This is a genomic window from Dongia sp., from assembly GCF_041918875.1.
Lineage (GTDB): Bacteria > Pseudomonadota > Alphaproteobacteria > Dongiales > Dongiaceae > Dongia.
In genome coordinates this window covers 1-57671 of sequence record NZ_JAYRUV010000016.1, presented here as the reverse complement: position 1 = coordinate 57671, position 57671 = coordinate 1, and the positions used below count along the sequence as shown (strand labels likewise).

Genomic DNA, 57671 nt, shown 5'->3' with positions numbered 1-57671 from the left:
AGGCGATCGCCGAGCATCCCGAGTGGCTGGAGAGGGCCGGCGAGAATGTGCGCCAGCTCTATCGCTATTGGCTGGCCAAGTGCCGCGGCGGATGCCTGCCGAGCCGGGCCGATATCGATCCGACCGACATACCCCGCCTCCTTCCCTATCTGACCCTTGTCGAAGTGGTGGCGGACCATCGCCGCTATGTCTACCGCCTGGTCGGCACCAAGGAAGTCGAGGTCCGCGGCCAGGACCCCACCGGCAAGTCGGTGGCCGAAGCGTTTTACGGCCCCTCGGCGGAGGAGGCGCATATGTTCTACGACCTGGCCGTCGCGACGGGACGGCCGGTCTATGACGATTCCCCCTTCATCGGCGCGGACGGGCGCTACAATGACGATGAGATGCTGTTCCTGCCTCTTTCCGACGATGGCGAGCGGGTGACGCGCATCCTCCTTATCTCGCAATGCTCGCCGACGCCGGATTACGCCTGAGCGGAACCGGCTTGGCCCGACGCGCCCATGTCAGCGCAGCCAGCTTTCGGTAAGCGAGAGCGACAGCGCCGTGCAGTCGAGCCGCGCGCCGTCGGATATTCCACGACATGCAGGCCCCAGCGCTACAGCAGGCCCAGGCCCAGCTCATAGATATGCAAGCGTTCGGGTTTGATCGGCGTCATTCAACAAGCCTCTTGAACGAACGCGTCACAGGCTACCAAGATCCGGCTTGGCGATCATCAACAGAAAGATCGTAAGCAAAGCGAGAAAAGCCGGCCAACCCAGCCGATACCAGACCCGCATGGCCGCGTGATAGGAATCGGGCAATTCGGCGCCGGACAAGGCCGCCGCTCTTGCAAGCCGCGTGGCGCGAATCTGCAGCACCACCACGGGCACCCAACAGCAGAAGGCAAGAGCATAGAGGGCGTACGAGACCAAAAGCCACCCTTCCCACGGCGACCAGCCGCCCATGATTACGAGAGCCATGCCGCTAAGCGGCTGAACGACGCCGGAGGTCGTCGTGAAGATCCAATCCGCCTTGACCACCATGCGCCCGATTTCGGATGCCAGGTGCGCGTTCCCGGACCGCCACGATTGCAGCATGTAGTAGGCAGTCCCCAGCCCCAAGCCGAACAGGATCGTGGAACTGACGATGTGCAGCCATTTGACGATCTCGTAGGCGCCGATCATCTATCGTCCTCCAGGGCCGCGACGACCGCCGCAAGTGCCAGGAATACGGCATTCTTGACGAGCGCACCGAACGGATCGAGCCATAGGCCAGGCGCCGAAACGGAAATAATCGCCGTGTAGCCGGCGACAATCGCCACCTGAATACCCAGCATGAGCGACGGAAGCTGCCCGGAGAGCAGCGCCATTCCAACCCCTATATCGAGCAGGCAGGTCAGCCATTTCAGTTCGCCGGCGGCACCCACCCAACCGAATGGCCGAAGGATCGCATCGACCGCTTCTTGCGGGGCGAGGGCACCGATCGCACCCGCGGCGATCCACGACAGACCCAACGTCCAGCGCAGAAGCGGCCGCAGGAAATAGAGACGTGCATGCCATTTGTCCTGCACGCAAGACGGTCGCCGCGCCAGCCAGGCACGCATCGGCAACGGCATAAAGCCAATGGCCATCGCAAACCCGTCGCCGTTCCCGGCATTGCCGAATTCAAGCTGGCGGATGGCGGTTGTCGACAAGGGGCCGCCACCCAGCAGATCGACAATGCGCGCGAACGGGCGAACGATCTGCATCGGCACATTGACGATGCGAGGTTCGCCGAAGCCGAGCCAGCCGCGCCATGCCAGGACAAATTCCTTCAGCGAGATATTCTCAGGGCCGCACGGTTCGAGTGTCGTCCGCACGGGCGCATTCGGCGCCAGCAGCAACACGATGCAGCGGGCAAGGTCTTCGACGTGAATCGGGCTGAAGAGCTGGCTTCCATCGCCCGGCAACGGAACGACCCCCGGCAAACCCGCCAGCCCGCGCAGGACCGATGTGCCGCCATGGGTGCCCTGGGCATAGACGAGCGATGGCCGCAATATGACCCAGTCCAGGTTCCGGGCGCGCAGGTCATCCTCGGCTTGCAGCTTTTCGCGGGCGTAATCCGTACCCGCTTGCCGGTCGGCGCTGATCGCCGAAACATGAATCAGACGGCGAATGCCAGACCGTTCACAGGCAGCGGCCAGCGCGGCCGGCGCATCGACATGAATAGCACGGGAGGAGCGATCCGAAAGGATTCCGGCGCAATTGACGACGGCATCCATCCCCTGCAGCCGCACCTGCCACATTTCAGGCGTCACATCCTTCGCCATGTCGCAGACGACGGAATGATGATCCGGGAACATGCGGCTGAATGCGGCCCTGCGCCGAACGGCGCCGACCGGTTCGTAGCCGGCATCGATGAGGGCCGCGAAGACATGGCGCCCGATGAAGCCGCCGGCACCGAGCACCAGCACGCGCCCTTTCGACGGCTCCGTCATCGTCGATCCTTCAAAAACAAGCGGCTGCGAGACCTGCCGGTCCGCAGCCGCCGATGGCAATCTCGAGCTTGCGCAAGCCCGGCTCTTTGATGGATGGGTTAGTGGCCGAAGGCCTTCACGACATCCTCGCACATCTTCTTCGCATCGCCGAACAGCATCATGGTGTTGGAGCGGAAGAAGAGTTCGTTATCGACGCCGGCATAGCCAGACGCCATCGAGCGCTTGATGAAGAGCACGGTCTTGGCCTGCTCGACGTCGAGGATCGGCATGCCATAGATCGGGCTCTTGGGGTCGGTCTTGGCCGCCGGGTTGGTGACGTCGTTGGCGCCGATGACGAAGGCCACATCCGCTTGCGCGAAGTCGCGGTTGATGTCCTCGAGCTCGAACACCTCGTCATAGGGGACGTTGGCCTCGGCCAGCAGCACGTTCATATGGCCCGGCATGCGGCCCGCCACCGGATGAATGGCATAGCTGACCTTGACACCTTCGTTCTTCAGGAGATCCGCCATTTCGCGCAAGGCATGCTGCGCCTGCGCCACCGCCATGCCGTAACCAGGCACGATGATGACCGAGGCCGCGTTCTTCATGATGAAGGCAGCATCGTCGGCACTGCCGGCCTTGACCGGCCGGTCCGCCGCCTTCGCTCCGCCAGCCGCAGCGGCGCCGCCGGAATCGGTGCCGAAGCCGCCGAGGATGACGTTGAAGATCGAGCGGTTCATGCCCTTGCACATGATGTAGCTGAGGATCGCACCCGACGAACCGACCAGCGCACCCGTCACGATGAGCAGCGGGTTGGAGAGCGTGAAGCCGATGCCGCAGGCGGCCCAGCCGGAATAGGAGTTGAGCATCGAGACCACGACCGGCATATCGGCGCCGCCGATGGGCAGGATGACCAGGAAGCCCAGCACCAGCGACACCGCCACCAGCGCCCAGAACAAGGGCTCCGACTGGCCGACAATCAGCGCCACGATCAAGGCGGCGATGGCGATCCCCAATGCCGCATTGAGAAGATGCTGCCCCTTGAACACCAGGGGCGCCCCGGAGACGAGCCCCTGCAGTTTGGCAAAGGCGACGATGGAGCCGGTGAAGGTGATGGCGCCGATGGCGACACCGAGGCCCATTTCAACAAGACTGCCGGGATGGATGTCGCCCGGCATGCCGATATGGAATTCGGCCGGCGCATAGAAAGCAGCGCCGGCCACGGCCACGGCAGCGAGACCCACGAGGCTGTGGAATGCCGCCACTAGCTGCGGCAGGGCCGTCATCTGGATGCGCTGGGCGATGACGGCGCCGACGGCACCGCCGATCACCAGCGCCACGACGATGCCGACATAGGAAGAGCCGGCGACGCTCGGCAGGGAGAGTGTCGTGCCGATGGCGATTACCATGCCGACCACACCGTAGCGCAAGCCGCCCTGCGACGTGGCCGGACTGGAAAGTCCGCGCAGGGACATGATGAAGCAGACGGATGCAATCAGATAGAGGAAGGCGGCGAGATTCTGGCTCATGTTACTTGCCTTCCCTTTTCGCCGGTTCTTTTTTCTTGAACATCGACAGCATCCGATAGGTCACCAGGAACCCGCCGAAGATGTTGACCGAGGCCAGGGCGACGGCAACGAGGCCCATGCCCTGGCTCAGCCCGAAGGCGGCCGCGCCCGAGGCGATGAGGGCGCCGACGATGATCACCGACGAGATCGCGTTGGTGACGGCCATCAGCGGCGAATGCAAAGCGGGTGTGACGCGCCACACCACGTAATAGCCGACGAAGCAGGCCAGCACGAAAACGGTGAAGAGCTGCACGAAAGGCACATGATCGGCCGGCGCTATGGTCGCGGCGACATCGGCCATTGTTGTCTCATCCATGGCTTATCCCCTTAGCCTTGAAAGTTGGGATGGATCACCTGGCCGCCCTTGGTGAGGGCGACGCCTTTGACGATCTCATCCTCCCAATTCACTTTGAGCTGCTTCGTTTCCTTGTCGATCAGCAGGGTGACGAAGTTGAGCAGGTTCTTGGCGTAGAGCGCCGTCGCGTCGGCGGCCAGGCGGCTCGGCACATTGGCATGGCCCACCAGCTTCACGCCGTGCTTCTCGACCACCTGCCCCAGTTCCGAGAGCGGGCAGTTGCCACCCTGCTCGACCGCCAAATCGACGATGACCGAGCCCGGCTTCATCGACTTCACCATCTCCTCGGTCACCAGCACCGGCGCCTTGCGCCCCGGGATGAGTGCCGTGGTGATGACGATATCCTGCTTCTTGATCGTTTCGGCGATGAGCGCCGCCTGCTTTGCCTGATAGGCCTCCGACATGGGCTTGGCGTAGCCCGCGGCGGTTTCGGCCTGTTTGAACTCCTCATCCTCGACGGCGACGAAGGTGGCGCCCAGCGATGCGACCTGTTCCTTCGAGGCCGGACGTACATCGGTCGCCGACACGATGGCACCCAGCCGCCGCGCGGTGGCGATCGCCTGCAGGCCCGCGACACCGGCACCCATGACGAGGACACGGGCCGGCGCCACGGTGCCGGCGGCGGTCATCATCATCGGGAAGGCGCGGTTATATTCGGCGGCTGCATCGATCACCGCCTTGTAGCCGGCGAGATTGGCTTGGCTTGAGAGCACATCCATCGACTGCGCGCGCGTGATGCGCGGGACCAGTTCCATCGCCATCGCATCGACGCCAGCGCCGGCATAGGCGCCAAGCGATTCCTTGGCGCCGTAGGGATTGAGAATGGCGATGAGCGTGGTGCCCTTGGGCAGCTTGCCGAGCTCGTCCGTTCCTTCGGCGGCGGTCATGGGCCGCTGCACCTTGAGGACGATGTCGGCACCCGCCACGGTCGCCGCGGCATCGGGCGCCACCTTGGCACCGGCCGCCTCGAAGGCGGCATCGAGGATCGAAGCGGCGATACCCGACCCGCTCTCCACCACCACTTCGGCGCCGAGGCCGATATATTTCTTCACCGTCTCCGGCGTCGCGGCACAGCGCTTCTCTGCCACGCGGCGCTCTTTCAGGATGCCGATCTTCATGCGCTCCCCAATCTGGCCTTACGGCTCTAAACCGTTGAACCGGTTGTAATTATCGACGGGAATCGAGCGCAGACAGGATTGCGCCGCACCCGACCCCCAAGCGGAGGGAAGATTGCCGGGGGAAAACGAGAGTGGCAAGCGGGATTAGACTGTCCGCGAGCCGACGGAGCGCTTCTAATTGTCATCCTCCGCGAAGGCGGAGGACAGTGGCGCAGTCGAGCCATGTTGCCATCGTCATCCCCGGGCTTGACGGATGAGAAGGGCGTCGTCATTCGCCGGTATAGGTGGGCGTACGCCACCTACAGCCCGACCTCCTTCAGCGCCGCCTTCTGTCGCCTGGCCAGGGCCTTCACGTCGAAGTCGCGGATGAGGTCATGGAAGAGCTGATACCAGTTGATCTCGGCCTTGAGATGCAGGAAGACCGAGCCCAGGCCGATGGCGGCGCGGTCCATGAAGACGAACTCCTTAGGCGGCGTCACGGGCCCTAGGCGACGAAGATCGGCGTGGACATTCTCGGCCACCTCGCGGCCATAGATACCGCTCGATTCTTCCTGGATCTTGCGCGTGCGGTCTTCGAGCAGGGGGCCGTAGACGAATTTGGCCCAGCGGTTGAGGACGTCGATGACGTCCTTGTTGAGGCCCTTGAAGCCCCAGCTTTCATAGGCCGCCACCGCCATGTCCCGGTCGCCGCGTTCGAGCGCCCAATAAAGGTCGATGACGCCCTTCACGAACTTAGCCTCGAAGATGCGGATGCAGCCGAAATCCATCAGGTTCACGGCGCCCTGATCTTTCGACCCCTTGGGCCGGACGGTGTAATTGCCCAGATGCGGATCGCCATGGATGATGCCGTAATCGTAGAAAGGCACATACCAGGCGCGGAACATGTTGTAGGCGACCTGGTTGCGAAGTTCGGTCGAGGGTTTCTTTTCCAGGAAATTCATCAGCGGCTCACCCTCGATCCAGGTCATGGTGAGGAGGCGCTTGGTGGTGAGGTCGGCCCGCGGCTCCGGAAGATGGACTTGCCTCTCCTTCGCCAGCATCAGCCGATAGAGCGCCATGGCCTTGGCTTCGCGGTCATAGTCCAGTTCCTCGCGCAGGCGGTCGGCGATCTCGCTATGGATATGCTCGGTGGCGATGGCGCGGTCGTAGCGTTCGTAGAGGCGGAAGATCAGCTTCAGCTGCGAGAGATCCGCCTCGACCGCGGATTGCATGTCGGGATATTGCAGCTTGCAGGCAAGCTTGGTGCCGTCCAGCGAGACGGCGCGGTGTACCTGGCCGAGTGAGGCGGCGGCGGCGGCCTCGTGGCCGAACTCCCTGAAGCGCTGCTGCCAGTCGGGGCCGAGTTCGGCGGCCATGCGGCGCTTGACGAAAGGCCAGCCCATGGCGGGCGCGTTGGCCTGCAGCTGCCGGAGTTCCTCGACATATTCCTTCGGCAGCGCGTCGGGGATGGTGGACATGATCTGCGCCACCTTCATCAGCGGCCCCTTCAATCCCCCCAGGGCCGCCTTGAGGTCGGAGGCATGCTCCGCCTTGTCGACCTTGATCCCGAGATATCGCTGGCCCGCCACGCGCGCCGCGAGGCCCCCCATGGCGCGGCCGACCTTGGCATAGCGCTTGACGCGGCCGGAAAGGGAGTTTGCTTCGCTGTCGTCTGCCATGATCCGCTTTCCGCGCCTCGTTGCGTTGAATCGGATCATATATAGTGCGCAGCTGTCATGCGACAAATGAGCGTATTTTTTGCGCGTCATCCCCGGGCCCTGTCGGCGCATGCCGACATGCGTCGGCGGGGACCCGGAGATGACGGCATTCATGAACGTGCGTGAATCTCTTCCTTGCGCCGGGTGACGAAGGCTTCCAGCTCTTCCAGAATGGCGGGATCGAGCGGCGGCTCCTCATAGGTCCGCAGCAGATCCTTCCAGATCGCGTTGGCGCGTTCGGTGCCGGTCTTGGCGCCGGTTTCCGACCAGGTCTCGAAATTGCGCCAGTCGGAGAGCATCGGTTCATAGAAGGCGCGATCGAACCGCGCCAAGGTGTGCTGGGCGCCGAAGAAATGTCCACCCGGCCCCACCTCCTGCATCGCGCTGAAGGCCAGATTGTCCTCGTCGATTTTCAGGGGATCGAGGAAGCTGCGCATGAGCTGCAGCATTTCGGCATCGAGGATGAGTTTCTCGAAGGAGGCGGTGAGGCCGCCTTCCAGCCAGCCGGCCGCATGCACGATGAGATTGACCCCGCCCATGATCGTGCTCCACAGCGACATGCCGCTTTCATAAGCCGCCTGCACGTCGACGCAGTTCGAAGCGGTGACGTTCGAGGAGCGGAACGGCACATTGTAACGCCGCGCCAGCTGGCCCGACGCCAGCTGCGCCTTGGCATATTCCGGCGTGCCGAAGGCGGGTGCGCCGGTGCGCATGTCGACATTGGAGGTGAAGCCGCCATAGAGGATAGGCGCCCCCGGCGCCACGATCTGCGACAAGGCGATGAGCGCCAGCGCCTCGGCATTCTGCTGCGCGAGAGCCCCGGCGATGGTGACCGGGCTCATGGCGCCCGACAGCGTGAAGGGCGTCATCGCCACCGGCTGGCCGGCGCGCGCCATGGCGCAGAGCCCCTCGCCCATCGGAATATCGAGGCGCAAGGGCGAGTTGGAGTTGACGATGGTGAGGGTCGCCGGATTGGCGCGCAATTGCTCCCGCGTCTGCCCGAGCGCGATGGCGAGCATGTCGATCGCATCCTCGACCCGGTAACCGCCCAGCGCCCAGCATTGCCAGTTCTTGTCGGAATAGCGGATGGCGGCAAGATAGAAATCGAGATGGCGGGAATCCGCCGGCAGGTCGGTCGGCTCGCAGGGGCAGCCGCCTTCCTGGTGGATAACGTTGAGGCTCTGCACCACTTTGATGTAGTCGCACATGTCCTGGTAATTGCCGGCGCGCCGCCCGCGATCGATATCGTGCGCGAAGGCCGGGCCGCCGGTTGCGGCGAAAATCATGCCGCCATTGCCGACATTGAGATTCTTGGCCGGGTCGCGCGCCTGCAGGGTGAAGCTTGCCGGCGCGGTCCTGATCTTCTCCTCGATCATCGCCGGATCGAAGCGGACACGCTGGTTGCTTTCATCCACGATCGCACCGGCGGCCTTGAGGAGCGCGCGGCTTTCGTCATGCATCACTTCCATGCCGATCTCCGAAAGGAGCCGCAGCGAGGCGTGATGAATCGATTCCAGCTCGTCGCAACTCAGGAGGGCTATCGGCGGATAGCGGTTGGCGACATTGGCGAACGGCATCTGCCGCGGGCCGCTGCTTGCCGGTCGACGCTCGCGCCGCCTGGTCGTCTCCCGCGTCATGGCATTCCCCCTATTTCACGAAAACGAGTTCGCGCTTGAATGGAAACTGATCGGGATCGATCGCCTCGCCGAATTCGCGCGCCGCCTTGTGGCCGGCATAGACGGCGTGCACGATGGCGCCCGGCACGTCGGCATCGCCGATATTCTTCAAGGTTTGGATGCCGGCCGCAGCGCGTGCCGCTTCGTCGGCCTTCAAATCGAGGAAGAGCGCGTCATTGGATTGGCGCGAGGTGACGCTGACCAGGGTCGCCGCCTCGATCCGCTTCTCGGCACCGCTATAGTTGCAGGCAAAGATCGCATGATCGCCCTGCCAGGCCGTGAGGCGATGGGTGAGGACGAGATTGACGCCGAGCTTCAGCAGCTTGACCTGCACCTTGAACTGCTCGTCGGTGTAGAGCGACCAGCTCGCCACATCGAGTCCGGGCGTCACATAGGTGACGTTGCAGCCGGCAAGGCGCAGCTTCTCGGCGATGACGGCCGCCATGTAATATTGATCGTCGTCATAGACGATGACATCGCCCGTCACCTGCTTGCCGGCCATGATGTCGTCGGGCGTCAGCACATTGGACCCACCCATGCCGGGAACGGCGACCCATTTGTTGTGCCCCACCCCATCGCGCCGCCAAATGGCACCGGTCGCCAGGATGATGTGCTTGTAGCCGGCTTCCAGCAGCGCCGCCTTGTCCATGCGGCTTTCGCGGAAGATCTCGATATTGGGGAGCTTGGCGATCTGGCCCAGCCGATAATCGCGCACGCGCACCCAGTTGGAAAGCGTGGGCAGCTTGGGCTCGACATTGAGGCGGCCGCCCAGTTCGCGCGATGCGTCGGCCAGGGCCACGTCATAGCCGCGCCGGGCCAGGGACATGGCGCATTCGAGGCCGGCGGGGCCGGCGCCGACGATCAGCACCGGATCCTCGGCATGGCCATTCTTCGGGTTCATGATCTCGGGATGCCAGCCGCGGCGATATTCCTCGCCCATGGTCGGGTTCTGCGTGCAGCGGATGGGAACGCCGGTATTGTTCTGGGCACGGCAGATATTGCAGCCGATGCATTCGCGAATGTCTTCCTCGCGCCCCTCGTCGATCTTCAGCGGGATGAAGGGGTCGGCGATGGAGGGACGCGCGGCACCGATGAAATCGAGAATGCCGCGCTTCACCTGATCGACCATCGTGTCGGGCGAAGTGAAGCGGCCAACGCCCACCACCGGCTTGGTGGTCAGCTTCTTCACAAAACCGGTGAACTTTTCCTGATGCGCCTCGGGCCCGAAGCGCGAGGAAAGGGAATCGTTGTCGACATAGGAAACATTGACGTCCCAGAGGTCGGGCAGTTCGGCCAGCAGCCGGATGACGGCTTCGCCCTCCTCCGCCGCCTGCACGCCGTCCGGCCCCATCAACTCATCGACGGCCAGGCGCACAGCGACGGCGCAGGTGTCGCCGATGGCGTCCTTGGTGTCCTCGATCATCTCGCGCAGCAGCCGCGCGCGGTTTTCGATCGGTCCGCCATATTCGTCGGTGCGCTGGTTCCACCGCTTTGTGATGAACTGGAACGGCAGATAGCCGTGGCCGGCATAGACATAGACGATGTCGAAGCCGGCGCGCTTTGCGCGCTTGGCGGCCTGGACCTGCCATTTCCGCAGGTTGCGGATATCTTCTTTGTCCATCGCGCGCGTCTGCATGGGGAAGACGGCATGCTGCGTCGAGCCCGAGGGCGACAATGGCGTCTCGCGGCTCCAGCGGTTGGGGCTGTGATTGCCGCCATGCCACAGTTCGACGCCAGCGAGCGCCCCATGGCGCTTGATCTTCTCGACTGTCAGCGACTGGGTCTTGACGTCATTCTCGTCCCAGAGGGCGCAGAGGCGATAAGGCGCATCCTCCGACGACCAGTGCATCGAGCAATATTCGGTGTTGACGACGCCCCAGCCACCCTCCGATTTCAATTCCCGCAGGCGCGAGACGGAATGCGGCAGGTCGTAGCCCATGCCGGTGCAATGCGGCACCTGATAGAAGCGGTTGCGCGCCGTGACCGGACCGATCCTGACCGGCTCGAACAAAATGTCATAGCGAGGATTGCGCGGCACTTTCCTTCCCCTTGGGCATCTGGCTGGCATTAAGGGAAGCTGTATACAGGTCGCAGAACCCTGTCAATCGGGCGGCTAACCCATGGCGCGGTTTAAGGAAAATAGATCCGAGCGGCGGGCAGAGGCAGTTCCAGGAAACTTACCAGTCCGGCACCCAGATGCGGTGCGACGCGGGCCGCATTGACAGCGTAGGAGAGGCCGGTCTTCGCACGCAGGCCGAAACCGGCAAAGACCCCCACCAGCCGCGGCTTACCCGCCTGGTCCAGCAGGATCATCGGCCCGCCGCTGTCGCCGATGCGGATGATGCAGGTGGTGACCAGCATGCCGGTGGCATAGACCGGCTCGGCGGTGACCGGATTGACGATGCGGCACTTGGCGTGCTGCTTCAGCGCCTTCATCGCGCCATAGCCGTAACCGGCGGTGAACAGGCGGTCGCCGGCATCGATCCGCACCATGATTTCGGCGGCACTCAACTGCGCGATCGGAATAGGCGGAACGGCGGTCACGGTGGGCGCGATGCCGACCAGCGCCCAATCGGCAGCAACCTGCTCGGGCCGTTCGAGATGGCCTTCTTCGATGGCGCCGCCCTGGGCGCGCAGGCTGGTGCCCTGGGCCGGCGGCAGATTCGGCTCCGCGCCGAAGTTCGGGTGGAATTGCAGATCCCCGGGCCGCGCCGGCGCGGATTTCTGATGCAGGCAATGCGACGCGGTAAGGATGGTTGCCGGCGAGACGAGAATGGCGGTGCAGGGTTCCGCGCCCGCGATGTCGAGCCGGCCGATGGCAGCCGTCCATGGCACCTGCACCGGCTTGACGATCACGGGCGGCGGCACGCTGACGCGCTCGGCGCAGCCGGCAAGCGCCACGGCCAGCAGCAGCGCGCCCATCAGGCGCCAAGATGAAAGAACCCGGCGGCGCATCGCCTAGGGCTGCGAGGTGGCGGTGACGTCGCCACCGATCTTGTCGGCGAAATAGACCGAAGCCGGACCGAAGCTGGAGAAATCCTTGCCGCCATGGGCGCCCCAGAAATTGGTCACCACGCCGATCACGTGATTCTCACCGGAAGGATCGGTGAGCAGGATCGGTCCGCCGCTGTCACCTGGAATGACGTCGCAGCTGTTGACGATCACGTCATGGCCGGTTTCGAGGATTTCCTCGACATCGCGGATGAGGTGGCAGTCCTTGCGCATCTGCAGCCGCTTGCCGGAAAAGGCGCCGTAAACGCCATAGCCGGCATGGGACAGGGTCGCTCCCTTGTTCATGCGCCGATAGATGCCGTCGACATCGATCTTCTCGACCGCCAGCGGCGTCACGAAATCCAGTGCCGGCGAGACGCGCAGGGCCGCCCAATCGTCCTTGGGCGCGCCGCGCAGCTTGCCGCTGGCATCGGGCGTGATCGGCCAGCCCATGGCAATGACCGCCGTAACCTTTACCGGCTTCAGGCGCTCGCGCCCGACATCGAGCGCCGGGGTGAAGGTAAAATCTGTGATCTTCGCCTCGTTGCCGCGGCCATAGAGGCAATGCGACGCCGTCAGAATGACATCCGGCTTGATCAACGTCGCCGAACAGGAGCCGTCCTCGGCATCCAGCCGCCCGATCGCCGCCGTCCAGGGCAGCGGACCGCTGGGCCGGTCGACGGTGCGGATCGGCGTCGTGCAGGCGGCCAGCGAAAGTGCCGCCGCCAGAAGGCAGCAGGATTTCACCATAAGGCGCACGGAGAGGTACGCTGGCAAGTGACTCGGCATGGACATCCTCGGTCGTGGCTGTGAATGAGAGCAGGAATTCATCGGGAGCGTATCGCCGCGCGTGGCCGGACGCCATCCTGGATGGGGATGCCGAGAAGGCCAGCCAGATCGCGCCGGTTCCCCAGCATGTCGGCCAGGGTATAACGGTCGAGGACCTTCATGAAAGCTTCCAACGCTTCGGCGAGGACGCCGGTGAGGCCGCAGATCGGGGCGATCGGGCAGGTGTTGTGCTCGACATCGAAGCATTCGACGATGTTGAGATTACCCTCCATCTGCCGGACCGTGGCACCGATATTGATCTCGGCCGGCAACCGTCCCAGGCGCATGCCGCCGCCACGGCCGCGCACCGTCTCGACAATGCCCAGGCGTCCCAGTTTGTGCACGACCTTGGTCAGGTGGCTCTCCGAGATGCCGTAGGCGCCAGCAATCTCCTCGATGGTCGCCAGGCTGCCAGGACGCAGGCCGAGGAAGATGAGCGTCCGCAAGGCGTAATCGGAGAACTGGGTCAATTGCATCTGGGTGCTCGCATCGGGCTCTCGGTGGGTTCGGGAAAAGCTTATCGTCTTGCCGCACCGGTTGAAAGCCCGGTCTCGACGCCGATCTCCCACCCAAGATACTGAAAATCAGAGATTATTGGCCGCAATGGGTGACGTTGGGGCCAAGATGGGCTAAAAGCCAGCCAGGAACGAACTGGGTGAGGGAGAAATCGCGTGGGCAGCAAGGGACAGGTTCTGGCGGCACTCGACACGGTCTCTGTCAACGAGGCGGTAGGCTGGGCCCATAAGCTGGACGGTGCCGTCGCCGGATTGAAGCTGGGGCTGGAGTTCTTTCTTGCCAACGGGCAGCTCGGCTATCGGCGGATATCCGCCACGGGCATTCCGATCTTTCTCGACCTAAAGCTGCACGATATTCCCAATACGGTGGCCGGAGCGGTCAAGGCGATCGCACCGCTGCAGCCGTCGATCCTGACCGTCCACGCCGGCGGCGGCCTCGCCATGATGCAGGCCGCGCGCGAGAGTGCCGCCGAACAGGCCGACAAGCTGAAGTTGAAGCGGCCGCGCATCGTCGGCGTCACCGTGCTGACCTCGCTCGACGACAAGGACCTCTCGGCGGTCGGACAGACGGGCCCAGCCAGCGACCAGGTCAAGCGCCTGGCGGAGCTGACCCGCAGCGCCGGACTCGACGGAATCGTCTGCTCGCCCCACGAGATCGAGGCCCTGCGGCGCGATATGGGCGAAGAGTTCCTGCTGGTGGTGCCCGGCGTGCGGCCGAGCGGCAGCGATGCCGGCGACCAGAAGCGCGTGCGGACACCCGCCGACGCCGCCAAGGCCGGGGCCGACTATCTGGTGATCGGCCGGCCGATCACACAGGCCGCCGATCCGCGGGACGCCGCCAGCCGCATCGTGCTCGAAGTCGGTTCCGCCCTGGGCCAGGCCGCACAATAGCCAGACGACAACCTAAGACAATTCGACCAAGGCCATGATCACCCCCGGACAGCAAGATCTGCAGCCGCTTTCGCTGGCACTCGCCGCCTTTCGCCGCACCTGGGCTGAGCGGGACGAACTGCTGCGCCTCGGCGCCATCCCTTTCCTGCCGCTCTATCTGCTATTCCGGGGCCTGGAGAAAACGCAGGCCGCCATGTATGCCGAAATGCAGAAGGGTGCCGACGTGGACCCCAATGTGCTGGTCGACGCCATCCTGCAGATGACCCTGATCGGGCTGGGCCTGATCGTCGTCGTCGGCTTCTTCAGCGTGAACTGGATTCGGCAGATGACGATGGGCCGCGAAGCGGTGCCGGGGCTGGGCCTCAATATCGGCACGCGGCATTTTCATTTTTCGCTGGCGATGCTGGCCCTGGTGGCGCTGGCCTTCGGCGCGTCGCTCATTCTCAGCATCGTCTTCACGCTGGCCGGGATGGCGCAGCTTGCCCTGATCGTGTCGATGCTGGTGATGGTGGTTGGCTATCTGATCCTGCTCACGCGCCTGTCGCCGGCCTGGATCGGCATCGCCATCGATGCGCGGATGCCGTTCAGCCTGGCCTGGCAGCGCACCAAGGGGCAAGGCGGCCGGCTCATCGGCGCCTTGATGCTGACGGCCCTGCCGGCCTTCGCGGCGCAATCGGTGCTGGCGAGCATCTTTGTGAGCTTCGGATTGCTGGAAGCGGCACCGCTTGCCTTCAGCGTGCTATCCTCCTTCATCTCGCTTGCCTACATGGCGGTGCAGCTCAACCTGTTCGTGCTCGCCTATCCGCGTTTCGTGTCGGAGGTCGTGTGATGGCCATCGATGTCAAGATCTGCGGTCTAAAAACACCGGCGGCGGTGCAGGCCGCCGTCGATGGCGGTGCGGCGATGCTTGGGTTCAATTTCTATGCCAAGAGTTCGCGCTGCGTGACGCCGTCGCTTGCCGCGGCTCTGGGTCAATTGGTTCCCGCGCATATCGTCAAAGTCGGCTTGGTCGTCGATGCGGATGATGCCGCGATCGCCGAGATCCTCGCCGAAGCCAAGCTCGACATGCTGCAACTCCACGGCAGCGAAACCGTGGCCCGGACCGCCGAGGTCAGAAGCCGCTTCGGCTTGCCTGTGATGAAGGTGATCAGCGTATCCGATGCGGCCGATATTGCCGCAGCCCGGGCGTACGAATCCGTGGCCGACATGCTGCTATTCGACGCCAAGCCACCGAAATCCATGAAAAACGCCCTGCCGGGCGGAAATGCCCTTTCCTTCGACTGGTCGCTGCTCAAGGGACAGAACTTCTCGAAGCCCTGGTTGCTGGCCGGGGGGCTCAATGCCGCGAACGTCGCCGAGGCGGTGCGGGAGACCGGGGCCAAGGCGGTTGACCTTTCCTCCGGGGTGGAGGACCGTCCAGGTGAGAAAAGTATAAGCAAAATCAAAGAGTTCCTGGATCTCGCCCGGACCCTTTGATGGGATGTCCGGCGGCGTTAGGGCTTTGACCTTTGGCGTCCGCTATGGTTGATTGCGCGCTTCTGACGAATCCCTTGGTTTTGATCTGATTTTCCCGCCTTCCGGAGCCTCGAACCCGTGACCACAGCACCCGCCGCCTCGCCAAATTCCTACCGCACCGGGCCAGATGAACATGGCCGGTTCGGCATTTTCGGTGGCCGCTTCGTCGCGGAAACGCTGATGCCGCTCATCCTCGAGGTGGAAGCGGCCTACAACGCCGCCAGGCGCGACCCGAAATTCGCCGAGGAGATGGAGTATTACCGGACCCATTACATCGGCAGGCCGAGCCCGCTCTATTTCGCCGAGCGTCTGACCAGGGAACTGGGCGGCGCGAAGATCTATATGAAGCGCGACGAGCTCAACCATACCGGCTCGCACAAGGTCAACAACTGCCTGGGCCAGGCGCTGCTTGCGCGGCGCATGAAGAAGACCCGCATCATCGCCGAAACCGGCGCCGGCCAGCATGGTGTCGCCACCGCAACGCTTTGCGCGCTCTTCAACCTGCCCTGCACGGTCTATATGGGCGCCACCGACATTGCCCGCCAGCAGCCCAACGTGTTCCGCATGAAGCTGCTGGGCGCCGAAGTGGTGCCGGTCCATAGCGGCACCGCGACGCTGAAGGATGCGATGAACGAGGCGCTGCGCGACTGGGTCGCCAATGTGGAGAACACATTCTATATCATCGGCACCGCAGCGGGTCCGCACCCCTATCCCACCATGGTGCGCGATTTCCAGTCGGTGATCGGGGTCGAGACCAAGGAACAGATACTGGCGGCCGAAGGGCGCCTGCCAGATACGCTGGTAGCCTGCATCGGCGGCGGATCGAATGCCATCGGCCTGTTCCATCCCTTCCTCGACGACCGCGAGGTCGAGATCATCGGCGTCGAAGCGGGCGGCGACGGTATCGAGACGGGCCGCCATGCGGCCTCCCTCACCGGCGGTCGCCCCGGCGTTCTCCATGGCAACCGCACCTACCTTCTGCAGGACGGCGACGGACAGATCATCGATGCGCATTCCATCTCGGCCGGCCTCGACTATCCGGGCATCGGGCCGGAACATTCCTGGCTGCATGAGATGAAGCGCGCCAAATACGTCTCGGCCACCGACCAGGAAGCGCTCGACGCGTTCCAAATGCTCGCCAAGATCGAAGGCATCATCCCGGCGCTGGAACCGGCCCACGCGCTGGCCCATGTGTGCAAGCTGGCGCCGCAAAGAGCAAAAGACCAAATCATCGTCATGAATCTGTGCGGCCGCGGCGACAAGGACATCTTCGCCGTTGCCGAACGCCTGGGAACCAAATTATGAGCACGCGTATCGAGCGGCGCTTTGCTGAGCTGAAAGCGGCCAAGCGCGGCGGGCTGGTGGTGTTCGTCACTGCCGGCGATCCCACCTACGAAGTATCGCGCGAGATCGTCCTCGCCCTGCCGGATGCCGGCGCCGACGTGATCGAACTCGGCATGCCCTTCACCGATCCGATGGCGGACGGCCCTGCCATCCAGGCCTCGTCGCTGAGGGCGCTGAAGAACGGCCAAAACATGAAGAAGACGCTGAGCCTGGTGCGCGAGTTCCGCACCAAGGATCAGAACACGCCGATCGTGCTGATGGGCTACTACAACCCGATCTATTCCTACGGCGTGGATGCGTTCCTGAAGGATGCCGTCGCTGCCGGAGTCGACGGACTGATCGTGGTCGACCTGCCGCCGGAAGAAGATGAGGAATTGTGCCTGCCCGCCATGAAGGCCGGCGTCAACTTCATCCGTCTCGCCACACCGACGACCGACGACAAGCGCCTGCCGACGGTACTGAACAACACGTCGGGCTTCGTCTACTATGTTTCGATCATGGGCATTACCGGCACACGCTCCGCGTCGGACGTCGATATCAGCGCCGCCGTCGGCCGCCTGAAGCGCCACACCGACCTGCCGATCGCGGTCGGCTTCGGCATTTCGACGCCCGAACGCGCCGCTTCCGTCGCCAAGGTCGCCGACGCCGCCGTGGTTGGCTCGGCGATCGTCAACAAAATCGCGGCGGAACTGGGGCCTGACGGCAAACCCGGCCCGCGCGCGGCGCAGGCGGCGATCGATCTCGTGAAAAGCCTCGCCGACGGCGTGCGCGCGGCGCGCGCCTGAACGGAGAAGAGAAGATGAGCTGGCTCACTAATTTCGTTCGGCCGAAGATCCGCAAGCTGGTGCAGAAGACGGACGTTCCGGAGAATCTCTGGGACAAATGCCCGGCCTGCGGCCAGATGATCTTCCACCGCGAACTCGACGCCAATCTGCGCGTCTGCACCCATTGCGGCCATCACATGCGCATCAATGTGAAGACGCGCCTGGAACTGATGTTCGATGAAGGAAAATACGATCGCATCGAGCTGCCCAAGGTCGCGGTCGATCCGCTGAAGTTCAAGGACCGCAAGCGCTATGCCGACCGCCTGAAGGAAGCGCAGGCCAAGTCCGAGGAACAGGACGCCATCGTCGTCGCCTATGGCACGATGCAAGGGGTCGATGCCGTCGTGGCTGCCTTCAATTTCGACTTCATGGGCGGCTCCATGGGCATGGCCGTGGGCGAAGGCCTGGTGGCCGCCGCCGAGCTTGCCGTGAAGCGCAAGGCCGGCCTCATTGCCGTGCCGGCTTCAGGTGGCGCCCGCATGCAGGAAGGCATCCTGTCGCTGATGCAGATGCCGCGCTCGGTGATCGCGGTCGACCAGGTGAAGGAAGCGGGCCTCCCCTTCATCGTGCTGCTGACCGATCCGACCACGGGCGGCGTTTCCGCCTCCTTCGCCATGCTAGGCGACATCCAGATCGCGGAGCCGGGCGCGCAGATCGGCTTTGCCGGCGCCCGCGTCATCGAGGAAACGATCCGCGAGAAGCTGCCCGAAGGATTCCAGCGTGCCGAATACCTGCTGGAGCATGGTATCATCGACCTCGTGGTCGCACGCAAGGATCTCAGGGAGCAGATCGGCCGTGTGATCGCCCTTCTCACCAAGCAACCGGCGGCGGCGTGAACGTCAACAGCGACATAGTCCTCGACCGCCTCAACAAGCTCCACCCCAAGATCATCGACCTGGAGCTTGGCCGCGTCGAGCGGCTGCTGGCGGCGGTCGGCCATCCGGAGCGCAGGCTGCCGCCGGTCGTGCATGTGGCCGGCACCAACGGCAAGGGCTCGGTCATCGCGTATCTGCGCGCCATTCTGGAAGCAGCCGGCTACCGGGTCCACGTCTATACCTCGCCGCATCTGGTACGCTTTCACGAGCGCATCCGCCTGGCCGGCAGGCTCATCGACGAGCATGCGCTCATCGCACTGCTGGAGGAGTGCGAACAGGCCAATGGCGGCACGCCGATCACCTTCTTCGAGATTACGACCGTTGCCGCCTTCCTGGCCTTCACGCGCGAGCCGGCCGACATCCTGCTGCTGGAGACGGGCCTGGGCGGGGAATTCGACGCCACCAATGTGATCGACCGGCCGCTGGCCAGCGTGCTGATGCCGATTTCCTTCGATCATATGCAATTCCTGGGCGACAGCCTGACCAAGATCGCGCTCGCCAAGGCCGGCATCATCAAGCGCGGCCGGCCCGCGATCGTCTCGCCGCAGCCCGACGAGGCGATGGCCGTGTTCGAAGCGAAGGCCGCCGAGCTGGGAGCGCCGCTCCACCGTTTCGGGCGCGAATGGTCGTGCGACGGCGAGTTGAAGACGGCGCTGCGCTTCACTGACAGCAGAGGTCCCCGTACCTATCCGGTGCCGGGTCTCGCCGGCCGGCACCAGTTCCGCAATGCCGGCTGCGCCATCGCGACGACGGCGCTGCTGGCAGGCTTCACCATCACCGACGCGCATATCGCCGAAGGCTTGCGCAGCGTCACCTGGCCAGCGCGCATGCAGCGCCTGACCGGCGGTCCGCTGGTCGAGCGGCTACCCAATCCCACCTGGGAATTATGGCTGGACGGCGGCCACAATGCCGAAGCCGGTGAAGTGATCGCCGCGATGCTGGAGGATTGGCGCCGGCAGGATGGAAAGCCCGCGCATCTCATCTTCGGCATGCTCAACACCAAGGATCCGGCAGCCTTCCTGAAGCAGCTGGCACCCCATGTCGAGGATATGGCGGCGGTGGCGATTCCCGGCGACCATGCCAGCCTCTCGGTCGAGGAATGCGTGGCCGCCGGCGCCGGAGTTGGCCTCTTAAGCCAGGGCTATCATTCGGTCGAGGCGGCACTCCGCGCCATCGTCGATGCGCACGATGGCGGCCCCAAGGAATCGCGCCGCATTCTCATTTGCGGCTCGCTCTATCTCGCCGGCACGGTCCTGGCGGAAAACAACTGAGCGCAAATAAAAACCCCGCCGTGCCCTGGGCCGCGGCGGGGTTTCGTTCCTGGCGATGAAGGCCGGTCAGATGACCGAGTTCACCCATTCCAGCAGCTTGCGCTTGGGCTCGGCACCGACCTTGGTGGCGGCGACCTGACCGTCCTTGAACAGCATCAGGGTGGGCACGCCACGGATGCCATACTTCTTCGGCGTCTGTGCGTTGCGGTCGATATCGACCTTGACGACTTTCAGCTTGCCATTCAGTTCCTGCGCGATTTCCTCGAGCGCCGGTGCAATCGATTTGCACGGCCCGCACCATTCCGCCCAGAAGTCGACCAGCACCGGCTGCGTGGACTTCAGGACATCGGCGTCGAAGCTCGCGTCGCTAACGTGGGTCGTGCTCATCCCGTCTTCCCTTTCAATGGAGACGCCGTTCTCGCGGCGGCTCCAGTTTTACACATGAACGCCGCCTATATGACGATGGCGTCGTATGTGGATGAATCTATGGAGGGGGATGAGCAGCGTCAAGGTGAGCGGGCGCCGCGACAGGCGGGCTTGCTTCCTATGCATAACTCGCCAGGAGCGATTCGGGAATCTCCATCAAGCGCGGTTCCACGCTCCAAAGAAGGTAGCAAGAGATTGTATGATTTGGATAAATCTTCGCCACCGCAGCGCGGTAGAGAGCCAGCTGCCGAAGGTACTGCACCGAGACATGTTCCGGCTGCATGGCTGGCGGCCGATTGCTCTTGAAATCGACGATGTGGCACGTCGTCGCCGTCACCGCCAGCCGGTCGATCTGGCCACTGACGATCTGGCTGCGGCCGTCCGTCCCGACGATTTCGGCCACGATCGGCACCTCGGCCCGCGAACCAGGCGCGAAGATATGGGCGAATCGCCCATCCTCGAGTACGGCCATTACCTCGGCCGCCAGTTCGTCGAGCATCGCGCCGGTGGCATTCATACCGCTGGGCCGGTTGATATTGCCCAGCCATTGCCGCGCCGCGTGGCGGCGTTCCTCCGGCGGGAGATCTGGCAGCAGCTGGAAGAGCTTGTGAATGACCAGGCCGCGCTGAAAGCGAAAGCCCTGATCGCGCCCGACTGGCGAGAGCAGATTGACCTGGCCAGCCCCCGATGTCGCTTCCGAGCTGGGGCGGGATGGAATGAGCGGGCGCGGTGGATCGGGTTCCGCCGAAGCCGGCATCAGCGCCCAATCGCGGAAAGGGATGTCGAGGTCGATACCGGGACCTGCCTTCACCGCTTTCTTCTCGGCAGCGTCCGTCTGCTCGGTCGTCAGCTGCAGCCAATCGCCGTCCCAGCCATCCTCCTTGCGCCAATCGCCGGCCCCGTGCCTCTGCCCCGCGGCACCTTCCGAAAAAAGTCCGGTCAGCGCGTCGGCGACATGATCGTGCCAGCTCTGCTGCGCATGATTGCGCTCGCCGCGCCAGCCGCAGACATAGAGCCGGTCCTCGGCCCGCGTCAGCGCCACGTAGAGCAGACGGTTCTCCTCCTCCTGCGCGCGCGCGGCGACAGCGGCACGCGCAGCGGCGGTCGCCGGCACGTCGAGCGCATTGCGCGCCACCCAGACGGGCAGATCGATCTCCGACTCCAGCCAGAACAGGCCAGGCCGGTTGGGACGCTGGCGCCGCTGTTCCGCCAGGAACACGATCGGCGCCTGCAATCCCTTGGAGCCGTGCACGGTCATGATGCGGACCTGGCCGCCGCCCTCGTCGCTCAACTCCCGCTTCACCTCCGCCTCCGACACGTCCAGCCAATGGCGGAAGCCTTGCAGCGAGGGTGCGTTGTTGGCTTCGAAAGCGAGAGCAAGGTTCAGCAGTTCGTCAAGCGCCTCGCTTACCTGCAGGCCAAGGCGGGCATGGAGGCGCTTGCGGCCGCCACCGGCGGCGAGCAGGTCGGCGACCAACTCGTAGGGTGTCAAATGCTGCGCGCGGTCGAGATAGAAGGTCAGGGTCTCGACCGCCTCGGCGAACACATCGCGCCCGGCGGCGGCACGGCACAGTTCTTCCCAAAGGCTCCGCGCCCCACGCGCAATGCAGAGATCGAAGAGGTCGGTCTCGCCGAGGCCGATGAGCGGGCTCTTCAACAGGGCCGCGAGATTGAGATCGTCCTCCGGCAGCAAAAGGAAGTCGAGGAAGGAGAGGACATCCTGCACCGCCAGTTCCGAGAGCAGCTTCAACCGGTCGATGCCGGAAACCTCGATCGCGCGCGCCTTCAGCGCCTTTACCAGCGCCGGCACGAACGCATTGCGCGCGCGCACCAGCACCAGGAAATCGCCGGCGCGCACAGGGCGTCCTCGTGCCGGCAGCATCTCGCCGGCGGCGATCATCTCGGCAATGCGCGCCGCAATGGCATCGGCCAGGCGCGTTATCGGGTCGGTCGGCGCGGTATCGATCGCCGGCGGCGACCAGGGCAGGGGCAGTGCCGCCGTCAGCGGTATGGACAGCGGCCAGGCTTCGACCAGGCCGGCAGCACCGCCGCGCGCCGCCAAATGGCGGATGGCGCTGGCACCCGGCTCGATGACACCTCTGCTTGCCGGGCCGGCGAAGACGCGGTCGACCAGCGACAGGACAGCCGGGCTGGACCGGAAGGAAACGTTGAGGTCGATATTCTCGAACGGGGTGCGCGTATCGCCACGGCTCAGCGACCGGTCGAGCTGGGCCGCGAAATGATCGCGTGCGTCCAGGAACGCGCGCGGCTCGGCGCCCTGAAAACTGAAGATCGATTGCTTGAAATCACCGACCGCGAAGATCGAACGCGGCTTCTCGCTGCCCTTCTTATCCTCGGCGCGCGGTTCCCTGCCCTTCCCGGAGATCAGTTCGGCAGCAATGGATTTCAAGATATCCCATTGCGCCGGGCTGGTATCCTGGCCTTCGTCGATCAGGATATGATCGATTCCGCCATCGAGCTTGTAAAGCACCCAGGGCGCGATGCCGGGCCGCGCCAGCAGATCGCGCGTGGCCAGGATGAGATCATCGAAATCGAGCGCCGCGGTGAGCGACTTCAAGCGGCCGAACCGCTGCATCAGATCGAGGCCCAGCGTCAGCAGCGCGGTGGAATCGGCAAGGATTTCGGCGGCGTTCAGGCGTTCCACCACGGCAAGAAGGCGTCGCCCCTCGACGCGCAGCACGTCGTCGACAGCCGGCATGGCGGCAAGAGCGTTCTTGGTCGCCATGGATTTGCGCAGCTCACCTTCTTTCGTGAGATAGGCGCCCATATATGCATCGAATATCGCTATACGGTCTGGAACGGATGCCGATAGCCAGGCCGCCAATCTTTCCGCTCGGTCGATGTCGGTCTTTCCGCCAGCCTCCAGCGCCGCGATCGAGGCACGCAGCTGCGTCCCGTCGAAAGCAATCTCCTGCGCCGCCTCATCGAGAATGCTGTGGCGTGTGGCAGCCGGATCGATGCGCAACAGGCGCGCCAGCGCCAGGCGATAGCCGGCGATACTGCCCATCCTTTGCTGCAAAGCCAGCAGGGGGCCGCGGGCGGCGAGAAGCTCGCCCAGCACGCGGTCGCTGGTGAATTCGCCAGCGCGATCGGCCAGATGCGCCAGCGCCGCACCGAGATCGGCTTCGCCGCCTTTGCGCGCTGCGGTCAGCATGTCTTCGCGGGCTTCCGCCAGCATGGCAGCCGCATCGCGTTCCTCGATCAGCCGGAAATGCGGCGCGATCCCCGCCTCGAGCGGAAAGCGCCGCAGCAGGGATTGGCAGAAGGCATGGATGGTTTCGATCCGCATCCCGCCCGGCGCATCGAGCACTTTGGCAAAGAGGCCCCGCGCCTTGGACTTGTAGGATGTCAGCGCCACGCCACCCAGCAGTTCCTTCAACTGCTTCTGCAGATCGGCTTCCGGGATCGAGGCCCATTCGGCAAGCGTGGTGGCGACGCGGTTCGACATTTCCGCAGCGCCCGCCTTGGTGAAGGTGAGGCACATGATGCGTTCCGGCCGCGCACCTTCCAGCAACAGGCGCAGCACGCGGTCGCGCAAGACCTTGGTCTTGCCGGATCCGGCCGAGGCGGAGACCCAGACCGACAGTTCGGGATCCGCCGCGCGGCGCTGATCGTTCGTGGCAAGCTCGGTCGGCGTGGGAGGCGAAGCGCGCTTCATGCCTCCCCCTCGCTTGACCATTCAGCGTAGCGTGCGAGATGGGCATAGTCGTTGTAGGAGAGGCCGAAATCGCCGCGCGGTTCGGCAAGATAGGGTGTTTCGTCCTTGCTGAAATGCGCCACCAGATCCCTGAGGCCGTCGAACGCCTCGGCCGCCAGCGCCATCGGATCGACCGGCGCCTTGCCATCCGGACCCTTAACCGGAATGACGGCAGCGCCGCCGCGCCCGCCCTTGAGATGCCAGAACTCCAGCGCCGCCACAGGCGCCAAGGGTGCGCGGTCGAAGCCGCCATGGGCTGCGATGGCAGCTTCCAGCGGCAATTGCGGTGAGAAGCCGAGGGCAACATCCTGCGCGCTCGGCGGCTTGCCGGTCTTGTAGTCGATGATGGTGAGGCGCCCATCACGCAGGATATCCAGGCGGTCCGCCTTGGCCGTCAGGGTGAAGGGTGGCGTCACATTTCCGATCGTCAGGCGGCCCGTGCTTTCCGTGACGATCCTTGCCAGATGCTGTTCGCGCGCCCGCATTTCGGCAACGAACCAGGCGGCCATCTGCCGGAAGCGCGGCCACCAGAAGGCCCAGACCGCGGGCCGTGCCATATGCTGGGTGAATTCCCGCTCGCCCACCGCCAGCAGCCGCGCTTCGGCATCCGGCGGCAGCGGCAGCGGCATGTCCTTCAGAAAGCGATCGAGAATGCCGTGGAAGAGATTGCCGAGATCGGCGGCACCCGCATCCTGATCCAGCGGATCGAGCCGCTTCAGCTTCAGGATGCGCCGCGCGTAGAGCACGTAAGGATCGCGCATCCATTTTTCGATATCGGTGACAGGCAATTCATCGGGCCGGTATCTGGCACCGGGGCGCGGCGCCGGACGGCCGAGTGCGGCAATCAGCTGAGGCCGGTCGATGCGCGCCTGCCAACCGCGATACTGGCTGGGTCCTTCGATGGGCTCGACGATGCCGAGCGCGCGCAGGAAGGCATCGAGGCGCAGCAGCCAGCGCGACGGCACACTGGGCTTGCCACCGACGCGCTGCGCCCGCGTCATCACTACCCGCGGTGCGCCCAGGGCCTGCTGGAAATCGTGCGCGGCGAGGCCGACCTTGCGCTCCAGCGCGGGCAGGCCGAATCTGTGGCGCATCGGTCGGCTGAGCCACGGGTCGATGGCAACGTCGCCCGGCCAGATACCCTCGTTGAGGCCGCCGAGGATCATGAGGTCGACCTGCTGCAAGCGGGCTTCAAGCGGCCCCCAGATGAAGAGGCGCGGATGCAGGCCGAAGCGCGGGCGCACGTCGATGCCGCTCATCAATTCGGCCACCAGGGCGGCATAGGTGCGGGGATCAAGCTCCACCGTGCCGGCGGAAGCCTGCAACAGATCGGCGGCGAAGCCGGCCAGCGCTTCGCCATCTTCGCCCTGCCATAGGAACGGGCCGCCATCGGCCTCCGGCCGTGCCGCCAGGGCTTCCGCCAAGCGCACATGGGCAGCGACGCGGTCGGCCAACGCCTGTGCCTTAGCCCAGTCGCCGGCAAGGGCCAGCCATGCCCGCAACCGGTCGAGGAGCTGCCGCAAGGCGCCGCGGTTCGGGCCTTCGAACAGATCGGCGGCGGCAAATGCCGCCTCGAGCCCAGCGAGACCCGGGCCGGGCCGGGGCCCACGCAGTACCTTGCGTTCCAGCAGGCGTACCATGTGCTGGAAATCCACCTGCGCCATGCCGGCGGCGGCGAGCGGATGCTTGAGCAGGGCCAGCAGCGGCACCGGCGCCAGATCTTCGGCCAGCGCCTCGGCGAGAAGGCGGAAAAAGAGACCTGCACCCGTCATCGGCAAGGGCGTGCCGGCAGAATCGTCGATGACGATCCCCCAGCGTCGCAGCTCCGCCGCCACGCGGCGCGCGAGACCACGGTCGGGCGTCACCAGTGCCGCGCGGTAAGGTGCCGGCTGCGCCACCGCTTCGCGCAGCATCAGCGCGACGATGCCGGCCTCTTCCTGTTCCGTGCGGCAATCGATGCGTTGCACGTTCTCCCACGCCAGATCGGCGATACCTGCCGGTTCGCGCAGTCTTTGGGCAAGTGCCGGCCACTCCGTCGTCGCATCGGCCGGCAGCAAGGCAGCACTGACGATGCGCGCGCGCGACGGCGGTGCCGGCCGTTGGGGTCCGTTGGGCAGCGCATGCGGCCAGGTCCAGACGGCGGCCGGCGGCGTCTCCAGCCGCGAGAGCAGATGCGCCAGCCCGAATTGCGGGTGCGCGGGATCGCCGGATATCTCCGCCCACTGTTTCTCATCTAAATTCGCGTCGAGGCCCGGCAGGACAACGAGGCCCTGCGGCAGCCCGGCGATGGTCGCGATGAGATCGGCGCTGGCCGGAATCGAACCGGTGGAGCCCGCGGCGATAACGGGATGCCGCGGCGGCCGCTCGCGCCACAACCGGCTCTGCCGCGCCAACAGCAGGTTGCGGCGCTTCGCTGCGTCGACGGCACCTTCGCCTTTCAGGATTTCGGGCCAGTTCTGCTGCAGGATGTCGAGGAAATGCAAGGTAAGCTGCCAATGTTCGGCCAGTTCCTCCGGTGCCAGATTGCGGATACCGGCAAAGTCGAGCTGCTCCGTCTCGACCTGGTCGAGGAGGCGGGCGAGTTCGGCCGCAAGGCGTGCCGCCTGGTCGAAGTTCATATCGCCACCGCCGGGCAGAGTCATCGCTGCCGCCTTCTGCACCAACAAAGCCAGCAGCAGATGGCGGCGCATGTTCGGCACGGCTGCCGGCAGCGGATCAGCGAGGTCTTCACCCAGCGACAGATCGAGTGCGATACCCTGCAGCCCCAGTTCGCTGTCGTCGAGATCGCCAAGCGGCATCAGGCGGGGCAGCATCAAGGCGCGGCCGCCGCTGGCGCCCATGCGCAGGAACGCCTCCTGCACGGCGCGACAGGCGCGGCGGTTGGGCAACAGGACGGTGATGGCGCTGAGGCGCAGCGGATCTTCTTGCGTTTCGCGCATCAGGCCGAATGCCAGGGCATCGACGAAGCTGACGCCCGTCGGGATGCAGCAGACATGCGAATCGCGCGCGAACAGACTCATGGCCTCACCTCTGGCGGAGAGGCAGCTTGGCTTAGAATTTGATGCCGTGGAAGCTCAAATGCCGTTCGACATCCTTGAGGTGCTGAGGGGTCGAGACATGATACCATTCGCCGTCATGGCGCAGGCCGAATAGGCGATCTTCCTCGATCGCCCGGTCCCAGACGACATTGGTCGAAAAGGCACCCTCAGGCGGGTCGCGGAACAGGCGCGGATGGCAGATCTGCACGCCGGCATAAAGGAAGGGCGCCACCTGCCAACCGAGGCGCCGGCGTACCCGCCCCTCCTGGTCCATCGTGAAATCGCCCTTGCCTTCATAGCCCACGGCGGAAACCGTCGGCTGCAGCAGCAGCAGCGCGTCCATGCGCGCATCGTCCCAATTCTGCGCCAGGCGCAGCAGCGCATCGGTCTTGCCGTTGAGCCAGATGATCTTGGCATTGACCGCATAGAAGGGTTCGTCGCCCAGAAGCGGCAGAGCCTGGACGATGCCGCCGCCGGTCTCGAGAATCTCAGTTTCCTCGGAATAGAGGATTTCGATATCGCGCCGGTCCTTGAGATGCGCGCGAATCTTTTCGCCCAGATGATGCAGGTTGATCACCGCGCGTTCGACACCGACGGCGACCAGCCGGTTGAGCACGACATCGAGCATCGGCACACCGAGCACCGGCACCAGGGCCTTGGGGACGGTATCGGTGAAGGGCCGCAGCCTGGTACCGAAACCGGCCGCCATCACCATTGCGGTCCGCGGCACTTTGACGAAATCTGTGGGCAAAATCTCGAATCCTCTCAGTTGGTCGCCAGCGCCGTCCGCTCTTGCGGCGGCAGATATCGTGCATACCAGGCGGCAACCGGCGCCATCGCGGGATGTTCGATGTCGTGCGCGATGAGCTCCCAGACGCGGGGCATGAAGCGCTGATACCAGGGCTTGCCGTCGCGCTGGAGAAGCCGCGCGAAGGTACCGGCGATGCGCGTATTGCGCTGGCCGCCGATGATCGCATAGGCCGCCATGTAGGCGTCGCGGTCCGTCGCCGGATTGGCCGCGAGGTAACGGTCGATCATGCGCGACATCAGATCCCAGGGCACATTGCGCCGCACATCCTCCAGCAGCGAAACAAGGTCGAAGGTCACCGGCGCCAGCACCGCATCCTGGAAATCGAGCAGCCCGCAGGCTTCGATGCCGGCGCGACCCTTAAGCGCCAGGAGATTGTCGACATGGAAGTCGAACAACGCGATCGATTTGGGCGCCGCTTCGCGCTTTGGCAGAACCTGCTGCCAGGCGGCAACGAATTCAGCCCGCGCATCGTCGGGCGCCGGCGCGCCGAAATGGGCCGGCCAATACCAGTCGAGCAGCAATTGCACTTCGCGCAAGGCGCGGGCGTCGTCGAAGACCGGCAGGCTCGCCAGTTCCGCCGCCGGCATTGCCCGATGCAGGGCGATGAGCGTATCGGTCGCCAATGCGTAGAGCGCTTCCGGGTCGCCTCCGGCGTCAAGCTCGCGCGTGTAGGTCTGGTCGCCCAGATCCTCCAGCAGCAGGAAGCCGGCCTCGGCATCCTCGGCGAATATCTGCGGTGCGCTGAACCCCAGCCCCTTCAGCAGCCGGCCGATGCGGACGAAGGGACGTATATTCTCCATCGGCGGTGGAGCGTCCATCAGCACCGCCGTCTTGCCGTCCAGCGTGAGGCGGTCGTAATGGCGGAACGACGCATCGCCGGCCAACAGGCGCAGGTCCGCCTTACCCCAGCCCGCTTCGGCCAGGAATTTGTCGCGGCGCAGGCGTCGCGCCTCCGCCGTCATGGTCGGTGCATTCATGATCCGCTACTCCCCCAACAAAGCCGCCTTGAACCCCGCCAGCCGCGCCGGCCAATCCCCGCTGCCGGCCAGGCAGAGCCGCCGCGAATCGGCATGCCCGCCCGGCGACAGAGTCACGTCGAGACGCTTGCGTGGCAAGAGCGAGCCCAGCCGCTCCGGCCATTCGATGAGCGAGATACCGGCGGCAAAGGCCTCCTCGATTCCCACCTCATAGGCCTCTTCCGCCGTCTTCAGCCGGTAGAGGTCGAAATGCCAGATCTCGACCGCTTCGCCCCCGATTTCCGCCGGATAAGTCTGCACCAGGGTAAAGGTCGGGCTGGGTACGGCCTCTTCCGCCGGTACCAGGGCGCCGATGAAGCCTCTGGCCAATGTCGTTTTGCCCGCCCCCAGGTCGCCCCACAGGGCCAGGATATCGCCGGGTCGCACGATCGACGCCAGTATCCCGCCCGCACGGGCGGTCATGGCCGCGTCGGCAAGGTCTATTTCCAACAGTTTTTCAGGCGCGACTGGCTTCATGGCGTCGGTTTGTAGCCGTCCGGCGACCTTGCCGCAATGCCCCTCATACCGCCGGATTTGCCCATTTATTACAATGTGCTAAAGGGTGTCGCCAGATCGTTGGGCCAGATCATTGGGGAGGTTGCGATGCGTGCAGTTCAGCAGACCGATATTGTCATCGTCGGGGCGGGGCCGGTGGGTCTCTTCGCCGTCTTCGAATGCGGCATGCTGAAAATGCGCTGTCATGTCATCGACACACTGGAAAGCACGGGCGGGCAATGCGTCGCCATGTATCCGGAAAAGCCGATCTACGACATTCCCGGCTATCCATCGATCGACGCCGCGGCACTCATCCAGAAGCTGGAGGAACAGGCAGCCCCGTTCCATCCCACCTATCACCTTGGCCAACAGGTCGAGAAGCTGACGCAGACGGGCGACCGCTGGCTGGTGGAAACCAATACCGGCACGAAGATCGACACCAAGGCCGTGATCGTCGCCGCCGGCTGCGGCGCCTTCGGCCCCAACCGCCCACCGCTCGATCACCTCGCCGACTATGAAGGCAGGAGCGTCTTTTATCTGGTGAAACGCCGCGAGGATTTCCGCGGCAAGCGCATCGTCATCGCCGGTGGTGGCGATTCCGCGCTGGATTGGACCATCTCGCTGGCCGACATCGCCGAGAAGATCTACGTCATCCATCGCCGGCCGAAATTCCGCGGCGCGCCGGAATCGGTCGCGCGCATGGAGGCACTGGCCAGGACCGGCAAGGTCGAGCTGGTCGTGCCCTATCAGCTGCATAGCCTTGAAGGTGCCGCAGGCCAGCTCAGCGCGGTGAATGTCGCCACGATGGAGGGCGAAATCCGCCGCCTGGAAGCCGATACGCTACTGCCCTTCTTCGGCCTGGCGATGGATCTGGGGCCGATCGCCAGCTGGGGTCTCAACCTGGAGCGCAGCCACATCACGGTCAATCCGCGAAACTGCGCCACCAGCGCCCCCGGCATCTTCGCCATCGGCGATATCGCGACTTACCCTGGGAAGCTCAAGCTGATCCTCTGTGGCTTTTCGGAAGCGGCAATGGCCGCACATGCGGTGCATCCGCTGCTGCATCCCAACGAAGCCTTGCATTTCGAATATTCGACGTCGAAAGGCGTGCCTGGCAGCTGAGATGCCGATAGGCCGACATTCTCATGCGAGCCGGAAGCAGATCATGTTTATTTTGCCTTAACACTCTTTTGCCAAGGTTGCCTGTCGGGGGCGCTAGGCACGCCGTTCTGGTGCCAAAAGCTGCACTGAATGAACGGGTTGGCGATCTTGAATAGGGCGACATCAGCCAGGACGGATCTGACGGCCGCAACCGGGGACAAAATCGGTGCGGCGCAGCCGCGCCCCGCTTCCTGGCAGATACTGATCGTCGATGACGATCCGGATGTCCACCTGACGACTGAATTTGCGCTTGCCAACGAGACGGTTCTCGATCGTCCCTTGCATTTCCTCCATGCATATTCCGCCGCGGAGGCGGAAGCCCTCCTCGCCAAGCCGAACGACATCGCCGTCATCCTGCTGGACGTCGTGATGGAAACCGAGGATGCCGGCCTGCGCCTGGCACGCACCATTCGCGACAAGCTCTGCCTTTCCGCGCCGCGCATCATCCTGCGGACCGGTCATCCGGGTTACGCCCCGGAACATGACGTGATCCGCGACTACGATATCGACGATTACCGCACCAAGTCGGAGCTATCGCGGATCCGGCTGTTTACCTCCGTGACAACGGCATTGCGCGCCTTCGATCGCCTGCAGCAATTGTTGGAAACCAATCACCGCCTGGAGCAGATCACGCGCGATCTGGAGGTGCTTAACATCGACTATCTCGAGCAACGCGAAGCGGCGCTGAGCGCCGCCCGGGCGAAATCGCGTTTTCTCAACAATGTCAGCCATGAATTGCGCACACCGCTCAACGCCATCGTCGGTTTCAGTGAACTATCCCTGCGCGCGATCAAGGACCAGCGCCCGATCCCGCCCGGCTATCTTGAGGACATACTCGAAGCCGGTAGACGCCTGACGTCGCTGGTCGACGATATCCTGGATTTCAGCCAGCTGGATGCAAGGAAGCGCCAGCTGCTCGTCGAACCGGTCAACATTCAGGAATTGATCGACTATCAGGAAGAACTCTTCCACGGCGAGGCCACGCGCCTTGGCCTCACGATTTCCATCGTGCCGGGAGATAGAAACCACGTCTCCTCGATCGACCGCTCCTCGCTCAGCAAGGTCCTTGGACATATCATCTCGAACGCACTCCGCTATTCGCCGCGCGGCGAGACGATTGAAGTGAGCTGGCGGATCGAAGGCGGCACGATCGGCATTTTTGTCGACGATCACGGTCCGGGCGTTCCGAAATCCGTCAAGAACAATCTCGACGAGCCCTTCTCGATCGGCCAGGAGGTACTCACCAAGGATGCCAGCGGCCTGGGCCTGGGTCTCACCATCTGTCGCCACCTGATGAACATGATGGGCGGCCGCATTGCCATCCTCGATCGGGCCGGGGGCGGCACTCAGGTAAGATTGCTGCTGCCCGAGCAGGCAGTTTAGGTGCCGCGTGGGTACCGCTATCCATTCGGCCGATCAGCATGAAGCGGTCCCGCCCGACACTGTCGCCTTTCTAGCCGAGCTGGCGCGCCTGCCGATGGTGCAGCAAGGCGACTTCGACGGCGTCGCCGAGCTGGTCTCCCGCCGTTGCCGCGGCCTGGTGGATGCTCGCTTCATAACGGTATGGCTGCTCAATGCCGAGCGAACGATGCTGCAAAGTGTCGCCCGATTCGACCTCCGCTCCGGTCAGCCCTGCCCGCAGGTCGACATTCCCGCCGAGCATATGGTGAAAGAACTCGCGGAATTGCAGCAGGCAACTCAAATCGTCAGCAACAATGCACTGGCCGATGAGCGGCTGATCGCCATGGATGACGGATATCTCCGTCAGTTCGGCATCACTTCGCTGCTTGAACATGTCATCCGGGCATCCGGCGCAGATATCGGCCTTCTCAGATTTGAACGCACCGAGAAGACCGCTCAGCCCTGGCAGCCTGCCGACATGGCGCTTGCCCGCGGACTCTGCAGCTATCTCGCCCTTGCCGCGGTCAACCGGCAGAAGACGCTCTTGGAACAGAAATCCGCCAGCACCGCAGCCCTGCAGGCCGCAATTCTGGAGAACGCCGCCTATGCCGTCATCGCGACGGATACCGACGGCACGATCACCTTCTTCAATCGAGCTGCCGAGCAAATGCTGGGCTATCGTTCGGCCGAGCTGGTACACAAAGCAACACCCGCGATCTTCCACGACCCCGTCGAAATCGCCGATCGGGCCATCCAATTCTCGAACGAGCTGAAGCGCACCGTCGAGCCTGGGTTCGGCGTTTTCACCGCCAAGACGCTTGCCGGAGAACGCAACGAGGATGAATGGACCTTCATTCGTCGCGATGGAACGCGCGCCACGGTCGTCCTCTCGATCACGGCTATCCGCGACCGGAACGGCGCGATTACGGGTTTTCTCGGCATCGCCTCCGACGTGACGGAAAGGAATGCCGTTTCGTCACGCCTGCGTCAATCCGAGGAGATGCTGTCGCGCGTCCTGCTGCAATCGCCCGATGCCATCCTGATTACGGCCCTGAAGGACGGCAGTATCCTGGACGCCAACCCGGGTTTCGAACAGATTACCGGGCGTAAGCGCGCCGAGGCTGTCGGACGAACGACGGTCGATCTCTCTCTATGGGCAGATCTGAATGAGCGCGACGCCATGCTGGCGCAAGTGCGCGAAACAGGCGAAGTCAAGTCGATGCCGATCCGAATCTTGCGGCGCGGCAGGGAAATCCGTCATTGCGTCCTCTGGGGCCGCACCTTCGAGTATAACGGCGTCCGCGCGCTTCTCACCGTCGTGCATGACATCACCGAGCAACTGCGCGGCGAAGAACAGCTGCGTGCCAGCGAGGAAAAGCTGCGCTCGCTATTCGCCCTCAGCCCCCTCGGCATCAATCTGCAGGATATGGATGGCCACTATATCGAAGCGAACGAGGCGTTCCTTGGCATTGTCGGCTACGACCGCGATGAACTTCTGCGGATGACTTGTTACGATCTAATGCCCAAGGAATATCTGACCGACGAACCGCATCGCCTGCAGCGGCTGCGCGAAACAGGCATAATCCCAGCCTACGAGAAATCCTATTACCGCAAGGATGGGAGCCTTGTGCCCGTTTCGACGGCGACGGTTCTGGTCTCCGGCCCGGATGGCCGGGATTTCAAATGGACCATCGTCGAAGACATCACCGCGAGGCGACAGGCGGAGGAATCGCAGCGGCGCCTCAACGACGAGCTGGAGCACCTGGTGGAGGAACGGACCAGGGAGTTGCAAAGCGCCATCGAAGGACTGATGCGGGCAGAAAAGCTCGCCTCTCTCGGCAGCCTCGTGGCAGGCGTCGCTCACGAGATCAGCACGCCGGTAGGAAATGCCAGCCTGGCAACCTCGACCCTTTCCGGCGCGGTTAAGGAATTCGAGGGACTGCTCGAGACCAAGCTGACTCGTTCCGGGCTGGATGGTTTTGTGCGACAGGTCAAGTTGGGAGTCGATATCGCCAACCGCAATATCGAGCGCGTCGCCAGTCTGATTCAGAGTTTCAAGCAGGTGGCGGTCGACCAGACAAGTTCGCAGCGCCGCCAGTTCCAACTGACCGAAGTGGTCGACGAAATTCTAACGACGATGCATCCCAGCCTGAAGCGGGCCGGAGTGGTGACTGAGATGTCGATAGATCCGGACCTCGCGCTCGATTCCTATCCGGGACCGCTCGGGCAGGTTCTCACCAACCTGATCAACAATGCTCTCATCCATGCGTTCGGCAAGGAGCGCGCCGACTCCACGGCGCCGCATCGGATCGACATCAAGGCCAGTGCGCTGGACGCTCGCACCTTGCGGCTGGACGTCGCCGACAATGGAGCAGGTATGGAAGCTGGCGTGCTCGGCCGGATCTTCGATCCCTTCTTTACCTCCCGTCTGGGCCAGGGCGGCAGCGGCCTCGGCTTGCATATCGTGCACAATATCGTCGTCGACATCCTGGCCGGCTCGATCACGGTTGCCAGCGAGCTGGACCGCGGCACGACCTTTTCAATCACCATGCCGCTGAAGACGCCCGCAGCCTGCCACACCAGGGCTGCGTCATGACCCCGCCTCTTCCCACACCGCAGAACGACGAGCAAGCGCAATGGATTCTATTGCGGCTCAAACCCCCGGCCGACGACGACCTGCTGGATTTCCTGGAAGATGAAAGCGAGGACGAGGCGCTGAAGTCGGCGCAACCATGGACGCTGCTGATCGTCGATGACGATAGCGAGGTGCATCGCGCCATCGAACTGGCGTTGATGGCCGTGCGTATTCATGGTCGGGCTTTGGCACTCAGTCATTGCATGTCGGCGGCCGAAGCCAGGGCGATGCTCGAGCGCCATGCGCATCCGGTCGATCTGGTCCTGCTCGATGTCGTCATGGAGACGGCCGACGCCGGCCTGATCCTGCTCGACGAGATGCGTTCGAACGAAGCGACAAGGTCCGTGCCGGTTCTTCTCCATACCGGACAGCCAGGCCAGGCGCCGGAGAAACTGGTACGGGCGCGCTACGATATCGGCGGCTACCTGACGAAGTCGACGGTGACTCGTCAGAGTCTCATTGCCGCGCTGGAAAAGACGCTCGGCGGAGCAACCCTCGAGGAATGACCTCTTCGCTCAAGCTGCCTTCAGCGGCAGCGCGCAGATAATGCGGCGGCCTTGCGGCCCGCTTTCCGTCACCAGATGTCCGCCATGCATTTCGATCAACGTACGTGCCAGGGCCACGCCGAGCCCTCGCGTCGAGCTGCGCGCCTGCGAGGAATCGGCATCCGGCCCGACATCGACACCGAAATCGTCGTGGGCGCCCTGCACGGCGACGCTGATATCGAGCATGTCGGCACTGCGCGCCGCCTTCACGACGATGGTGCGTCCGCCCGGCGCCGCGCCGATCGCAGCGCTGAGCAGATTGCCGAGCGCTTGCTTCAAGCGCTGTGGGTCGGCACTGATGATTCCAACATCGGGCGCGACTTCTATCAGCAATTCGATATTTCGGCTACGGGCCCGCTGCTGGAACAGCCGGGCAATGGATTCAGTGAGCTGACCGACATCAACCTTGTTCGGTTCCAGATGGATGTAGCCGGCTTCGATCGCCGCCACGTCGATCACGTCGCCGATCATCAGGATGAGGTTCTGCGCCGAATCGAGAATGGCCGAAGCGTACTCGAGCTGCCGCTCGTTCATGTCGCCGAAATATTGCCGCGCCAGCAATTCGGCATAGCCGATGATGGCATTTAGCGGCGTGCGGAATTCGTAGGAAACGTTGGCGATGAACTCGGACTTCAAGCGATCCGCCGCCACCAGCGCCTCGTTGCGCTCGGTCAAGGCGCGCTCCATGTTGATGCTGTCGGTCACGTCCGTATATTTGAAGAGGCGTCCGCCATCGGCCAGCGGTATGGCGGCAATGTCGATAATCTTTCCGTCGGTGCGTTCCAGCCGCCAGTTCTTCACCTCGCGCTCGCCGATATTGGAAACGATGCGGCGGCGCAACTCGTCCCAGTTCGGTTTGCTTTCGAAGAACGGTTTCACGGCATCGACGATCTGGCGAACATGCGGTTCGCCTTCGATCTCCTCCGGTTTCAGGTTCCACAACCGCGCGAAGGATGGATTGTAGAGTTTGAGTCGCGCGTCGCCGCCGAACACGGCGATACCTTCGAACAGATGGTCGATCGTTTCCTTCTGCACTTCAATGAGCGTGTTGTAATTGCGCTCAAGCGCCAGTTTGTCGGTCACATCCTCGAAGGTGAGGATGACGCCGCCGAAAGGATGGGGCGAAGCCAGCATGCGGTAAGTGGCGCCGCTCGGCACATGCATCAAATCTTCGAACGGCGCGATGACCGACATGACCTGGCGGCTCCATTCCTGCTTGAAGGAACGGAAATCGGCCTGTTCCGGTATCTGCCGCCGCTCCCGCAGCATATCGAGCACCTGGTCGACATTGGGCTCGAGACGCAGGAAGCCGGCATCGAGATTGAACATCTCGCGGAACGCGGTGTTGAAGAATTTCACGCGTTTGTCGGGACCGAAGATGACAATGCCCGTACCCAGCGCCTGCAACACATCGTCATGCGCGGCGATATGGCGGGCGAGTTCGCCGTGGCTCTCTTCGAGCTGGGTTTGATCAAGCGCGAAGCCGATGACCGATCCGTCCGGCAGCGGTACCTCGGTCAGATCGTAGAGCCGCCGCTGCCCCTTGACGACCAGCTGCTGGCTCTCCGATTGCGCCAGACCCACGCGTTGCGCGCGCTTGGCCAACGCCTTGGCGGCCGGATTGATCTCCCGGCTTTCGCCGATGACCCTTTCGACCGGCAGGTCGTGGATATGGGCGAAGGCCGGGTTGCACCAGGCGATGGCGAGATCCCCGCCCCGCCGCCAGACCGGATAGGGCAGCTGTTCCAGCAACTGCGCCAGCGAGGCCGCGGTTTTGAGCGCATGGCCGGACGCCTGTTCGAGCGGAGCGACCACGTCGCCGATATCGCTGAGCCACAGATGGCACAGAGAACCGCTGCGCTCGCCGAACCAGCGCAGGCGCATCCCGGCACCGGGCGTGCCGACAAAGCTAAAGCCCAGGCCGTCTTTTTCCAGCGACATGATCGCATTGAGCAGTTCGGCCTGATCGGCAGGTTTCAGGCCGGCAACAAGATCGCCCCGCGAGCAATCGCCTTCCGGCAGGCGCAGCCAGCTACGCGCCAAGGCATCGACCCTGGCACGGCCGCCCTTCTCCCAGGCGATATGAGCGAGAGGCGCCGTCGCCCATTCCGCCTCGGCTACGGCAAGGGCTTCGGCCTTCGCCGCAAGGTCGGCGCGGGTGCTGGCGAGTTCGGCCTGCAGGCGGCGCTTTTCCGCGGCAAGGCGCCATGCCTGGACGGCGGCTGCCACCAAGCCGCCCCCCATTAGTCCCGCGCTAATCCAGAGTTGCAGCGATTCGCCCATGGGGAAGCACTCTACGGGCGAGAGATTCAGGTGACAAGCCGGGCCGGAAAGAGAAAGGGCGCCCAGCCGGCAGGCGGGGCGCCCCGATGCGTTGCCGGCCTATCGCAGCATCAATAGCGGTAATGTTCCGGCTTGAACGGGCCGGCCTGGGCCACGCCCAGATAGGCAGCCTGCTTGTCGCTGAGCTTGGTCAGCCTGGCGCCGACCTTTTCCAGGTGCAGGAAGGCGACCTTCTCGTCGAGATGCTTGGGCAGCACATAGACTTCGTTCTTGTAGGCTTTGTGGTTGTTCCACAGCTCGATCTGCGCCAGCACCTGATTGGTGAAGGACGCCGACATGACGAAGCTCGGATGGCCCGTAGCGCAGCCCAGATTGACCAGCCGGCCTTCGGCCAGCACCAGGATACGGCGGCCGGTCGGAAACTCCACCTCGTCCACCTGCGGCTTCACATTGTGCCACTTGAAGTTCCTGAGACCCGCGATCTGAATTTCGCTGTCGAAGTGGCCGATGTTGCAGACGATCGCCCGATCCTTCATTTCGCGCATATGCTCGACGGTGATGACGTCGACGCAGCCAGTGGCGGTGACGAAGATATCGCCACGGGTCGCGGCATCTTCCATCGTGGTGACCTCATAGCCTTCCATGGCGGCCTGCAGGGCGCAGATCGGGTCGGCCTCGGTCACCAGCACGCGGCAACCGGCATGGCGCAGGCTCTCGGCCGAGCCTTTGCCCACGTCGCCGAAGCCGGCAACGACGGCGACCTTGCCGGCCATCATCACGTCGGTTGCGCGGCGAACGGCGTCGACCAGGCTTTCACGGCAGCCATACTTGTTGTCGAACTTCGACTTGGTGACGCTGTCGTTGACGTTGATCGCCGGAACTTTCAGCGAGCCGTCCTTCTGCATCTGATAGAGGCGGTGCACACCAGTCGTGGTTTCTTCCGAGATGCCTTTGATCTCCTTCAGCATCTCAGGATACTTGTCGTGCATGATCTGGGTGAGGTCGCCGCCGTCATCGAGGATCATGTTGGGCTTCCAGCCGCCCGGGCCGCTGATCGTCGCTTCGATGCACCACCAGAATTCTTCCTCATTCATGCCCTTCCAGGCGAAAACAGGAATGCCCTTAGCCGCAATCGCGGCAGCGGCATGGTCCTGGGTCGAGAAGATGTTGCAGGACGACCAGCGCACTTCGGCGCCCAAGGCCACCAGCGTTTCGATCAGCACGGCGGTCTGGATGGTCATGTGCAGGCAGCCGGCGATGCGGGCACCCTTGAGGGGCTGCTTCTTGCCGAACTCGGCGCGGAGCGACATGAGGCCCGGCATCTCCGTTTCGGCGATGGCAATCTCCTTGTGGCCCCATTCGGCGAGGCTGATATCTTTCACCTTGTAGTCATTGGCGGCGGCCATAAGAGCATCTCCATCAGATAAGGAAATATTTATATGTCGCCGTATAGCAGGCCGCAAAGCGCCCGGCAAGGGCTGGTTTGGGTCTGGGCGCATTGCCTAACCCGTTAGCGAGCAGGGCTTAGTCGGCGCCTAATAATCCCATGATCTGGAAGGAGAAAGGCGTCCAGAGCGCCATCTTCACGCCGGTTGCTCGCAGCGCCTCCATCGTCCAGATATTGCAGGTCCGGAACAGGGAATAGCGGCCTGCGGCGGCATAAAAGGCGTCATGCGGCCCATAGCCCGGCACCGTCTCGCGCCGGGGCCGGCCCTCAAGCGTCGCGTCGATGAAGGCAAACAGCGCGTCCCGGCCGGCAGTATCGGTCGCCACCGCGCGGCAGTTGGGGGCCCCCTCCGGATCGCCGCCATAGCTCACATGCAGCACCGAACTGTCGCGCCAGAAGAGTGCGCGCAGGACCGGGCCGGGCCGGATATCGCCCCATTCCCGCGTGGCGGCGTAGAAAGCGCGCGCCCCCCAGCCCATCGCGACATAGCTCGCGGCGCTGATGTCGCCGGCGAAATCCCGCGGCGGAAAATAGCCGAACCAATCGCGCCCGACACCTGCCGCCGGTAGGACGAGATCGACATGCACGCCGTTATCGCAGGCATAGAAATGGTAATCGCGCGGGCCGGCGATGGTGCGGCCGCTGCCCGGCACCAGCCCCAGGAGCATGGCCGCCAGAAAATAGAGAAGTCCCAAGGCCGGAAAAGCGAACAGCAGCCACTTGGCCAGGCGCCGCATGGCCTTATACGGCGAGCGCGTTGAAATCGTCGAGCAGCATGGCGATGCGGCCCGTATCCCATTGATCCATGATGAGGCGGGCACATCGCGTTGCCGCCAGATAATCGATGTTGCGGATGCGCTGCTTGACGCGCGGCAGATTGACCGGCGCCATGGACAGGTCCTGGATACCGAGCCCCAGCAACAGCGGCACGAATTTCGGGTCGCCGGCAATCTCGCCGCAGACGCTGATGGGGATGCGAGCGCGCAACGCCGCTTCGGTCGCGAACTGGATCAGGCGCAATACCGCCGGATGAAGCGGATTATAGAGATGCGCCACCTGCTCCTCGCCACGGTCGATGGCCAGCGTGTACTGCGTCAAATCGTTGGAACCTATGGCAAAAAAATCGGAGACCTGCGCCAGGGCGTCGGCGGCAAGTGCGGCGCCCGGCACTTCGATCATCACGCCGACCGGCGGCAGCGAATCCGCCATTCTGACGCCGCGCCGCTTCAGGCGCTTGGCCACCTGCAACAGAATTTCGCGCACCTGCTTCACTTCGACCAGCGACGAGATCATCGGCAGAAGAATGCGCACGGGTCCGAAAGCGCTGGCTCGCAGAATGGCCGCAAGCTGCGTTTCGAGGAGGCCGCGTTCCTGCAACCCCAGGCGGATGGCGCGCAGGCCCAAGGCGGGGTTGGCGGCATCGCCCAGCCGTTCGCGCAAGGATGGCGCCAATTTGTCGCCGCCCACATCGAGCGTGCGGATAGTGACGGGCTTGCCCTCCATGCCTTCGACGATAGCGCGGTAGGATTCAACCTGCTCGTCTTCGGTGGGTAAGTCGGCACGGTTCATATAGAGGAATTCCGAGCGCAGCAGGCCGACGCCTTCGGCCCCCGCCGCCACTGCCATGTCGAGTTCGCGCGGCAGTTCCAGGTTGACCAGCATGCCGATGCGCCGGTCGTCCCGGGTGACGGCCGGCAGCTTCCTGAGCCTCGAGAGGATGCGCTCTGTCTTCTCCAGCTCCAGCTGGCGGCGATGGAATTCCTCCAGGCGCGAGGGTGCCGGATTGACGAATATCCGGCCGCCCGCGCCGTCGACGATGATCGTATCCCCGGTCTGCACCGAGGTGGAAAGGCCGGCCAGGCCAAGCACGGCAGGCAGCGCCAGCGAGCGCGCCATGATCGCCGTATGGCTTTCCGCACCGCCCAATTCGGTGGCGAAGCCATGGATGCGCTTGGGATCGAGCAGCGCCGTATCCGCCGGCGTCAGTTCCTCGGCTATGACGATGGCACCTTCGGGCAGGTGCTTGAAGGCCTCGAACGGGGTCTTGGTAAGATTGCGCAGCAACCGGTCGCCGACCTCGCGTACATCCTTGGCGCGGGCCGACAGATAGGGATCGTTGAGATGTTCGAAATCATGCGCAACGGCATTTATCTCCGCCTGCACGGCCGCCTCGGCATTCTGCCGCGATTCGCCGATGCGCTTTTCGACACCGCGTACGATGCGCGAGCCGGAGAGCATCTGCATGTGGGCGTCGAGTAGGAATTCCAGTTCCTCGGCGGCGGCACCGTGGAGTTCGGCGCTTTTCTTCTTCAACTTGCGCAATTGCCGTTCGGACTTGGCCAACGCCTCGCGGAACCGATCGAGTTCGGCCTCGACGGCGCCGGCCGCGATCTCGTAGTCCGGCACGTTGACGACGCCGATCTCGACGACATGCGCTTCGCCGATGGCGATGCCAGCGGAAACGCCGAGGCCTTCCAGCATGATTTCGCGTGAGGCCGCCGGCTTGTCCTTCGCGGCCTTGGATGGACGGCGCGACGGGCGCGGCGCCTCACTCTTCATCGAATTTGCGCTTGATGAGATCGACCAGGGCGTCGATGGCCGCCCGCGCATCAGCTCCGTGCGCGCGGATTTCGAGTTCCGTACCGATGCTGGCCGCCAGCATCATCAGGCCCATGATCGAACCGCCGCTCACATCCATCTCGCCCTTGGTGACGCGGATGTCGGCGCTGAAGCCGCCCGCCGTCTTCACGAACTTCGCCGCGGCGCGCGCATGCAACCCCTTCTGATTGGAAATCTGGGCGCGGGCGGTGATCATATCGGTCATCGTCGCCTCCCCTTCAGCACTCGCTGGCTTTGAGCAGCTGCGAGGCGACATTGATGTATTTGCGCCCGGCCTCCTGCGCCGCAGTCACCGCGCCGGTCAGCGGCAAGGTGCCGCGCACGCTGGCGAGCTTGATCAGCATCGGCAGGTTGACGCCGGCCACCACCTCGACATTCGCCTTGTCCAGCGTGGAGATGGCAAGATTGGAAGGCGTGCCGCCGAACATGTCGGTGAGCAACACCACGCCCTTCCCCTGGTCGCACTTCGCGACCGCTTCGAGGATTTCGCGGCGGCGCTGCTCCATATCGTCTTCCGGGCCGATGCAGATGGCGACCGCAGCCGCCTGCTTGCCGACGACATGCTCCAAGGCGGCGAGAAATTCGGCGGCAAGATTGCCATGCGTCACCAGGACGATGCCGATCACTTGAGTCTGAACCACGCATACCCCCAAATTCGAACCCATCGCAGCGGCACGGCGCATGTCATCCTGCGGCGCGTCCTACATCGCGATGTCGCAGCGTGACCGACCGGCCACGCTCCTTCAGCCATTCCGCCAGCTTGCCCGCCACGAAAACGGAGCGGTGCCGGCCGCCGGTACAACCGATGGCGATGGTGAGATAGCTCTTCCCTTCGCCCTCATATCCCGGCAAGAGGGGCCACAATAAGGAAGTCAGGGCCGCAAAGAAACCGGGGAAAGCTGGGTCGGCCTCGATCGCGCGGCCGACCGCCGCATCCTGCCCCGACAATGGCCTAAGTGCCGGATCGTAATAGGGATTTTCCAGAAATCTGACATCAAATACCAAGTCGGCCTCACGCGGCAGGCCCTGCTTATAGGAGAAAGAGACGATCGTGATCGCGAGGTCCGGCTGTGCGGCCAGGCCGAAATGCCCGGTGAGCATGGCCTTGAGGTCGCCAATCGCCGTATCGCTGGTATCGAGCACCAGGTCCGCTTCGGCCCGCAGCGGGCGCATCAGCTGGCGCTCACGCAGAATGCCGTCACCCACCGGCCGGTCCTGGGCCAGCGGATGGCGCCGCCGGGTCTCGGTATAGCGGCGGCGCAGGACCTCATCCTCGCAATCGAGAAAGACCAGGCTGACGCGGAACCGTTTATCCGTTTTCAGCTGCCGTACCAGTTCGATGAAGCCGTCGCTCGAAAAACCCGTCGTGCGCGAATCGATGCCGAGCGCGACCGGCTTGCTCATGGCCGGCAGGCTTGCCTGCGCAAGGCCCGTCACCAGATGCGGCAGCAAATCGAGCGGCATGTTATCGACCGCTTCGTAGCCGATATCCTCAAGGCATTTGAGAGCGGTCGAACGCCCGGCGCCGGCAAGCCCGGTGACCAGGACGATGTGGCGCCGCAGGGCGCGCGGATCCTGCGCGCCGATTTGAGGTTCCCCGGATATCGAATCAGCCTGTGACATGCAAAACCCGACCGATCATTCCCGGCCCAGAATATGGTCGGGCCCGCAGCGCACCGCAAGGCGCAGCTTGGCCGTGGCGGAAGGGCTGGATGGATCGAGTTTCAGCAGCGGCACCTCCAGATCCAGATATGCCGCCATTTCAGCCGCGGGCAGGCGCTCGATTTCCCTCTTGTCTGCCATATCGACCACCCATGCGAGCGGCATTGGCTCTCCGACATATGGCACCGGCACCAGGCCGAGGCCACGCGCCTCGATGAGGCCCTTAAGACTTGCCGGCATCGCGGCCGGGGCCGTCACCATCAGCTGCGTATCGGCACGGTGCAGTTCGACCTGTTCGTCGCTGACCAACCGCGCGCCTTCGTCGATGAGGCGCAGCGCCAGATCGGAACGGCCGCTGCCGGAGCGGCCGCGCAAGAGGACGGCCTTGCCGTCGATCGCCACCGCGACACCGTCGATGCAGAGCGTCCGCATTGCCTCTTGCCTCACGCAGCCTGCAAGGCGACGGTGAAACGCGCGCCCAGAACGCGCCCTGCCGCGTCTTTGCGATTGTCCGCTTTCAGCGATCCGCCATAGGCTTCGACGATCTGCTTGGAAATGGAAAGGCCAAGGCCGGAATGGGTGCCGAACTTCTCGCCCTTGGGCCGTTCGGAATAGAAGCGTTCGAAGATGGCGCCGAGCTTGTCCGGCGGAATGCCCGGCCCCTCGTCATCGACCGTCAGCACGACCTGCCGGTCGACGCGCCGCGCCGAAAGCTGGATCAAGCCCCTGGGCGGACTGAAGGAGACCGCATTGGCCACCAGGTTGCGCACCACCTGGCCAAGACGCCCTTCGGTCCCGAAGACGGTCAAGGAATCCTCGTCCGGCAGCTGAGTGCGGATTTCCGGCGCCGACTCCCGGCCCGTCGCCGCATGGATATCCGCCACCGCCAGCACCAGATCGCGCAGCTTCACCGGCTGCGCCTCGACGCGCGACATTTCCGCATCGATGCGCGAGGCGTCGGAAATGTCGGTGATCAGGCGGTCGAGCCGCTGTACGTCGTCGAGGATGATGCTCATCAGCTTCCTCTGCTGCAACGGATCTTCGACCCGCGCCACGGTCTCGACGGCGCTGCGCAGGGATGTCAGCGGATTCTTGATCTCGTGTGCCACGTCGGCGGCAAAGCCTTCGATCGCATCCATGCGCCGCCAGACCGCTTCGGTCATGTCGCGGAGCGCCCCGGAAAGATCGCCGATCTCGTCACCGCGCGCGGACAGATCGGGGATGGTCTTCTGCCGCCCCTTGTCGCGCCGCACGCGATCGGCCGCGTCGGCCAGGCGGTGGATCGGCAGCGCGATGGTGCTGGCGAGATAGAGCGAGAGCAGCACGGTGACGCCCAGCGCAATGCCGGAGACACCGAGAATGGTAAGGCGCGTATCCCGCAAGGTGGCTTCGATATCGTCGCCAGGCTTGGTCAGCAGCAAGGCACCCAGGACCTGGCGATAGCGCTGCACGGGAACCGCCGCCGACAGGATCATCTTGCCCTTGCCCGCATCGCGCACATAGGTCGCCGCCTCGCCATCCATCGCCTTGACGACTTCTTCATAATCGGCGGCGTTCTGCACGGCCGCTTCCTGGTATGGTTTCAGGATGCGACTGCTGGGCAGCCGATCGAACACCCAATCGTAGGCGCCGGCCACCCACTTCCACACCAGGCTTTCGTTGGGATCGAGCGGCGGCAGCGGCGTGATGGTGACGATGCCACCCGGGCCTGAAAGCAAGAAGGAATCGGCGATAAGCACGCCATCCGGCGTGAACAGCCTGGCGCGCGTTTTCGACACATCGACCAGGCGGCGGATGGTCTGGCGCGATGTTTCGGGCACCAGCTTCTCGTCGCCCAGCGGACCGGTGGCGACACCGCTCGCCGCCAGCGCGCCGGAAAAGAGCGATCCTTCCGTCTTCAGCAATTCCAGTTCCGATTGCAGCAGGCTGTCGCGATAGGTCGGCAGGTAAAGGAGGCCCAGCACCGGCACCAGCAGGGCCATGATGTTGAGTACCAGGATGCGGCGCGTGAGCGGCGACTGCCAAAGCGAGCGGCGCGAGGCCGGCAGCCGCTTCGACTTGGCCTTCTCTTGCGGGATGGTGACTTCCGCCGGCCGCGTTACCGGGCGCGGGCTCATATCCGGCTCCCGGCGCGCCTTGTCCGGCGCCGTCGCTTGCCTTGCCCAGAATCGCTTCGTCGGGCGCGCTGTGCGCGATGAAGAAAGCGGCAGGCGCCAGCTTTCAAGCTCGTCGCTGCGCGAAGCCTCGCTCATCTTGCAGGTCGCGCCGGCATTGCATCAATTCTCTTTGTAGCGATAACCGACGCCATAAAGAGTCTCGATATGGTTGAACTCGCCGATGACCGCCTTGAATTTCTTGCGCAGCCGCTTGATATGGCTGTCGATGGTGCGGTCGTCGACATAGATGTTTTCGCCATAGGCCGAATCCATCAGCTGGTCGCGGCTCTTCACATGGCCGGGGCGCTGCGCCAGCGCCTTCAGCAGCAGGAACTCGGTCACCGTCAGTTCGATCGGCTGGCCGTCCCAGGTGCACAAATGCCGCGTCGGGTCCATCATCAGCGGTCCGCGCACCATCGCCGCCTCGCCATTCTGCCCGGCAGAGGATCGGCTTTCCTCGCGCCGCAGAATGGAACGGATGCGCTCGATCAGCAGGCGCTGCGAAAAGGGCTTCTTGATATAATCGTCGGCGCCCATGCGCAGGCCCATCAGTTCGTCCACCTCGTCATCCTTCGAGGTAAGGAAGATGACCGGCAGCGACGAGGTCTTCCTCAGCTTTTCCAGCAATTCCATGCCGTCCATGCGCGGCATCTTGATATCGAGCACGGCAAGGTCGACCGGTTGCTGCGCCAGCCCGCGCAAAGCCTCCGCCCCGTCGCTGTAGGTGCGCACGGCAAATCCTTCCGCCTCCAATGTCATGGTGACGGAAGTCAGGATGTTGCGATCGTCATCAACCAGCGCAATAGTCTGCGGCACGGGGATCCTCCTTGGCGTGCGAACCAGTATAGAATTCAGCGGACCTTGCCAAGATTGCCGCCAATGATGACAGAAATGGGGCGCAATCGGCACAATTGCTAGGCCAAGTGTCTGGCAGGGCAGGATTCTGCCCAGTCCCTCCATAACGCCTGCCCTGCGAGCCGGGGTCGGCTCCGCCAAGAGCTGCAATCATGACCGAAGCCCTTGACCCGAAAAAAGAAATTTTCCGCCTGATGCAGCTTCCCAAAGCCGCTTTCGGGACGATTGCCCGTCGCGAAGGCAGCCTTTTCCCCTCCGTCAGCCTGGTGGTTTCGGCCCTGGATGCGGCTGGAATGCCCCTCCTCCTCCTCTCCGACCTCTCCGATCATGTGCGCAATCTGGGCAATTCGTCACTTGCATCGCTGCTCTTTGACGGCACCGGCGGAATCGGGGAGCCGCTGACCGGCCCCCGGGTCACCCTGTTGGGCGAGGTTGCCGAGACGACCGATCCGGGCCACCAGGCAAGCTACCTGGCGGCGCGGCCGGAAGCCGCGCTTTATGCCGACTTCAAGGATTTCCGCTTCTATCGCTTCGCAGTTGCGGAAGCGCTCCTTGTAGCCGGATTCGGGCGGATCCAGCGACTGTCAGCCGCAGAGCTGTGGCCTTCGATGTGACGCAGGACTGTTGATCGGAATCATATCCTGACTCATAGTGTGGCGACTTTCTGACCAGTTGAACATTTTTTTGCCGCTCAGCAACAGGTCTCGCATGAGTCCCGACAATATGTCTTCACCCGGCATTGGCACAGTTTCAGCGAAAGAGGGCGACGAGCGCGCCGCCCGCCACGCCCTCGATAGCCTGCGCGAGGTCTGCCGGCATCTGAACGGATTGGGGGCAAGGCTCGGCCGCGCTGCCTTCGATTCACGCCAGCAGGCGGAGGCGGCGGGCAGCGCCATCGAAGCCATCATCCACGCTGCCAAATTGGCGAGTGACAATGTCAATGCGATCAATGACGGATTGGCCGCCACCAGCGCCAGCACGCACCGCGCCACTGAACTGGTGCGCGCGGTGGAAAACAAGACCGGCGAGGGCCGGCAGATGGTGGACGAACTCGAGCAGGCCTATGAGCGCGTCACCAAGGTAACCGACACTATCACGACCATATCGAAGCAGACCCGCCTGCTTGCCCTCAACGCGACGATCGAGGCGGCGCGTGCCGGCGAACTTGGCCGCGGCTTTTCGGTCGTGGCCGACGAGGTCAAGCAACTGGCCCAGCAGACCGGTTCGGCGACCCAGGAGATTGTGGGTATCATCGGCAGCGTCAAGGAACGCATTGCCGGCGTGGCGCAGGCGATAGCCGCCATCGATGACATCGTGCGCGAACTGGCCGGTGCCGCCGCCAGCATCAACGCCACCATGCAGCGGCAGGCTGACGCCAATCGCGAAGTCGGCGCCGCAATCGATCAGACGACGGAACGCGCACAGGCTCTGGGCACCGTGGCCGGCAAGGTGACGGCAGCAGCAGCCGAAACAGATTCGCTGGCCAGGGAACTGGAAGGCGATGGCGCGCGCCTGGTCAACCAGGCCGGCCATCTCTCCGAAACCATCGACAGCCTGACCGGCGCCACCCGCATCGTCGTCCTTGAATGGGAAGGCTATCTATCGAAATTCGCCCGCGATTTCGAAAGCTACGCGCAAGGCCGCGGGCTCAATGTCAGTCTCGTGCTGCCGCGCGACGATCAAGGACGACCGCTCTATCTAGCCGGACCCGAGGATCTCAGCCGCGCCATGGCCGCGGGAGGGGTCGATATCGTGACGCCCACGCACTCCTATTACAAAGCCGCTGACGGGGCCCTGCTGCGCGACTTGATGCCACTCGACCTCGCGCAGCTGAAGAACTGGTCATCGGTGCTGGCGAGCCTGCGCGACGCGCGCTTTGCCGAGGGCGCCGACGGCGCGCGCTTCGGCGTGCCCTTGCTCGGCGGTTCCTGCGCGCTGGCCTACAACGCCAAGTCGGTGCCGCAGGCGCCCTGGAGCTGGCAGGCGATGCTCGATCCCGCCCATAAGGGCAAGATCGGCCTTACCGACGGGCAATGGGAAACCAACATCTATGTCGCTGGCCTTCTGGCCGGCGTCCCGCTGGCCCAGCTCTACGATCCGCCGGCAAGCTTTGATGCCGCCATTCAGAAGAACCTCAATGCCCTGGTCGCCCAGGCCGGGTATTTCTGGGGCGGACTCGGCGAAGCGCGCGCCATGCGCGCCCTGACACTGACCACCGATTACTGGGTCGGCGTCGCCCTGGCCAATGCGGAAGGGCAGGATTGGCGCTTCGCCGACCCCAGCGAAGGCCAGACGGTGTGGCTTGATACCATCGCCGTCACTGCCGAGGCGGCGCGCGACCCGCAAAAGGTCGCGGCAATCTATCTGCTGATCGATTTCATGCTGAGCCCCGAGATTCAGCACCGCCTGCTGCAGGATCTGGGCGTCAGCATCGTCAATGCCGAGGCGGCCCGGCTGCTGGGTCCCGACGTCGCCAGGCGCTTCCATGTCGGCGACAACGCCTTTTTCGCCGAGGAGCGCCTGTGGCAGCCCCTCTCCGATGCGACCCGCCGCCGCTTCGAGCGCATGTGGCAGGAGGCGCTTAAGTACCGGGCCGTTTAATAGGAAAACCCCGCTGCCGGCAGGCAGCGGGGTTTTTCCAGCAAGCGGCCAGGTCAGGCCTTCTTGGCGAGGGCCGAACCTTGGCGCTTGGCCATGAAGGCCTTGGCGGTTTCGACGGCCACGGCCGCGTCGCGGCAATAGGCGTCGGCGCCGACCGAATTGGCGAAGGCTTCGTTGAGCGGCGCGCCGCCGACCAGCACGACGTAATCCTGGCGAATACCCTTTTCGATCATCGCGTCCACGACAACCTTCATATAGGGCATCGTCGTGGTCAGCAGGGCCGACATGCCCAGGATGTCCGGCTGATGCTCTTCGATCGCTTCCAGGTACTTTTCGACCGGGTTGTTGATGCCGAGGTCGATGACTTCGAAGCCGGCGCCTTCCATCATCATGGAGACGAGGTTCTTGCCGATGTCGTGGATGTCGCCCTTCACGGTGCCGATCACCATCTTGCCCACCTTGGGTGCGCCGGTTTCGGCGAGCAGCGGTCGCAGGATGTGCATGCCGGCCTTCATCGCGTTCGCGGCCAACAGCACTTCGGGCACGAAGAGGATGCCGTCGCGGAAATCGACGCCGACGATGCGCATGCCTTCGACCAGCGCCTTGGTGAGGATGTCGTAGGGCGTCCAGCCGCGGTCGAGGAAGATGCGGACAGCCGCTTCGATCTCTTCCTTGAGACCGTCATAGAGGTCGTCATGCACCTGCTGAACAAGTTCCTCGTCGTTCAGCGTGTTGAGGTCAAGATCACCGTCATTGGCCATGGTCGCACCTTCGCCTTCTGGCATGTTGCTCATAGAGGATCGGGACGAACCTTGCGCCGCCGACCCTAATCTCTCGTTAAGAACCGGCGACAAACTGCCCGCTCGTTCGAAATTTCGCAACAGGCGTAACGGCTTTCCGTTCTTGCAGGCCGTGTCGCGGCGACACCCACTATCCGGAGAACGACAGGCTTTTCGCGCGGCTGCGTCATATGCCGCCGATCGATAGCCTGCGCTCATCCATGCAGAAGAAGAATTCATGTGACCGCTGACGCATGAAAGCTGGATCGCGCTCCGGAAGCGCCCCGATCGGGCACGCCAAGAGGGAGTTGCGAGTCGCCCCGCTAACTTGTATATACAAGCCTAGACAAGCAGGAGACGATCATGATCGAGACCTTCACCCTTACCCCCGGCACGCTTTCCCTGACCGAGCTGCGCCGGGTCTGGCGTGACGGGCTCGACCTGGCGATAGACGCCAAGGCCTTTCCGGCGATCGACGCGTCGGCGGCGACCGTCCAGGCGATCCTCGACCAGCACAAGACGGCGTATGGCATCAATACCGGCTTCGGCTCGCTCGCTCACACCCGCATCCCTGACGATCAGGTGGCCGAATTGCAGCGCCGCCTCGTCCTCTCCCATGCCGCCGGGACCGGCCCGCTGCTCGGCGACGAGATCGTCCGCCTCATCATGATCCTCAAGATCAACGGCCTGGCGCGTGGCTTTTCCGGTATCCGGCGCGACATCATCCAGGCGCTGGTGACGCTGCTCAATGCGGGAATCTACCCGCTCATTCCATCCAAGGGCTCGGTCGGCGCCTCCGGCGACCTCGCCCCGCTCGCGCATCTGTCGCAGGCCCTGCTCGGCGTCGGCGCCGTGCGCCATCGCGGCGAAGTGATCGGCGCCGTCGAAGGGCTGCAGCGCGCCGGCCTGAAGCCGTTCACCCTGGCGGCAAAGGAAGGTCTCGCCCTGCTCAACGGCACGCAGGTTTCGACCGCCCTTGCCGTCGCCGGCCTCTTCGCCGCGGAAGACGTGTTCCTGGCCGGCCTGGGTGCCGGCGCGATGACCACCGATGCGACGCTGGGCAGCGACACGCCGTTCGATCCGCGCATCCATGCCATCCGCGGCCAGTTGGGCCAGATCGAGGTGGCGGCGGCCTTGAAGAATCTGATGGACGGCAGCCCCTTGCGCGCCAGCCATGTCGACTGCGACCGCGTGCAGGATCCCTATTCGCTGCGCTGCCAGCCGCAGGTGATGGGAGCGGCCCTCGACATGCTGCGCCATGCCGCCGGCATCGTCGGCCGCGAGGTGAATGCGGTGAGCGACAATCCCCTGGTCTTTGCCAAGGAGGGCGACGTGCTTTCCGGCGGTAATTTCCACGCCGAACCCATTGCCATGGCGGCCGATTGCATCGCCATCGCCGTAGCTGAGATCGGCGCCCTGTCCGAACGCCGCATCGCCATGCTGACCGACGCGCGGATGAGCAACCTCCCTGCCTTCCTGGTGCCGGAGCCCGGCCTCAATTCCGGTTTCATGATCGCCCATGTGACGGCGGCGGCCCTGGCGTCCGAAAACAAGTGCCTCGCGCATCCGGCCAGCGTCGATTCCCTGCCCACCTCGGCCAATCAGGAAGACCATGTGTCCATGGCGACTCATGGCGCGCGGCGCCTTCTCGACATGACCGACAACACCGCCGGCATCGTCGCCATCGAACTGCTCTGTGCGGCACAGGGCATCGACCTGCGCCGACCGGTCGAAACCAGCCAGCCCTTACGCCGTGTCATGGCCGGCTTGCGCGCGAAGGTCGCGTTCTGGGAGATCGACCGCGAAATGGCGCCCGATATCGCCGCTGCCAAGGAACTGGTCATCTCGCCGCTGTTCCACGAGATCACCCCGCTCCGCGCCGTCCTTTGACCGTCAGCGTGTCGGCTTGACCGGCAGGACGTGGTCCATCTCGGTCAGGCTCAGCGTCAGATGCTCATAGGCGATGGTATGGTCGACCCGCACGCCGTCGCTTGACAGTGGGAACACCGCGACGCGATAGGGAACTTCCAGGTCCGCCGTGCGAAAGAGACAGGTTCCGGCGACCGGCTGCTTGCGCGCCACGATCTCGGCGTAGATGGCCATCCAGTCGGTATCGGTTTCCGAGGCGAAATCGAGTTCGTCGAGATAGCGGCCGGTATAGTCGAAGCCGGCGTGGCGTGCGCAAGCCGTGCCGACGATGCTGTACTTCACCCGCAGCGGGTCGTATTCAATCCGCGCCATGATGATCTGCGGCAGCAATTCCTTGATCTCGGCGGGATCGATATCGTTGCGCGAGGGCATCGCACGATCGGCACGCTTTTCCCGCCAATAGGTTTCCAGTCTCAGCAAGGGTGCCGAGTCAAGCTCGGATATTTGGGCGGCTCGCTTCATACGCTCAATCCAACCAATGTGCCCTCCCGTCCCCGCAAGGAAATATCATCGAGCCGGGAGCGCCGCGCAACCACTTCGCGGGGAGCGGCGGGATGCGACCCTGTTGCTGTTGCGGGAGAATAATGCCTTCAGTAGAGAAAGACGCCGACTTTAATCCGGATGCCAGCTCATTATGCACGCCTTCCTGGTCTCGACCGGTCTCGTCGCCCTGGCGGAGATCGGCGACAAGACCCAACTCCTCGCCCTGGTTCTGGCTTCCCGCTTTCGCCGCCCGTGGGCTATCGTCGCCGGCATTCTGGTTGCGACCCTCGCCAATCATGCCATCGCAGGTGCCGTCGGCAGCTGGGCGAGCCAGTTCCTGGCAGCCTATCTGGACCCCTACTGGATCCGCTGGGCGCTGGCCGCAGGCTTCGTTGCGATGGCCGCCTGGACGCTTATCCCCGACAAGCTCGACGAGGACGACCAGCCGCGGAAGAAGCGTGCCGCGGGAGCCTTCACGACGACCCTTATCGCCTTTTTCCTGGTCGAAATCGGCGACAAGACGCAGGTCGCGACCGTGGCGCTCGCCGCGCGCTATCCGAATCTGGCAGCCGTCATAGCAGGTACCACCTGCGGCATGATGCTGGCCAATGTGCCAATCGTGCTGCTCGGCCATGAGGCGGCGGACCGCCTGCCAACCGGCGGTGTGCGCTATACTGCCGCGGCCTGCTTCCTGCTGCTCGGCATATATCTCGGTTTGGGGTCCGGTCCGATCGCCGGCTGAAGGATTTCAGCGCTCGCCCACGACTGTGAACGTGATCACCATGTTGACATGGTTGCCGTCATCCGACAGCGGCAGGAAAATGGTTTCCTGCGACACCCGATAGCCGCCCGCCGTGGCATAACGGGCCCAGTCATAGACCATGTGCCGGCCGTCGACGACGAGATTGTAATTCCGCAACGCCTCGTCCCGGCTCACGGCAAAATAGGCGTCCTCGACATTCCGCCCGGTGTGATTGAAGCCACGCATATCGACCTCGACCTGGCCGGCCAGGCGATATACCAGGCGGCGCGGGTTGTCGAACACATCGATCAGCTGGATACCGGGTAGCCAAGCCTTCATCTCGACTGGATCGAGATCGCGTCGCGCCGGCATGGCACGCGCGCCACGCTTCATGTCCCAATAGGCGAAGAAGGCTCTCGTCCGCTCCGTCGCGCGCGCCTGCATCTCAGCCACGTCGGTCGTGCGCGGATAAAGCCGGGATAGCTCAGCCATCAGTGCCGCGTTCGCGACATGCCGGTCATGCCGCGTCCTGGGCGAGATGATGCTGCAGCAGCACCAGCCGGTCATTGCCCCAGAACACCTCGCCGTCGACAACGAAGGTCGGCACGCCAAACGCGCCGGCCTCGACCGCAGCGTCGATCGTACGCTTGTGGAGCGTCAGGGTTTCCCTGTCGTCGATCAGGGAGACCAGTCTTTTGCCGTCGAGCCCGGCCTCCTCGGCCAGGCGGGCGAGATCGTGATCCGTGACAGCCTGGGCACCGCCGCCGAACGCCGCGTCGAAGAGGCGCCGCGAATAGGCCGCGACATCGCCCACCCGCGCCGCCGCTACCGCAGCCATGTTGACCCGGCGCCAATCGATTGCCTTCCAGGCCGGCTCGCGGTACGGAATGCCGTAGAATGCCGCCCACCGCGCCGCGTCTTCCGAGCGGTATTCCGGCAGGTATTGGACCGACACCGCTTCCTGCTTGAAGGGGGTCAACCCCCGCGCCAGCATCAGGTCTTCCGACAGCAGCGGCCGCCAGCGGATGGCGACCCGGCCGATGGCTTCGAGACGTGCCACCTGACTCTGCGCCAGATAGCAATAGCGACTGCCGATCGCATAATAGAAGTCGACGATGCGCGCCATGGAAACTCAGGCCTCCGAGGTGACAGGCGGGAAACAGCTGTAATCTTTCGCTTCTACCCGGAGAACGTCAAGAAGCTGAAATGGCACGGATTATGTGAGCTTGACCGAAACCCGGCCAAGTCCCGGGAAATCCGCGACGACGGCATCGCCAGGGGCGGCCTGATCAAGGACCCGGTTTCGGCAGTCGGATGGTTGCCGTCAGGCCGGGCGCACCCTCGTTGTTGCGCAAGGTTAGGCTGCCACCATGGCCGTGCACGATGTCGCGGGCGATGGTGAGGCCGAGGCCAGTCCCACCTGTCGCCCGGTTGCGTGAGGATTCCAGCCGTTGAAACGGTTTGAAGGCGGTTTCGATATCGCCGGGCGCAATGCCGGGGCCGATATCGGCGATGGCGATGACCAACGCATCCGCCTCGTCATGAAGCGTCACCGTGACCTTTCCGCCATATTTGCAGCCATTGTCGATGAGGTTGTTGACGGCACGCCTGATCGCCGTCGGGCGGCAACGTAAGGAGGCGTGATCCGCACCGCGATAGATGGCAACCTGCCCGGCATCGCTTGCATTGTCGCACAGGCTGATCACCAGCGAGGCGATATCGACGGTGACGTAGCCCTCCTGCTGGGCATCGTCGCGCGCGAAGAGCAGTGAACTCTGGATCATCATTTGCATCTCGGCCACATCGGAAAGAACCTGGTCGCGCTGGCGCGGATCGTCGAGTTCCTCCGCCAGAAGCCGCAGCCTGGTCAAGGGCGAGCCGAGATCGTGCGAGATAGCCGCCAGCATCTGGGTGCGGTCGTCGACGAAGCGCTTGAGGCGCAGCTGCATGTCGTTGAAGCTGTCGGCGATGGTCTTGTATTCCGGAATCTTCATTTCCGGGATCAGCGTCACATTGCGCTCGCGGCCCATTTTTTCCGCCGCCACCGACAATTGCTGTAATGGCCGCAACAGACGATGCGCGCCCCAATAGGAAATCAGCAGGATGAAGAGGATGCTGAAGACGGGGGCGGCGAGATTGCGGGCTAGGCGCAGACCCACGGAATCGTCGCTGCTTTGTGAGACCGTGAGCCAAGTGCCGTCAGCCAGCTGCAGGTGAATATCGAGGTTCGGCGTCACTAGCAGCGTGTCGTTATCCGTCCCCGTGGAAGACGTGGCGCGAACCGGCAGTTTCGTCGTGACAACGGCAATGGAGGTCAGCGCGTAATCGAAATTGCCACCGAAATCCTTGATGGCGACGATGAACTCGGTGTCCGGGCGCAAGCGTTGACGCAAGGCGTCCCTCAATGCAGCCACCTGTGTGTCGCTATCCGAAGCGCCGTGACGCCATCTGACGTTCGGGGCATCATCGAGACTGAAGGCGAGGATATTGCGGGAGGGGAGGCCGGCCAGCAGTTTGGTCCGCTGCTCCGGCTGCGCGCCTTCCAACAATGCTTGCGTGTCGCCGATTGTATCGGCGAGCCATTCGCGTTCCATCAGGATAACGTCCGGTTCCGGCACGAAGACGCGCGAAACACCGTCTATCGTCAGTATGGCCAGAATGATGAGGACACTGATGAGGGCGAGACGAACGCCAAGGCCGAGTTTCGGCTTGCGGAATTTCATGGCCGCACCGTCTCGGCCGCGTCATCCAGGACGACGGCGGGCGTGAAGAAATAACCCTCGTGGCGGATGGTCTTGATGAGCGCCGGATTCTGCGGATCGGATTCGACCTTGCGCCGAAGCCGGCTGATATGGACATCGATGCTGCGGTCGAATTGGTTGGCAACCCGACCATGCAGATATTCCAGCAATTGATCGCGGCTGATCGCGCGTTGCGCGTTCTCGGCGAAGGCCACGAGCAGGTCGAATTCGGTGCTGGTGAGGACGACGAGGATATCGGCGGGCGACACCAGGACGCGCCGATTGACGTCAAGCGACCAGCCGGCGAAGCGGTAGATCGGTGCGCGCGTGCGCACCGTGCCGATCACTGGCGCGGCACTTGCCCGGCGGATAAGGGCGCGGATGCGTGCCAGCAATTCACGCGGATTGAAGGGCTTCGTCACATAGTCGTCGGCGCCCAGCTCAAGCCCGACGATGCGGTCGGTGTCGGCGGAAAGGGCTGTGAGCAGGATGATCGGCATCATCGTCTCAGCCCGCAACTGGCGGCAAAGGGTCAGGCCATCATCGCCCGGCATCATGATATCGAGGACCACGAGGTCGATCTGTCCGCGCTGCAGCAGGCTGGTCATCTCGCGACCGTTGCCGGCCTCGCTGACGCTGAACCCGTGTTCACGCAGGAATTTGGCGAGGCGCTGGCGAATCTGCCGGTCGTCATCGACGATCAGGATATGGGGAATGACGGCCGTCTGATTCATGCGTATCGGTCCGGAAGGCTGCTTCGGCGGGAGAAATGTTGGCGTGAGAGAGGTCGGAGTTTACCGCAAGGTGTCGCCCTGGGTCAGCAAAAGCCGACCGCCGTAATATTTCGTAACAATTCGACAAGCAGCCGACATCGTCCGCGGGCTCGCGGCGGTTAGGTTGGCCTCCCACGATCAACCTTGACCGCGCCGCACCGGCGCATGAGCGAGCCCATGAATCACAACGACAAGCCGGCCGAGAAACGACCGGGAAACGAGAGCGCCGGCGATGGTCTGGCGCTACCGCTCTTTCTGACTGCCCTGCTGCGGCAGGCAATCGCCGACCCGGCGCCTGAAACGCCGGCGAATTGGCCCGGCTTGGATACCGAAGGAAGAAAGTCATGAATTTTCTACCAATCGCCGCCCGCCTCACGCTGGCCATGCCGTTCCTGCTGTTCATGGCCGGCATCGCGCTGGCGCAGGACGTGGGAAACTGGAGCGGGCATCTCATCCTCGGCGGCGGAGCGGCGCCGGAGTATGAGGGCTCGGAGGATTACCAGCTCATTCCTTTTGCAGCCGGCAAGGTCGGCTATGACGACTATTATGTGGAGACCCGCGGCCTCGGTGCACGTGCCAATGTACTGCCCGGCGGATTGCTGCCTTTCGGCTTGGAATTCGGGCCGGTGGTCAATTGGCATTCCGGCCGCGATGACGTCGACAATGATAGAGTCGATGACCTGCGCGATATCGACGGCACTTTGGAGATGGGTGCCTTCGCCAAGATTTCGACCGGCAATGTAATGCTGGAAGATGACGAACTCGCATTTGAGATCGAGTTCTTGAGCGATGTCGGCGGCGAGCATGATGGGACGACCATCAGTTTCGGCCCAAGCTATAGCTTCTCACCCGTCGAGAAGCTGCATCTTGGCTTTGATCTTTCAGCCACCTATGCCAGCGGCAACTACAACGACACCTATTTCAGTGTTGACGCGGCCAATGCCGCCCGCAGCGGACTGTCGCAATATGATGCCGATGCGGGCCTCAAGGATATCGGCGTCTCCGTCAACGCGACCTATCAACTTACGGAGCATTGGGGTCTGACCGGCATCGCAAAAGTGACTCAGCTGGTGGGCGATGCTGCCGACAGCCCCATTGTGGATGACGAAGGCAGTGCCACCCAAGGCGTCTTCTTGGCCGGTGTTCTATACAGCTTCTAAGGGGCGCGAAAAAAGCGGAAAGCCAGCGAACGGGCGGCGGTGCCGTCCGTTCGATTGTGCAAGGCGGTCATGACGTTCAAGGCCGCCTTCGCCAATTCTCCAATGAAAAATCCCGTCGAAGCGGGGCCTGGTCAGATGACCTTGCCGAGCACGGAGCCAGGCGTTAGCAACAGTGGATCGATGTAGGTATCGACGTTGCTATCGGGCGACGACACCGGAGGCAGGGGCGTGCCGCCCATGTTGAACTGGATGATCTTGCGGATCGCCGGATCGGCATTGACGGCCTTTCGGAT

At 63.8% G+C, this 57671-nt stretch carries 51 protein-coding genes (1 of these 51 running past the window's edge); 18 read left to right on the top strand and 33 right to left on the bottom strand.

Annotation, left to right across the window (positions count from 1 at the left end; genetic code table 11):
- A protein-coding gene (locus tag ACE3TY_RS16660; protein ID WP_374655000.1) for a PAS domain-containing protein crosses the window boundary here: on the top strand, positions 1-473 show its 3' portion. It extends 7 nt beyond the left edge of the window; only the last 473 of its 480 coding nucleotides appear in the window; its start codon lies beyond the left edge, outside the window; it ends in the stop codon at positions 471-473.
- Between the two features lie 207 nt (positions 474-680).
- On the opposite strand, the gene ACE3TY_RS16655 is transcribed toward ACE3TY_RS16660, so the two are convergent.
- From ACE3TY_RS16655 to ACE3TY_RS16605, 11 genes are all read right to left on the bottom strand, one after another.
- Positions 681-1163, bottom strand: coding sequence for a DUF2269 family protein (locus tag ACE3TY_RS16655; protein ID WP_374654998.1), 483 nt, complete (start codon positions 1161-1163; stop codon positions 681-683).
- Positions 1160-2455 carry an SDR family oxidoreductase gene (locus tag ACE3TY_RS16650; protein WP_374654996.1) on the bottom strand — a complete coding sequence of 432 codons (1296 nt, stop codon included), beginning with the start codon at positions 2453-2455 and terminating at the stop codon, positions 1160-1162. The genes ACE3TY_RS16655 and ACE3TY_RS16650 overlap by 4 nt, the downstream gene beginning before the upstream one ends.
- A 98-nt stretch (positions 2456-2553) precedes the next feature.
- Complete coding sequence (locus ACE3TY_RS16645; protein WP_374654994.1) at positions 2554-3963, bottom strand: NAD(P)(+) transhydrogenase (Re/Si-specific) subunit beta; 1410 nt, start codon at positions 3961-3963, stop codon at positions 2554-2556.
- Between the two features lies 1 nt (position 3964).
- Positions 3965-4318 carry an NAD(P) transhydrogenase subunit alpha gene (locus ACE3TY_RS16640; protein ID WP_374654992.1) on the bottom strand — a complete coding sequence of 118 codons (354 nt, stop codon included), beginning with the start codon at positions 4316-4318 and terminating at the stop codon, positions 3965-3967.
- A gap of 11 nt (positions 4319-4329) precedes the next feature.
- Complete coding sequence (locus ACE3TY_RS16635; RefSeq protein ID WP_374654990.1) at positions 4330-5475, bottom strand: Re/Si-specific NAD(P)(+) transhydrogenase subunit alpha; 1146 nt, start codon at positions 5473-5475, stop codon at positions 4330-4332.
- Between the two features lie 299 nt (positions 5476-5774).
- Positions 5775-7133: an ABC1 kinase family protein gene (locus ACE3TY_RS16630; protein WP_374654988.1), complete on the bottom strand. Its 1359-nt coding sequence runs from the start codon at positions 7131-7133 to the stop codon at positions 5775-5777.
- A 149-nt stretch (positions 7134-7282) separates the two neighbouring features.
- The gene (locus tag ACE3TY_RS16625) at positions 7283-8809 is read right to left on the bottom strand and encodes a trimethylamine methyltransferase family protein (RefSeq protein WP_374654986.1); all 1527 of its coding nucleotides are present in this window, start codon (positions 8807-8809) and stop codon (positions 7283-7285) included.
- Positions 8810-8819: 10 nt separating this feature from the next.
- On the bottom strand, positions 8820-10886 hold the full coding sequence (locus tag ACE3TY_RS16620) for an FAD-dependent oxidoreductase (RefSeq protein WP_374654984.1): 2067 nt from the start codon (positions 10884-10886) through the stop codon (positions 8820-8822).
- Positions 10887-10978: 92 nt separating this feature from the next.
- Complete coding sequence (locus ACE3TY_RS16615; protein ID WP_374654979.1) at positions 10979-11803, bottom strand: serine protease; 825 nt, start codon at positions 11801-11803, stop codon at positions 10979-10981.
- Between the two features lie 3 nt (positions 11804-11806).
- Positions 11807-12628, bottom strand: a complete 822-nt coding sequence (locus ACE3TY_RS16610) for a serine protease (RefSeq protein WP_374654977.1) — start codon at positions 12626-12628, stop codon at positions 11807-11809.
- A gap of 38 nt (positions 12629-12666) precedes the next feature.
- Positions 12667-13143: an Rrf2 family transcriptional regulator gene (locus tag ACE3TY_RS16605; protein WP_374654975.1), complete on the bottom strand. Its 477-nt coding sequence runs from the start codon at positions 13141-13143 to the stop codon at positions 12667-12669.
- 195 nt (positions 13144-13338) lie between these two features.
- Between ACE3TY_RS16605 and pyrF the strand changes: the two genes are divergently transcribed.
- From pyrF to ACE3TY_RS16570, 7 genes are all read left to right on the top strand, one after another.
- Positions 13339-14073, top strand: coding sequence for an orotidine-5'-phosphate decarboxylase (gene pyrF / locus ACE3TY_RS16600; protein WP_374654973.1), 735 nt, complete (start codon positions 13339-13341; stop codon positions 14071-14073).
- Between the two features lie 34 nt (positions 14074-14107).
- The gene (locus ACE3TY_RS16595; RefSeq protein WP_374654971.1) at positions 14108-14902 is read left to right on the top strand and encodes a hypothetical protein; all 795 of its coding nucleotides are present in this window, start codon (positions 14108-14110) and stop codon (positions 14900-14902) included.
- The gene (locus ACE3TY_RS16590) at positions 14902-15549 is read left to right on the top strand and encodes a phosphoribosylanthranilate isomerase (protein ID WP_374654969.1); all 648 of its coding nucleotides are present in this window, start codon (positions 14902-14904) and stop codon (positions 15547-15549) included. Before ACE3TY_RS16595 ends, ACE3TY_RS16590 begins: the two co-directional genes overlap by 1 nt.
- A gap of 117 nt (positions 15550-15666) precedes the next feature.
- Positions 15667-16893 (top strand): tryptophan synthase subunit beta, encoded by a 1227-nt coding sequence (trpB, locus tag ACE3TY_RS16585; RefSeq protein WP_374654967.1) that lies wholly within the window; start codon positions 15667-15669, stop codon positions 16891-16893.
- The gene (gene trpA, locus ACE3TY_RS16580) at positions 16890-17717 is read left to right on the top strand and encodes a tryptophan synthase subunit alpha (protein WP_374654965.1); all 828 of its coding nucleotides are present in this window, start codon (positions 16890-16892) and stop codon (positions 17715-17717) included. The genes trpB and trpA overlap by 4 nt, the downstream gene beginning before the upstream one ends.
- Before the next feature lie 14 nt (positions 17718-17731).
- A complete protein-coding gene (accD, locus tag ACE3TY_RS16575) occupies positions 17732-18592 on the top strand; it encodes an acetyl-CoA carboxylase, carboxyltransferase subunit beta (RefSeq protein WP_374654963.1) in 861 nt (286 codons plus the stop codon).
- Positions 18589-19902: a folylpolyglutamate synthase/dihydrofolate synthase family protein gene (locus tag ACE3TY_RS16570; protein ID WP_374654961.1), complete on the top strand. Its 1314-nt coding sequence runs from the start codon at positions 18589-18591 to the stop codon at positions 19900-19902. The genes accD and ACE3TY_RS16570 overlap by 4 nt, the downstream gene beginning before the upstream one ends.
- A gap of 66 nt (positions 19903-19968) precedes the next feature.
- Here the strand turns inward: ACE3TY_RS16570 and trxA are convergent, their stop codons facing one another.
- The 6 genes from trxA to tsaE all read right to left on the bottom strand — a co-directional run bounded on the left by trxA (position 19969) and on the right by tsaE (position 29388).
- Complete coding sequence (trxA, locus tag ACE3TY_RS16565; RefSeq protein ID WP_374307831.1) at positions 19969-20289, bottom strand: thioredoxin TrxA; 321 nt, start codon at positions 20287-20289, stop codon at positions 19969-19971.
- Between the two features lie 157 nt (positions 20290-20446).
- Complete coding sequence (gene addA / locus ACE3TY_RS16560) at positions 20447-24007, bottom strand: double-strand break repair helicase AddA (protein ID WP_374654959.1); 3561 nt, start codon at positions 24005-24007, stop codon at positions 20447-20449.
- A complete protein-coding gene (gene addB, locus ACE3TY_RS16555; protein WP_374654957.1) occupies positions 24004-27066 on the bottom strand; it encodes a double-strand break repair protein AddB in 3063 nt (1020 codons plus the stop codon). The genes addA and addB overlap by 4 nt, the downstream gene beginning before the upstream one ends.
- Positions 27067-27097: 31 nt before the next feature.
- Positions 27098-27814 carry a nucleotidyltransferase family protein gene (locus ACE3TY_RS16550; RefSeq protein WP_374654955.1) on the bottom strand — a complete coding sequence of 239 codons (717 nt, stop codon included), beginning with the start codon at positions 27812-27814 and terminating at the stop codon, positions 27098-27100.
- Between the two features lie 35 nt (positions 27815-27849).
- The gene (locus ACE3TY_RS16545) at positions 27850-28872 is read right to left on the bottom strand and encodes an aminoglycoside phosphotransferase family protein (RefSeq protein WP_374654953.1); all 1023 of its coding nucleotides are present in this window, start codon (positions 28870-28872) and stop codon (positions 27850-27852) included.
- A gap of 6 nt (positions 28873-28878) precedes the next feature.
- Positions 28879-29388: a tRNA (adenosine(37)-N6)-threonylcarbamoyltransferase complex ATPase subunit type 1 TsaE gene (gene tsaE, locus ACE3TY_RS16540; protein WP_374654951.1), complete on the bottom strand. Its 510-nt coding sequence runs from the start codon at positions 29386-29388 to the stop codon at positions 28879-28881.
- A 126-nt stretch (positions 29389-29514) separates the two neighbouring features.
- On the opposite strand from tsaE, the gene ACE3TY_RS16535 reads away from it, so the two are divergent.
- From ACE3TY_RS16535 to ACE3TY_RS16520, 4 genes are all read left to right on the top strand, one after another.
- Positions 29515-30528, top strand: coding sequence for an NAD(P)/FAD-dependent oxidoreductase (locus tag ACE3TY_RS16535; RefSeq protein ID WP_374654949.1), 1014 nt, complete (start codon positions 29515-29517; stop codon positions 30526-30528).
- Positions 30529-30675: 147 nt separating this feature from the next.
- Positions 30676-31950: a histidine kinase dimerization/phospho-acceptor domain-containing protein gene (locus ACE3TY_RS16530; protein WP_374654947.1), complete on the top strand. Its 1275-nt coding sequence runs from the start codon at positions 30676-30678 to the stop codon at positions 31948-31950.
- Between the two features lie 7 nt (positions 31951-31957).
- Positions 31958-34564, top strand: a complete 2607-nt coding sequence (locus ACE3TY_RS16525) for a PAS domain S-box protein (protein WP_374654945.1) — start codon at positions 31958-31960, stop codon at positions 34562-34564.
- A complete protein-coding gene (locus ACE3TY_RS16520) occupies positions 34561-35109 on the top strand; it encodes a response regulator (protein WP_374654943.1) in 549 nt (182 codons plus the stop codon). The genes ACE3TY_RS16525 and ACE3TY_RS16520 overlap by 4 nt, the downstream gene beginning before the upstream one ends.
- A 9-nt stretch (positions 35110-35118) precedes the next feature.
- Here the strand turns inward: ACE3TY_RS16520 and ACE3TY_RS16515 are convergent, their stop codons facing one another.
- The 10 genes from ACE3TY_RS16515 to ACE3TY_RS16470 all read right to left on the bottom strand — a co-directional run bounded on the left by ACE3TY_RS16515 (position 35119) and on the right by ACE3TY_RS16470 (position 46131).
- Positions 35119-37377 (bottom strand): PAS-domain containing protein, encoded by a 2259-nt coding sequence (locus ACE3TY_RS16515; RefSeq protein ID WP_374654941.1) that lies wholly within the window; start codon positions 37375-37377, stop codon positions 35119-35121.
- A gap of 164 nt (positions 37378-37541) precedes the next feature.
- Complete coding sequence (gene ahcY, locus ACE3TY_RS16510; RefSeq protein ID WP_374654939.1) at positions 37542-38837, bottom strand: adenosylhomocysteinase; 1296 nt, start codon at positions 38835-38837, stop codon at positions 37542-37544.
- A 118-nt stretch (positions 38838-38955) separates the two neighbouring features.
- Complete coding sequence (locus ACE3TY_RS16505; protein WP_374654937.1) at positions 38956-39615, bottom strand: TIGR02117 family protein; 660 nt, start codon at positions 39613-39615, stop codon at positions 38956-38958.
- 4 nt (positions 39616-39619) lie between these two features.
- Positions 39620-41437 carry a phosphoenolpyruvate--protein phosphotransferase gene (gene ptsP, locus ACE3TY_RS16500; RefSeq protein ID WP_374654935.1) on the bottom strand — a complete coding sequence of 606 codons (1818 nt, stop codon included), beginning with the start codon at positions 41435-41437 and terminating at the stop codon, positions 39620-39622.
- Positions 41427-41702 (bottom strand): HPr family phosphocarrier protein, encoded by a 276-nt coding sequence (locus tag ACE3TY_RS16495; protein WP_374654933.1) that lies wholly within the window; start codon positions 41700-41702, stop codon positions 41427-41429. Before ACE3TY_RS16495 ends, ptsP begins: the two co-directional genes overlap by 11 nt.
- A gap of 13 nt (positions 41703-41715) precedes the next feature.
- A complete protein-coding gene (locus ACE3TY_RS16490) occupies positions 41716-42123 on the bottom strand; it encodes a PTS sugar transporter subunit IIA (RefSeq protein ID WP_374309202.1) in 408 nt (135 codons plus the stop codon).
- A gap of 58 nt (positions 42124-42181) precedes the next feature.
- Entirely contained in the window at positions 42182-43120 is a 939-nt protein-coding gene (rapZ, locus tag ACE3TY_RS16485) for an RNase adapter RapZ (protein ID WP_374654931.1), read from the bottom strand.
- A 15-nt stretch (positions 43121-43135) separates the two neighbouring features.
- Positions 43136-43591: an HPr kinase/phosphorylase gene (locus ACE3TY_RS16480; protein ID WP_374654929.1), complete on the bottom strand. Its 456-nt coding sequence runs from the start codon at positions 43589-43591 to the stop codon at positions 43136-43138.
- Between the two features lie 11 nt (positions 43592-43602).
- On the bottom strand, positions 43603-45411 hold the full coding sequence (locus tag ACE3TY_RS16475; RefSeq protein WP_374654927.1) for a stimulus-sensing domain-containing protein: 1809 nt from the start codon (positions 45409-45411) through the stop codon (positions 43603-43605).
- A gap of 24 nt (positions 45412-45435) precedes the next feature.
- Positions 45436-46131 carry a response regulator transcription factor gene (locus ACE3TY_RS16470; RefSeq protein ID WP_374654925.1) on the bottom strand — a complete coding sequence of 232 codons (696 nt, stop codon included), beginning with the start codon at positions 46129-46131 and terminating at the stop codon, positions 45436-45438.
- Between the two features lie 191 nt (positions 46132-46322).
- On the opposite strand from ACE3TY_RS16470, the gene ACE3TY_RS16465 reads away from it, so the two are divergent.
- On the top strand, positions 46323-46784 hold the full coding sequence (locus ACE3TY_RS16465) for a hypothetical protein (RefSeq protein WP_374654923.1): 462 nt from the start codon (positions 46323-46325) through the stop codon (positions 46782-46784).
- 94 nt (positions 46785-46878) lie between these two features.
- Complete coding sequence (locus ACE3TY_RS16460) at positions 46879-48771, top strand: extracellular solute-binding protein (protein WP_374654921.1); 1893 nt, start codon at positions 46879-46881, stop codon at positions 48769-48771.
- A gap of 53 nt (positions 48772-48824) precedes the next feature.
- Here ACE3TY_RS16460 and ACE3TY_RS16455 read toward each other — a convergent pair whose 3' ends face one another.
- On the bottom strand, positions 48825-49565 hold the full coding sequence (locus ACE3TY_RS16455) for a corrinoid protein (protein WP_374654919.1): 741 nt from the start codon (positions 49563-49565) through the stop codon (positions 48825-48827).
- A gap of 348 nt (positions 49566-49913) precedes the next feature.
- On the opposite strand from ACE3TY_RS16455, the gene hutH reads away from it, so the two are divergent.
- Complete coding sequence (gene hutH, locus ACE3TY_RS16450; protein ID WP_374654917.1) at positions 49914-51440, top strand: histidine ammonia-lyase; 1527 nt, start codon at positions 49914-49916, stop codon at positions 51438-51440.
- 3 nt (positions 51441-51443) lie between these two features.
- On the opposite strand, the gene ACE3TY_RS16445 is transcribed toward hutH, so the two are convergent.
- The gene (locus ACE3TY_RS16445; RefSeq protein ID WP_374654915.1) at positions 51444-51941 is read right to left on the bottom strand and encodes a PAS domain-containing protein; all 498 of its coding nucleotides are present in this window, start codon (positions 51939-51941) and stop codon (positions 51444-51446) included.
- A gap of 169 nt (positions 51942-52110) precedes the next feature.
- On the opposite strand from ACE3TY_RS16445, the gene ACE3TY_RS16440 reads away from it, so the two are divergent.
- Complete coding sequence (locus ACE3TY_RS16440; RefSeq protein ID WP_374655136.1) at positions 52111-52704, top strand: TMEM165/GDT1 family protein; 594 nt, start codon at positions 52111-52113, stop codon at positions 52702-52704.
- A gap of 6 nt (positions 52705-52710) precedes the next feature.
- Here ACE3TY_RS16440 and ACE3TY_RS16435 read toward each other — a convergent pair whose 3' ends face one another.
- The 4 genes from ACE3TY_RS16435 to ACE3TY_RS16420 form a co-directional block, all read right to left on the bottom strand.
- Positions 52711-53196: a PAS domain-containing protein gene (locus tag ACE3TY_RS16435; RefSeq protein ID WP_374654913.1), complete on the bottom strand. Its 486-nt coding sequence runs from the start codon at positions 53194-53196 to the stop codon at positions 52711-52713.
- Between the two features lie 25 nt (positions 53197-53221).
- The gene (locus ACE3TY_RS16430; RefSeq protein ID WP_374654911.1) at positions 53222-53830 is read right to left on the bottom strand and encodes a 2-hydroxychromene-2-carboxylate isomerase; all 609 of its coding nucleotides are present in this window, start codon (positions 53828-53830) and stop codon (positions 53222-53224) included.
- Between the two features lie 163 nt (positions 53831-53993).
- Entirely contained in the window at positions 53994-55427 is a 1434-nt protein-coding gene (locus ACE3TY_RS16425) for a sensor histidine kinase (RefSeq protein ID WP_374654909.1), read from the bottom strand.
- Positions 55424-56179, bottom strand: coding sequence for a response regulator (locus tag ACE3TY_RS16420; protein WP_374654907.1), 756 nt, complete (start codon positions 56177-56179; stop codon positions 55424-55426). Before ACE3TY_RS16420 ends, ACE3TY_RS16425 begins: the two co-directional genes overlap by 4 nt.
- A gap of 216 nt (positions 56180-56395) precedes the next feature.
- Between ACE3TY_RS16420 and ACE3TY_RS16415 the strand changes: the two genes are divergently transcribed.
- Both ACE3TY_RS16415 and ACE3TY_RS16410 read left to right on the top strand, forming a co-directional pair.
- Positions 56396-56566, top strand: coding sequence for a hypothetical protein (locus ACE3TY_RS16415; RefSeq protein WP_374654905.1), 171 nt, complete (start codon positions 56396-56398; stop codon positions 56564-56566).
- Positions 56563-57378: a MipA/OmpV family protein gene (locus ACE3TY_RS16410; RefSeq protein ID WP_374654903.1), complete on the top strand. Its 816-nt coding sequence runs from the start codon at positions 56563-56565 to the stop codon at positions 57376-57378. The genes ACE3TY_RS16415 and ACE3TY_RS16410 overlap by 4 nt, the downstream gene beginning before the upstream one ends.
- Positions 57379-57671 lie beyond the last annotated feature (293 nt).

Excerpts from the sequence above, each read along its gene's own strand:
- ACE3TY_RS16430 (WP_374654911.1), bottom strand. The coding sequence starts at position 53,830 with ATGGCGCGCATCGTCGACTTCTATTATGCGATCGGCAGTCGCTATTGC.
- trpA (WP_374654965.1), top strand. The coding sequence starts at position 16,890 with ATGAGCACGCGTATCGAGCGGCGCTTTGCTGAGCTGAAAGCGGCCAAG.
- accD (WP_374654963.1), top strand. The coding sequence starts at position 17,732 with ATGAGCTGGCTCACTAATTTCGTTCGGCCGAAGATCCGCAAGCTGGTG.
- ptsP (WP_374654935.1), bottom strand. The coding sequence starts at position 41,437 with ATGAAGAGTGAGGCGCCGCGCCCGTCGCGCCGTCCATCCAAGGCCGCG.
- ACE3TY_RS16590 (WP_374654969.1), top strand. The coding sequence starts at position 14,902 with ATGGCCATCGATGTCAAGATCTGCGGTCTAAAAACACCGGCGGCGGTG.
- addA (WP_374654959.1), bottom strand. The coding sequence starts at position 24,007 with ATGAAGCGCGCTTCGCCTCCCACGCCGACCGAGCTTGCCACGAACGAT.
- rapZ (WP_374654931.1), bottom strand. The coding sequence starts at position 43,120 with ATGTCACAGGCTGATTCGATATCCGGGGAACCTCAAATCGGCGCGCAG.
- ACE3TY_RS16655 (WP_374654998.1), bottom strand. The coding sequence starts at position 1,163 with ATGATCGGCGCCTACGAGATCGTCAAATGGCTGCACATCGTCAGTTCC.
- ACE3TY_RS16595 (WP_374654971.1), top strand. The coding sequence starts at position 14,108 with ATGATCACCCCCGGACAGCAAGATCTGCAGCCGCTTTCGCTGGCACTC.
- ACE3TY_RS16480 (WP_374654929.1), bottom strand. The coding sequence starts at position 43,591 with ATGCGGACGCTCTGCATCGACGGTGTCGCGGTGGCGATCGACGGCAAG.
- tsaE (WP_374654951.1), bottom strand. The coding sequence starts at position 29,388 with ATGAAGCCAGTCGCGCCTGAAAAACTGTTGGAAATAGACCTTGCCGAC.
- ACE3TY_RS16505 (WP_374654937.1), bottom strand. The coding sequence starts at position 39,615 with ATGCGGCGCCTGGCCAAGTGGCTGCTGTTCGCTTTTCCGGCCTTGGGA.
- ACE3TY_RS16645 (WP_374654994.1), bottom strand. The coding sequence starts at position 3,963 with ATGAGCCAGAATCTCGCCGCCTTCCTCTATCTGATTGCATCCGTCTGC.
- ACE3TY_RS16475 (WP_374654927.1), bottom strand. The coding sequence starts at position 45,411 with ATGAGCGAGGCTTCGCGCAGCGACGAGCTTGAAAGCTGGCGCCTGCCG.
- addB (WP_374654957.1), bottom strand. The coding sequence starts at position 27,066 with ATGAGTCTGTTCGCGCGCGATTCGCATGTCTGCTGCATCCCGACGGGC.
- ACE3TY_RS16545 (WP_374654953.1), bottom strand. The coding sequence starts at position 28,872 with ATGAATGCACCGACCATGACGGCGGAGGCGCGACGCCTGCGCCGCGAC.
- ACE3TY_RS16535 (WP_374654949.1), top strand. The coding sequence starts at position 29,515 with ATGCGTGCAGTTCAGCAGACCGATATTGTCATCGTCGGGGCGGGGCCG.
- hutH (WP_374654917.1), top strand. The coding sequence starts at position 49,914 with ATGATCGAGACCTTCACCCTTACCCCCGGCACGCTTTCCCTGACCGAG.
- ACE3TY_RS16605 (WP_374654975.1), bottom strand. The coding sequence starts at position 13,143 with ATGCAATTGACCCAGTTCTCCGATTACGCCTTGCGGACGCTCATCTTC.
- ACE3TY_RS16630 (WP_374654988.1), bottom strand. The coding sequence starts at position 7,133 with ATGGCAGACGACAGCGAAGCAAACTCCCTTTCCGGCCGCGTCAAGCGC.
- ACE3TY_RS16635 (WP_374654990.1), bottom strand. The coding sequence starts at position 5,475 with ATGAAGATCGGCATCCTGAAAGAGCGCCGCGTGGCAGAGAAGCGCTGT.
- ACE3TY_RS16625 (WP_374654986.1), bottom strand. The coding sequence starts at position 8,809 with ATGACGCGGGAGACGACCAGGCGGCGCGAGCGTCGACCGGCAAGCAGC.
- ACE3TY_RS16410 (WP_374654903.1), top strand. The coding sequence starts at position 56,563 with ATGAATTTTCTACCAATCGCCGCCCGCCTCACGCTGGCCATGCCGTTC.
- ACE3TY_RS16495 (WP_374654933.1), bottom strand. The coding sequence starts at position 41,702 with ATGACCGATATGATCACCGCCCGCGCCCAGATTTCCAATCAGAAGGGG.
- ahcY (WP_374654939.1), bottom strand. The coding sequence starts at position 38,837 with ATGGCCGCCGCCAATGACTACAAGGTGAAAGATATCAGCCTCGCCGAA.
- ACE3TY_RS16610 (WP_374654977.1), bottom strand. The coding sequence starts at position 12,628 with ATGCCGAGTCACTTGCCAGCGTACCTCTCCGTGCGCCTTATGGTGAAA.
- ACE3TY_RS16650 (WP_374654996.1), bottom strand. The coding sequence starts at position 2,455 with ATGACGGAGCCGTCGAAAGGGCGCGTGCTGGTGCTCGGTGCCGGCGGC.
- ACE3TY_RS16415 (WP_374654905.1), top strand. The coding sequence starts at position 56,396 with ATGAATCACAACGACAAGCCGGCCGAGAAACGACCGGGAAACGAGAGC.
- ACE3TY_RS16435 (WP_374654913.1), bottom strand. The coding sequence starts at position 53,196 with ATGGCTGAGCTATCCCGGCTTTATCCGCGCACGACCGACGTGGCTGAG.
- ACE3TY_RS16445 (WP_374654915.1), bottom strand. The coding sequence starts at position 51,941 with ATGAAGCGAGCCGCCCAAATATCCGAGCTTGACTCGGCACCCTTGCTG.
- ACE3TY_RS16465 (WP_374654923.1), top strand. The coding sequence starts at position 46,323 with ATGACCGAAGCCCTTGACCCGAAAAAAGAAATTTTCCGCCTGATGCAG.
- ACE3TY_RS16640 (WP_374654992.1), bottom strand. The coding sequence starts at position 4,318 with ATGGATGAGACAACAATGGCCGATGTCGCCGCGACCATAGCGCCGGCC.
- ACE3TY_RS16460 (WP_374654921.1), top strand. The coding sequence starts at position 46,879 with ATGAGTCCCGACAATATGTCTTCACCCGGCATTGGCACAGTTTCAGCG.
- trxA (WP_374307831.1), bottom strand. The coding sequence starts at position 20,289 with ATGAGCACGACCCACGTTAGCGACGCGAGCTTCGACGCCGATGTCCTG.
- ACE3TY_RS16455 (WP_374654919.1), bottom strand. The coding sequence starts at position 49,565 with ATGAGCAACATGCCAGAAGGCGAAGGTGCGACCATGGCCAATGACGGT.
- ACE3TY_RS16425 (WP_374654909.1), bottom strand. The coding sequence starts at position 55,427 with ATGAAATTCCGCAAGCCGAAACTCGGCCTTGGCGTTCGTCTCGCCCTC.
- ACE3TY_RS16420 (WP_374654907.1), bottom strand. The coding sequence starts at position 56,179 with ATGAATCAGACGGCCGTCATTCCCCATATCCTGATCGTCGATGACGAC.
- ACE3TY_RS16520 (WP_374654943.1), top strand. The coding sequence starts at position 34,561 with ATGACCCCGCCTCTTCCCACACCGCAGAACGACGAGCAAGCGCAATGG.
- ACE3TY_RS16615 (WP_374654979.1), bottom strand. The coding sequence starts at position 11,803 with ATGCGCCGCCGGGTTCTTTCATCTTGGCGCCTGATGGGCGCGCTGCTG.